Origin of the sequence: Cellulomonas biazotea (assembly GCF_004306155.1) — a bacterium.
GTDB lineage: Bacteria > Actinomycetota > Actinomycetes > Actinomycetales > Cellulomonadaceae > Cellulomonas > Cellulomonas biazotea.
Window position 1 is genome coordinate 1 of sequence record NZ_BIMR01000012.1, and the last position, 45,834, is coordinate 45,834.

General features: G+C 72.1%; 49 protein-coding genes, 1 tRNA gene, 2 pseudogenes and 1 riboswitch. Of the genes and pseudogenes, 28 read left to right on the top strand and 24 right to left on the bottom strand.

Features of this window, described 5'->3' with window-relative positions:
- The coding region (locus CBZ_RS00840) for an anti-sigma factor (protein WP_130779731.1) at positions 1 to 602 on the top strand (602 nt) is incomplete at its 5' end.
- A 23-nt stretch (positions 603 to 625) separates the two neighbouring features.
- On the opposite strand, the gene CBZ_RS00845 is transcribed toward CBZ_RS00840, so the two are convergent.
- From CBZ_RS00845 to ku, 4 genes are all read right to left on the bottom strand, one after another.
- Positions 626 to 1,024 carry a Fur family transcriptional regulator gene (locus CBZ_RS00845; RefSeq protein WP_130779732.1) on the bottom strand — a complete coding sequence of 133 codons (399 nt, stop codon included), beginning with the start codon at positions 1,022 to 1,024 and terminating at the stop codon, positions 626 to 628.
- A 105-nt stretch (positions 1,025 to 1,129) separates the two neighbouring features.
- Complete coding sequence (locus CBZ_RS00850) at positions 1,130 to 1,411, bottom strand: HU family DNA-binding protein (protein ID WP_013771076.1); 282 nt, start codon at positions 1,409 to 1,411, stop codon at positions 1,130 to 1,132.
- Between the two features lie 142 nt (positions 1,412 to 1,553).
- A complete protein-coding gene (locus tag CBZ_RS00855; RefSeq protein ID WP_130779733.1) occupies positions 1,554 to 2,594 on the bottom strand; it encodes a PHP domain-containing protein in 1,041 nt (346 codons plus the stop codon).
- Positions 2,591 to 3,619 (bottom strand): non-homologous end joining protein Ku, encoded by a 1,029-nt coding sequence (gene ku / locus CBZ_RS00860; RefSeq protein ID WP_130779734.1) that lies wholly within the window; start codon positions 3,617 to 3,619, stop codon positions 2,591 to 2,593. Before ku ends, CBZ_RS00855 begins: the two co-directional genes overlap by 4 nt.
- A 105-nt stretch (positions 3,620 to 3,724) precedes the next feature.
- On the opposite strand from ku, the gene ligD (CBZ_RS00865) reads away from it, so the two are divergent.
- The 4 genes from ligD (CBZ_RS00865) to CBZ_RS00880 all read left to right on the top strand — a co-directional run bounded on the left by ligD (CBZ_RS00865) (position 3,725) and on the right by CBZ_RS00880 (position 7,379).
- Positions 3,725 to 4,651 carry a non-homologous end-joining DNA ligase gene (gene ligD / locus CBZ_RS00865; protein ID WP_130779773.1) on the top strand — a complete coding sequence of 309 codons (927 nt, stop codon included), beginning with the start codon at positions 3,725 to 3,727 and terminating at the stop codon, positions 4,649 to 4,651.
- Entirely contained in the window at positions 4,648 to 5,529 is an 882-nt protein-coding gene (gene ligD / locus CBZ_RS00870) for a non-homologous end-joining DNA ligase (protein WP_130779735.1), read from the top strand. The genes ligD (CBZ_RS00865) and ligD (CBZ_RS00870) overlap by 4 nt, the downstream gene beginning before the upstream one ends.
- 111 nt (positions 5,530 to 5,640) lie before the next feature.
- On the top strand, positions 5,641 to 6,213 hold the full coding sequence (locus CBZ_RS00875) for a Dps family protein (RefSeq protein WP_130779736.1): 573 nt from the start codon (positions 5,641 to 5,643) through the stop codon (positions 6,211 to 6,213).
- Positions 6,210 to 7,379, top strand: coding sequence for an App1 family protein phosphatidate phosphatase (locus CBZ_RS00880; RefSeq protein WP_130779737.1), 1,170 nt, complete (start codon positions 6,210 to 6,212; stop codon positions 7,377 to 7,379). Before CBZ_RS00875 ends, CBZ_RS00880 begins: the two co-directional genes overlap by 4 nt.
- A gap of 117 nt (positions 7,380 to 7,496) precedes the next feature.
- Here CBZ_RS00880 and CBZ_RS00885 read toward each other — a convergent pair whose 3' ends face one another.
- A complete protein-coding gene (locus CBZ_RS00885) occupies positions 7,497 to 7,703 on the bottom strand; it encodes a hypothetical protein (protein ID WP_130779738.1) in 207 nt (68 codons plus the stop codon).
- Positions 7,704 to 7,974: 271 nt separating this feature from the next.
- On the opposite strand from CBZ_RS00885, the gene CBZ_RS00890 reads away from it, so the two are divergent.
- The 3 genes from CBZ_RS00890 (at position 7,975) to CBZ_RS00900 (ending at position 12,772) form a co-directional block, all read left to right on the top strand.
- Entirely contained in the window at positions 7,975 to 10,782 is a 2,808-nt protein-coding gene (locus CBZ_RS00890; protein ID WP_130779739.1) for a cellulose binding domain-containing protein, read from the top strand.
- A gap of 179 nt (positions 10,783 to 10,961) precedes the next feature.
- The gene (mqo, locus tag CBZ_RS00895) at positions 10,962 to 12,443 is read left to right on the top strand and encodes a malate dehydrogenase (quinone) (RefSeq protein WP_373862131.1); all 1,482 of its coding nucleotides are present in this window, start codon (positions 10,962 to 10,964) and stop codon (positions 12,441 to 12,443) included.
- A 23-nt stretch (positions 12,444 to 12,466) separates the two neighbouring features.
- The gene (locus tag CBZ_RS00900) at positions 12,467 to 12,772 is read left to right on the top strand and encodes a hypothetical protein (RefSeq protein WP_130779741.1); all 306 of its coding nucleotides are present in this window, start codon (positions 12,467 to 12,469) and stop codon (positions 12,770 to 12,772) included.
- A gap of 29 nt (positions 12,773 to 12,801) precedes the next feature.
- Here CBZ_RS00900 and CBZ_RS00905 read toward each other — a convergent pair whose 3' ends face one another.
- Genes CBZ_RS00905 through CBZ_RS00915 form a run of 3 tightly spaced genes read right to left on the bottom strand, consistent with a single transcriptional unit; the run spans position 12,802 to position 14,400 of the window.
- Positions 12,802 to 13,167, bottom strand: coding sequence for a DUF2277 domain-containing protein (locus CBZ_RS00905; RefSeq protein WP_130779742.1), 366 nt, complete (start codon positions 13,165 to 13,167; stop codon positions 12,802 to 12,804).
- Positions 13,168 to 13,177: 10 nt separating this feature from the next.
- On the bottom strand, positions 13,178 to 13,894 hold the full coding sequence (locus CBZ_RS00910; protein ID WP_130779743.1) for a methylated-DNA--[protein]-cysteine S-methyltransferase: 717 nt from the start codon (positions 13,892 to 13,894) through the stop codon (positions 13,178 to 13,180).
- 26 nt (positions 13,895 to 13,920) lie between these two features.
- Positions 13,921 to 14,400 (bottom strand): RNA polymerase sigma factor, encoded by a 480-nt coding sequence (locus CBZ_RS00915; RefSeq protein WP_130779744.1) that lies wholly within the window; start codon positions 14,398 to 14,400, stop codon positions 13,921 to 13,923.
- A gap of 122 nt (positions 14,401 to 14,522) precedes the next feature.
- Here CBZ_RS00915 and CBZ_RS00920 point away from each other — a divergent pair, with 122 nt between their 5' ends.
- Together CBZ_RS00920 and CBZ_RS00925 are read left to right on the top strand one after the other, a co-directional pair.
- Positions 14,523 to 15,497, top strand: a complete 975-nt coding sequence (locus tag CBZ_RS00920) for a pirin family protein (RefSeq protein WP_130779745.1) — start codon at positions 14,523 to 14,525, stop codon at positions 15,495 to 15,497.
- Positions 15,494 to 15,994: a YbaK/EbsC family protein gene (locus CBZ_RS00925; protein ID WP_130779746.1), complete on the top strand. Its 501-nt coding sequence runs from the start codon at positions 15,494 to 15,496 to the stop codon at positions 15,992 to 15,994. The genes CBZ_RS00920 and CBZ_RS00925 overlap by 4 nt, the downstream gene beginning before the upstream one ends.
- Before the next feature lie 40 nt (positions 15,995 to 16,034).
- On the opposite strand, the gene CBZ_RS00930 is transcribed toward CBZ_RS00925, so the two are convergent.
- Both CBZ_RS00930 and CBZ_RS00935 read right to left on the bottom strand, forming a co-directional pair.
- Positions 16,035 to 16,775, bottom strand: a complete 741-nt coding sequence (locus CBZ_RS00930; RefSeq protein WP_130779747.1) for an anti-sigma factor family protein — start codon at positions 16,773 to 16,775, stop codon at positions 16,035 to 16,037.
- A complete protein-coding gene (locus CBZ_RS00935) occupies positions 16,772 to 17,278 on the bottom strand; it encodes a sigma-70 family RNA polymerase sigma factor (protein WP_130779748.1) in 507 nt (168 codons plus the stop codon). The genes CBZ_RS00930 and CBZ_RS00935 overlap by 4 nt, the downstream gene beginning before the upstream one ends.
- Before the next feature lie 155 nt (positions 17,279 to 17,433).
- Between CBZ_RS00935 and CBZ_RS00940 the strand changes: the two genes are divergently transcribed.
- On the top strand, positions 17,434 to 17,937 hold the full coding sequence (locus CBZ_RS00940) for a COG4315 family predicted lipoprotein (RefSeq protein ID WP_130779749.1): 504 nt from the start codon (positions 17,434 to 17,436) through the stop codon (positions 17,935 to 17,937).
- Positions 17,938 to 17,940: 3 nt separating this feature from the next.
- Here the strand turns inward: CBZ_RS00940 and CBZ_RS00945 are convergent, their stop codons facing one another.
- Positions 17,941 to 18,327, bottom strand: a complete 387-nt coding sequence (locus tag CBZ_RS00945) for a VOC family protein (RefSeq protein ID WP_130779750.1) — start codon at positions 18,325 to 18,327, stop codon at positions 17,941 to 17,943.
- 209 nt (positions 18,328 to 18,536) lie between these two features.
- Between CBZ_RS00945 and CBZ_RS00950 the strand changes: the two genes are divergently transcribed.
- From CBZ_RS00950 to CBZ_RS00965, 4 genes are all read left to right on the top strand, one after another.
- Positions 18,537 to 18,869, top strand: a complete 333-nt coding sequence (locus tag CBZ_RS00950) for a YciI family protein (protein WP_130779751.1) — start codon at positions 18,537 to 18,539, stop codon at positions 18,867 to 18,869.
- A 77-nt stretch (positions 18,870 to 18,946) separates the two neighbouring features.
- Positions 18,947 to 19,020 (top strand) — tRNA-Pro (locus tag CBZ_RS00955).
- A gap of 183 nt (positions 19,021 to 19,203) precedes the next feature.
- Positions 19,204 to 19,464 (top strand): helix-turn-helix transcriptional regulator, encoded by a 261-nt coding sequence (locus tag CBZ_RS00960; protein ID WP_130779752.1) that lies wholly within the window; start codon positions 19,204 to 19,206, stop codon positions 19,462 to 19,464.
- 27 nt (positions 19,465 to 19,491) lie between these two features.
- The gene (locus CBZ_RS00965; RefSeq protein WP_246012940.1) at positions 19,492 to 20,688 is read left to right on the top strand and encodes a tyrosine-type recombinase/integrase; all 1,197 of its coding nucleotides are present in this window, start codon (positions 19,492 to 19,494) and stop codon (positions 20,686 to 20,688) included.
- A gap of 9 nt (positions 20,689 to 20,697) precedes the next feature.
- On the opposite strand, the gene CBZ_RS00970 is transcribed toward CBZ_RS00965, so the two are convergent.
- Both CBZ_RS00970 and CBZ_RS00975 read right to left on the bottom strand, forming a co-directional pair.
- Positions 20,698 to 21,857 (bottom strand): IS3 family transposase gene (locus tag CBZ_RS00970; protein ID WP_130779775.1). Its coding sequence is split into 2 segments (ribosomal slippage): positions 20,698 to 21,576 and positions 21,579 to 21,857, totalling 1,158 coding nucleotides; the frame shifts between segments, so codons are not numbered across the junction.
- 127 nt (positions 21,858 to 21,984) lie between these two features.
- Complete coding sequence (locus CBZ_RS00975; protein WP_013884816.1) at positions 21,985 to 22,383, bottom strand: heavy metal-responsive transcriptional regulator; 399 nt, start codon at positions 22,381 to 22,383, stop codon at positions 21,985 to 21,987.
- A gap of 81 nt (positions 22,384 to 22,464) precedes the next feature.
- Here CBZ_RS00975 and merA point away from each other — a divergent pair, with 81 nt between their 5' ends.
- From merA to CBZ_RS00995, 5 genes and pseudogenes are all read left to right on the top strand, one after another.
- Positions 22,465 to 23,835: a mercury(II) reductase gene (merA, locus tag CBZ_RS00980; RefSeq protein ID WP_034228832.1), complete on the top strand. Its 1,371-nt coding sequence runs from the start codon at positions 22,465 to 22,467 to the stop codon at positions 23,833 to 23,835.
- Between the two features lie 357 nt (positions 23,836 to 24,192).
- Complete coding sequence (locus CBZ_RS00985) at positions 24,193 to 24,498, top strand: transposase (protein WP_130779753.1); 306 nt, start codon at positions 24,193 to 24,195, stop codon at positions 24,496 to 24,498.
- Positions 24,498 to 24,752, top strand: a pseudogene (locus CBZ_RS21940) (IS3 family transposase); the annotation flags it as partial. The gene CBZ_RS00985 and the pseudogene CBZ_RS21940, both read left to right, overlap by 1 nt.
- 144 nt (positions 24,753 to 24,896) lie before the next feature.
- Positions 24,897 to 25,142 (top strand): annotated as a pseudogene (locus CBZ_RS21625) (IS30 family transposase); the annotation flags it as partial.
- Between the two features lie 64 nt (positions 25,143 to 25,206).
- On the top strand, positions 25,207 to 25,431 hold the full coding sequence (locus CBZ_RS00995) for an integrase core domain-containing protein (protein WP_130779755.1): 225 nt from the start codon (positions 25,207 to 25,209) through the stop codon (positions 25,429 to 25,431).
- A 201-nt stretch (positions 25,432 to 25,632) separates the two neighbouring features.
- On the opposite strand, the gene CBZ_RS01000 is transcribed toward CBZ_RS00995, so the two are convergent.
- The 3 genes from CBZ_RS01000 to CBZ_RS01010 all read right to left on the bottom strand — a co-directional run bounded on the left by CBZ_RS01000 (position 25,633) and on the right by CBZ_RS01010 (position 30,144).
- Complete coding sequence (locus tag CBZ_RS01000) at positions 25,633 to 26,019, bottom strand: hypothetical protein (protein ID WP_130779756.1); 387 nt, start codon at positions 26,017 to 26,019, stop codon at positions 25,633 to 25,635.
- Positions 26,020 to 26,024: 5 nt separating this feature from the next.
- A complete protein-coding gene (mobF, locus tag CBZ_RS01005) occupies positions 26,025 to 29,561 on the bottom strand; it encodes a MobF family relaxase (protein ID WP_165446597.1) in 3,537 nt (1,178 codons plus the stop codon).
- A 184-nt stretch (positions 29,562 to 29,745) separates the two neighbouring features.
- Positions 29,746 to 30,144: a hypothetical protein gene (locus tag CBZ_RS01010; RefSeq protein WP_130779758.1), complete on the bottom strand. Its 399-nt coding sequence runs from the start codon at positions 30,142 to 30,144 to the stop codon at positions 29,746 to 29,748.
- Positions 30,145 to 30,382: 238 nt separating this feature from the next.
- Between CBZ_RS01010 and CBZ_RS01015 the strand changes: the two genes are divergently transcribed.
- The 3 genes from CBZ_RS01015 (at position 30,383) to CBZ_RS01025 (ending at position 33,604) form a co-directional block, all read left to right on the top strand.
- Positions 30,383 to 31,105, top strand: a complete 723-nt coding sequence (locus CBZ_RS01015) for an electron transfer flavoprotein subunit beta/FixA family protein (RefSeq protein ID WP_307720737.1) — start codon at positions 30,383 to 30,385, stop codon at positions 31,103 to 31,105.
- Positions 31,106 to 31,178: 73 nt separating this feature from the next.
- On the top strand, positions 31,179 to 32,156 hold the full coding sequence (locus CBZ_RS01020; protein ID WP_130779759.1) for an electron transfer flavoprotein subunit alpha/FixB family protein: 978 nt from the start codon (positions 31,179 to 31,181) through the stop codon (positions 32,154 to 32,156).
- Between the two features lie 98 nt (positions 32,157 to 32,254).
- Complete coding sequence (locus CBZ_RS01025; RefSeq protein WP_130779760.1) at positions 32,255 to 33,604, top strand: phenylacetate--CoA ligase family protein; 1,350 nt, start codon at positions 32,255 to 32,257, stop codon at positions 33,602 to 33,604.
- A gap of 19 nt (positions 33,605 to 33,623) precedes the next feature.
- Here CBZ_RS01025 and CBZ_RS01030 read toward each other — a convergent pair whose 3' ends face one another.
- Positions 33,624 to 34,643, bottom strand: coding sequence for a YVTN family beta-propeller repeat protein (locus CBZ_RS01030; protein ID WP_246012941.1), 1,020 nt, complete (start codon positions 34,641 to 34,643; stop codon positions 33,624 to 33,626).
- Between the two features lie 247 nt (positions 34,644 to 34,890).
- Positions 34,891 to 35,619 carry a F510_1955 family glycosylhydrolase gene (locus CBZ_RS01035; protein WP_246012943.1) on the bottom strand — a complete coding sequence of 243 codons (729 nt, stop codon included), beginning with the start codon at positions 35,617 to 35,619 and terminating at the stop codon, positions 34,891 to 34,893.
- A gap of 455 nt (positions 35,620 to 36,074) precedes the next feature.
- Positions 36,075 to 36,239: riboswitch (cyclic di-AMP (ydaO/yuaA leader) on the top strand.
- A 1-nt stretch (position 36,240) separates the two neighbouring features.
- Between CBZ_RS01035 and CBZ_RS01040 the strand changes: the two genes are divergently transcribed.
- The gene (locus CBZ_RS01040) at positions 36,241 to 37,026 is read left to right on the top strand and encodes a C40 family peptidase (protein WP_130779763.1); all 786 of its coding nucleotides are present in this window, start codon (positions 36,241 to 36,243) and stop codon (positions 37,024 to 37,026) included.
- Positions 37,027 to 37,142: 116 nt separating this feature from the next.
- On the opposite strand, the gene CBZ_RS01045 is transcribed toward CBZ_RS01040, so the two are convergent.
- The 4 genes from CBZ_RS01045 to CBZ_RS01060 form a co-directional block, all read right to left on the bottom strand.
- Positions 37,143 to 37,763, bottom strand: a complete 621-nt coding sequence (locus CBZ_RS01045; protein WP_130779764.1) for a DUF305 domain-containing protein — start codon at positions 37,761 to 37,763, stop codon at positions 37,143 to 37,145.
- Positions 37,764 to 37,964: 201 nt separating this feature from the next.
- Entirely contained in the window at positions 37,965 to 38,591 is a 627-nt protein-coding gene (locus tag CBZ_RS01050) for a peroxiredoxin family protein (RefSeq protein WP_130779765.1), read from the bottom strand.
- Positions 38,588 to 39,577, bottom strand: coding sequence for a cytochrome c biogenesis CcdA family protein (locus tag CBZ_RS01055; protein WP_130779766.1), 990 nt, complete (start codon positions 39,575 to 39,577; stop codon positions 38,588 to 38,590). The genes CBZ_RS01050 and CBZ_RS01055 overlap by 4 nt, the downstream gene beginning before the upstream one ends.
- Positions 39,577 to 39,873, bottom strand: a complete 297-nt coding sequence (locus CBZ_RS01060) for a thioredoxin domain-containing protein (RefSeq protein ID WP_130779767.1) — start codon at positions 39,871 to 39,873, stop codon at positions 39,577 to 39,579. Before CBZ_RS01060 ends, CBZ_RS01055 begins: the two co-directional genes overlap by 1 nt.
- A 124-nt stretch (positions 39,874 to 39,997) precedes the next feature.
- Here CBZ_RS01060 and CBZ_RS01065 point away from each other — a divergent pair, with 124 nt between their 5' ends.
- Together CBZ_RS01065 and CBZ_RS01070 are read left to right on the top strand one after the other, a co-directional pair.
- Positions 39,998 to 40,726 carry a response regulator gene (locus tag CBZ_RS01065; protein WP_130779768.1) on the top strand — a complete coding sequence of 243 codons (729 nt, stop codon included), beginning with the start codon at positions 39,998 to 40,000 and terminating at the stop codon, positions 40,724 to 40,726.
- Positions 40,723 to 41,829, top strand: a complete 1,107-nt coding sequence (locus tag CBZ_RS01070; RefSeq protein ID WP_130779769.1) for a HAMP domain-containing sensor histidine kinase — start codon at positions 40,723 to 40,725, stop codon at positions 41,827 to 41,829. The genes CBZ_RS01065 and CBZ_RS01070 overlap by 4 nt, the downstream gene beginning before the upstream one ends.
- Before the next feature lie 6 nt (positions 41,830 to 41,835).
- On the opposite strand, the gene CBZ_RS20660 is transcribed toward CBZ_RS01070, so the two are convergent.
- Both CBZ_RS20660 and CBZ_RS01075 read right to left on the bottom strand, forming a co-directional pair.
- Positions 41,836 to 41,985, bottom strand: coding sequence for a hypothetical protein (locus tag CBZ_RS20660; RefSeq protein WP_165446598.1), 150 nt, complete (start codon positions 41,983 to 41,985; stop codon positions 41,836 to 41,838).
- Between the two features lie 113 nt (positions 41,986 to 42,098).
- A complete protein-coding gene (locus tag CBZ_RS01075; protein WP_130779770.1) occupies positions 42,099 to 42,677 on the bottom strand; it encodes a M15 family metallopeptidase in 579 nt (192 codons plus the stop codon).
- Between the two features lie 226 nt (positions 42,678 to 42,903).
- Here CBZ_RS01075 and CBZ_RS01080 point away from each other — a divergent pair, with 226 nt between their 5' ends.
- Together CBZ_RS01080 and CBZ_RS01085 are read left to right on the top strand one after the other, a co-directional pair.
- Positions 42,904 to 45,366, top strand: coding sequence for a heavy metal translocating P-type ATPase (locus CBZ_RS01080; protein WP_130779771.1), 2,463 nt, complete (start codon positions 42,904 to 42,906; stop codon positions 45,364 to 45,366).
- 124 nt (positions 45,367 to 45,490) lie between these two features.
- Positions 45,491 to 45,715, top strand: a complete 225-nt coding sequence (locus tag CBZ_RS01085) for a heavy-metal-associated domain-containing protein (protein WP_130779772.1) — start codon at positions 45,491 to 45,493, stop codon at positions 45,713 to 45,715.
- Positions 45,716 to 45,834: the final 119 nt, after the last annotated feature.

Consider the following 45,834-nt stretch of genomic DNA (forward strand, 5'->3'; position numbering starts at 1 on the left):
AGGCGAGCGTGGCCGCGGCCGGGACCGGGACGGCGGGTGCGGCCAGCGCCCCGGCCGTGACCCGGGACCGCGCAGCCCGCACCGGCGAGGCACGGGACGACACCGCCACGGCCGGCGACCGCGGAGCGGGTGGCGAGGTCGTCTCCCTGAGCTCCCCGCGCCGCGCGCGCGGGCCGTGGACGTGGGTCGCGGCGGCCGCCGCGGTCGGGCTCGTCGTGGGCGGGGCCGGCACGTGGTGGGTCAGCACGCGTGACGCCCGGACCGCGGACGTCGTCGCGTCGGCGACGCTCGACGCGCTGCCCGGCTGGGACGCGTCGGGCACGGCGACCCTGGAGGTCGACCGTGACGGCGCGCGGGTGCTGGTGGTCGACGTCGAGGGAGCCGTCGACGGCGACGCCGGGTTCCGTGAGGTGTGGCTGCTCACGCCCGACGTCTCCGGGCTCGTCAGCCTGGGGACGCTCGCCGGGACGTCGGGACGGTTCGACCTGCCCCCCGGCCTCGACCTCGACGAGTTCTCGGTCGTGGACGTCTCGGAGGAGCCGTTCGACGGCGACCCGGCACACTCGGGCGACTCGATCGTCCGCGGTCCGCTGTCCGCCTGACGCGGCGGCGCGGGGTCAGCCGGTCAGCCCTGCGCGGCGCGGCAGGTGGCGCACGTCCCGACCAGCTCGATCGTGTGGTCGACGTCGTCGAACCCGTGCGCCTTCGCGACCTGCGCGGCCCACGCCTCGGCCTGGCCGGCGTCGATCTCGACCGTCCGCCCGCAGGACCGGCACACGAGGTGGTGGTGGTGGCTGCGCTGCGCGCAGCGCCGGTAGACGGACTCGCCGTCGGGGGTGCGCAGCACGTCGACCTCGCCGGTCTCGGTGAGGCTCTGCACGGCGCGGTAGACCGTGGCGAGCCCGACGCTCGAGCCGCGGGCACGCAGGATCTCGTGCAGCTGCTGGGCGCTGCGGAACTCGTCGAGGCCCCCGAGCAGGTCGAGGATCTCGGCGCGCTGCCGCGTCTGCCGGACGACCACCATGCGCTACCGCTCCTTCATGAGATTCGTTCGCATCATAGTCGAGACAGGACGACACAGGGCCGGGCCCGACGCGACGGTCGGGGCCCGGCCCTGTGCGGCGGGGTGTCAGCCCTGGACGGCGCGCTTGAGGACGCTGCCCGCGGTGAGCTTGACGCGGTAGCCCGCGGGGATCTCGAGCTTCTCGCCCGTCTGCGGGTTGATGCCCGTGCGAGCGGAGCGCTCGGCCCGCGACACGGCCAGGAAGCCGGGGATCGTCACGGACTCGCCGGCGGCGAGCTGCTCCACGAGGACCTCCTGGAAGGCCTTGAGGACCTTGTCGGCCTCGGCGTTGGCGGTGCCCGCCTTCGCAGCCACGGCCTGGACGAGCTCGGTGCGGTTGACGCTCACGAGATGGTTGCTCCTTGTTCACTCGGTACGGCGGCCCCTCGGACGGGCCTGAGCCCGTCGGGCGCGCGGGGACACCGCGTGACCGGGGGCTGCGCAGACACTAACCCCTCCGCGCCCCTGCTCCGTGCACGCCGCGCCCGCCTCAGCCGTGCGTGCGCTCCCGCAGGCGCTCCACGGGCCACGTCGTGATCACCCGGTCGGCGTCGACGCCGTGCTGCACGACGCGCTCGCAGCCCGTCAGGAGCCAGTCGAGCTGGCCCGGTGCGTGCGCGTCGGTGTCGATCGACAGGTCGCACCCGACCTCCACGGCGAGGGCGAGCAGGTCGTGCGGCGGGTCCAGGCGGTCGGGCCGGCAGTTCACCTCCACGGCGACGCCGTGCTCGGCGCACGCCTCGAAGACGGCCCTCGCGTCGAACTCGCTCTGCGGCCGCGCGCGACCCGTGAGGCGACGCCCGGTGCAGTGCCCGAGGACGTCCGTGCGCGGGTTGCTCACCGCGGCGACCATGCGTGCGGTCATCGCCCGGCTGTCCATGCGCAGCTTGGAGTGCACGGACGCGACGACGACGTCGAGCGCGTCGAGCAGGTCCGGGTCCTGGTCGAGACCGCCGTCGTCGAGGACGTCGCACTCGATGCCCGTGAGGACGACGAACGGTCCGACCGCCCGGTTGAGCGCGGCCACCTGGTCCATCTGGGCGCGCAGCCGCGGGGCCGAGAGCCCGTTCGCGACCGTCAGGCGCGGCGAGTGGTCGGTGATCGCCAGGTACTCGTGCCCGAGCTCCATCGCGGCGAGCACCATCTCCTGCACCGGGGTCGCGCCGTCGCTCGCCTCGGTGTGCGCGTGCAGGTCGCCCCGCAGGCGCTCGCGCAGGGCCACCGCGGCCGGGTCGACCTCGCGTGCGGACCGCTCGGCGTGCTCGGCCTCGAGCGTCTCGAGGTACTCGACGGGCTCGCCCCGCACGACGAGCGCGACGACCTCCGCGGTCCGCGCCCCGACGGCCGGCAGGTCCGTGAGCGCGCCGGCCCGCACGAGGGCGCCGACGCGGTCGGGCGCCTCGCGCTCCACGGACCGGGCCGCGGCACGGAATGCCTCGCTCCGGTACGGGCTCGCTTGGGCGCGTTCGAGCAGGAACGCGATCCGGCGCAGCGCGGCGACCGCGTCCGCCTGCCGGTCCGCTGCGCTCACGACGCCTTGCGGCGCGTCTTGCGGGGCGTCGTCGGGGCGTCCTCACCGTTCTTCGCGGACCCGGACGTGGACTTCGACGCCCGCTTCGTGGCCGGCTTCTTCGCCGACGGTCCCGCCTTGCCGGCCCCCGACGCGGCACCGTCGGCACCGTCGGCACCGTCGGCGGCGTCGTCGGTGCCCGTGCGCTTGCGCGACGCCGCACGCTCCGGCGCCTTCGGCTCCGCCGCCTCGCCCTTCGTGCCCCGCGCCTTCTCGACGCTGCGCTGCAGCGCGGCCAGCAGGTCGACGACCTCGCCCCCGCCCTGCTCCCCCTCCTCGGCCGCAGGCGCGGGGACGGCCCGCGTGTCCCCCGTCGAGATCTTCGTCTCGATGAGCTGCTCGAGCGCCGCCGAGTACCGGTCCTCGTACTGCGACGGGTCGAAGTCGGCGGCGAGGGAGTCGACGAGCGACGACGCCATCGCGAGCTCCTGCGGCTTCACGGACACGTCCGCGTCGAGGATCGGGAAGTCCGCGGCACGGATCTCGTCCGGCCACAGCAGGATCTGCATGCAGATCACCTGGTCCCGGACGCGCAGCACCGCCATCGACTCGCGCTGCCGCAGCGCGACCTTCACGACCGCCATCCGGTCCGCCTGCTCGAGCGCCCCGCGCAGCAGCGCGTACGGCTTCGCGGCCGTCTTCTCCGGCTCCAGGTAGTACGTCTTGCCCAGCAGGATCGGGTCCACCTGCTCGGCGGGCACGAACTCCATGACCTCGATCTCGCGCTCGGTCGACAGCGGCAGGCGCGAGAAGTCCTCGTCGGTCAGCACGACGAGCTCGCCCTCGTCCGTCTCGAACCCCTTGGCGATCTCCCGGTACTCGACCTCCTCGCCGTCGATGCTGCACACCTTGCGGTACCGGATCCGACCGCCGTCGGCCTTGTGCACCTGGTGGAGCGTCACCTCATGCTCGCCCGTCGCCGCGTACAGCCGCACCGGGACGTTGACGAGCCCGAAGGCCACCGCGCCCTTCCAGATCGCTCGCATCGTCCGCCACCTCCGTCGGCGTGGGGTGCACCGCTGCGACCGGGCACGCCCCGACCAGCCCGCGCCGGACGCGGCCCACCTGGGCAGGATGGACCCGTGGAGCCCATGCTCGCCACCCCAGCAGCCCGGACGGGCGCCCTCCCCCACGGGCCGCAGTGGGCCTTCGAGGTGAAGTGGGACGGCGTGCGGGCGCTCGCGGACACGACGTCCGGACGTCTGCGGCTGTGGAGCCGCGGCGGGCGCGAGACGACGCCCGCGTACCCCGAGCTCGCGGGCCTGGCGGACCTCCCGGACACGGTCCTCGACGGCGAGATCGTGCTCCTGGCCGACGGTCGCCCGTCGTTCGCCGCCCTCGCCGAGCGCATGCACGTGCGCGACGCGCGTCGCGCTGCGGCTCTCGCCCGTGCCCGGCCGGTGACGTACCTCGTCTTCGACGTGCTGCGGACGGACGGCGTCGACGTCGTCGGCCGTCCCTACGACGAGCGCCGTGCCCTGCTGGCGGGGCTCGCCCTGCCCGACCGGGTGGAGCTCTCGCCGGTGTACGACGACGGCGACGAGCTGTGGGCGGTGACCGCGGCGCACGGCCTCGAGGGGGTCGTCGCGAAGCGCCGCTCGTCGCCCTACCGCGCCGGCCACCGCTCGTCCGACTGGGTGAAGGCGGCGCACCAGCACCACCGGACCGCACTCGTCGTCGGGTGGCGCGAGGAGACGTCGGGCAACGGGAGGCTGGGGGCCGTGCTGCTGGGCGCCCGCGACGGCGACGGGCGGCTGCGCTACCTCGGCCGGGCGGGCAGCGGGCTGACCGGCGCGGTCGCGACGACCCTGCGCACCGCGCTCGACCGCGCACCCGCCGACGCCGCCCCGTTCGACGACGACGTCCCGCCCGTCGACGCCCGCGGCACCCGGTGGTGCGCGCCGGTCGTCGTGGTCGACACCCGCTACCTCAACCGCACCCCGACCGGACGCCTGCGCCAGCCGGTGATCCGCGGCGTGCGGACCGACGCCGACCCCGACCCGTGGGAGCAGCCGTGACACCCGAGCGTCAGATGGTCGACGTGGACGGCCGGCAGGTCCGCGTCAGCCACCTCGAGAAGGTCATGTTCCCGCAGACCGGGACGACGAAGGCCGAGGTCATGAACTACCTCGTCCGGGTCGCGCCCGCACTCCTGCCGCAGCTGCACGAGCGGCCCGTGACACGCATCCGCTGGCCCGACGGGGTGACGGGCGAGAAGTTCTTCGAGAAGAACGTGCCGCGCGGCGCCCCGGACTGGCTGCGCCGGCAGACGCTGCCCGCAGCCCCCGGCAACGACGACGGCGAGGGGACCGAGCTCGTCCTGCCGTTCGTCGACGACCTCGCGGGCCTCGTGTGGTGCGCGAACCAGGGTGCGCTCGAGCTGCACACGCCGCAGTGGTCCGTCGGGCCGCGCGGCGGGGTCCGGAACCCGGACCGGCTCGTCGTCGACCTCGACCCCGGCGCGCCCGCGGGGCTCGCGGAGTGCGCGCAGGTCGCCCACCTGGTGGCGGACCGCCTGCGCGAGGACGGGCTCGCCGAGACGGTGCCGGTGACATCGGGCAGCAAGGGCATGCAGCTCTACGCGCCGCTGCCCGGCCGCCGCACCGCCGTCGAGGTCCGCCAGTACGCGCGCGACCTGGCGTTCGCCATCGCCAAGCAGCACCCCGACCTCGTCGTCGCGGTCATGCGCAAGGACCTCCGGCCGGGGAAGGTCCTCATCGACTGGTCGCAGAACCACCCCGCGAAGACGACGATCACGCCGTACTCGCTGCGGGGCCGCGACCTGCCCCGCGTGGCGGCGCCGCGATGGTGGGACGAGGTCGGCCCCGACCTCCAGCAGCTCGGCCCGGACGAGGTCGCGGACCGCCTCGAGCGGGACGGCGACCCCTTCGCCTGACGACCGCGTCCGACCGGCACCGCTCCGCTGGCGAGGTGCTGACCGGTGAGGCAGCGTGGAGGGCGGCCGGGCAGGGATCGTCCGGCGCACGAGCTGAAGGAGGAGCGCCACATGGCACGCACGCTGCCCAAGTACACCGTCCCGTCGCTCACCCCCCAGGAGGGGGCGAAGATCGCCGAGATCCTGCAGCGGCGACTCGACGCGCTCAACGACCTGGCGCTGACCCTCAAGCACGTCCACTGGAACGTCGTGGGGCCGCACTTCATCGCGGTGCACGAGATGCTCGACCCGCAGGTCGACGCCGTGCGCCTCATGGTCGACGCGATCGCCGAGCGCATCGCGACCCTGGGCGTCGCCCCCGTCGGCACGCCCGGCGCGCTCGTCGCCGCGCGCACGTGGGACGACTACTCGATCGGCCGGGACACCGCGATCGCGCACCTGGGCGCGCTCGACGAGGTCTACGTCGGCGTGATCACCTCGCACCGCGAGGCGGCCGCGGAGACCGAGGAGCTCGACACCGTCACGAACGACCTGCTCGTCGGGCACCTGCACGAGCTCGAGCTGTTCCACTGGTTCGTCCGCGCGCACCTCGAGTCGGCCGGCGGTGCGCTCAGCACGGCGTCGGCGGACGGCGAGAAGGCCGCCGCGGACAAGGCCCGCGCGAAGGGCAAGGCATCGGCGTGACCCCCCGCACGGAGCACCGGGCGGACGACCGCGCGGTGCTCCGTGCGGCACGTCCGGGCACCCGCCCCACCGGCTCGTCCCAGCCGCCCAGCCCGTCCCGCCGCCTGCACGTCGCGGGGCGCCTGGAGGACGCGTTCGACCGGGCGCTCGTGTCGGTGCTGCGTCGGCAGGGGTGGACGGTGCGCATCGAGCCCTTCGCGGGCTACGGCGCGCCCGGCTGGGTGCGTGTGATGGCGCGGACCCTGCTCGCCGGGCCGTCGGTCCGGGGAGCGGACCTGCCCGCCGCGGGTGGCGACGCGCAGGTCGACGCCGGCAGCACCGACGCGGTCCGGGGCTGGCGCAGCTTCGCGACCGCCCAGGTCGCCGGTGCCGAGCTGCGCGTGCAGGTCGGAGACGTCGAGCACCGCGTCGTGACGGACCGCGGCGGGTACCTCGACGTCCTGCTCGAGTCCGACCTGCCTCCCGGGTGGCACCGACTGCGCGTCACGACCGCCGACGGGGCGCAGGCGCACGCGCCGGTGCTCGTCGTCGACCCGGCCGTCCGCGTGGGACTGGTGAGCGACATCGACGACACCGTCATGGTCACGCGCCTGCCGCGTCCCCTGGTCGCGGCGTGGAACGTGCTGGTGCGGCACGAGAACGCCCGCGAGCCCGTGCCCGGGATGTCGGACCTCTACGCCGAGCTCGGCCGCCGTAACCCCGGCATGCCGGTCGTCTACCTCTCCACCGGCGCCTGGAACGCCGCCCCCGCGATCGCCCGGTTCCTCCGCCGGAACCGGTATCCCGCGGGCCCGCTGCTGCTCACCGACTGGGGGCCGACCAACTCGGGCTGGTTCCGCAGCGGCCGCGCGCACAAGGTCGCGCAGCTGCGCCGGCTGGTGCGCGAGCTGCCCGACGTGCAGTGGATCCTCGTGGGCGACGACGGGCAGCGCGACCCGGAGATCTACGCAGGCGCCGTGCAGCACCATCCCGAGCACGTGCGGGCGGTCCTGATCCGCCAGCTCACGTTCAGCGAGCACGTCCTGGCGCACGGCCTGCCCGCGCCGACGCCCGAGTCGCGGTCCGCCGAGCGCGCGACCGTGCGCGAGGGCATCCCGGTGCTGCAGGGGGCCGACGGGCACGCCCTGCTGGAGTCGCTGGGGCCGGACGACCTGCGCTCCACCTGACCGCTCCCCTGCGGTCGCCCCGTCCGGCGTCGGCGCTCACGGGCGTCGACGCCGGACGCGTGCCGGGCCGACGGTCCGCGCGCACGCCACGACGGGACGTCGCTGCGCCGGCGGGCGTCAGAGGCGGGCGGGGTCGTCCCAGTCGTCGCTGCTCGCGATGGCCTCGTCGTCCGCCTCGAGCTCGACCGCGTGCAGCGATCGCGGTGCGCGGCTCGGGTCGCCCCCGGAGCGGGCGTCGGCGGCGGCGAGCTCGGCCTCGGGCAGCTCACGGTCGGCGAGGTGCTCGGCGGCGGGGTCGGACGTCAGGTCGCGGTCGCGGCTCATGGGAGGTTTCTACCTCCGCGACGCGTGCCCCGCACCCGCGGGCCAGGACGTGGGCGTCCCGGCTCGCGTGCTGGACCCCGGCGCTGCGACCTGCGCGGTCCGGGCTCTGACTAAACGATTCGCCCTCTCACTCGCACTCGAAGCGCTTCGATACCGTGACCGCCACCTGGCGGCCGGACCTGCACCGGAGCACCCCGGCGACCGGGCACCGACCGTCCGGGCGACCCTCGCCCGGAGGGCACCCCACCGCCTTCACGAAGGAGTGCAGCGGATGCGCGTCCCTGCTTCGACCTCTCCCTCCCGGCCAGGCCGCCGGTCACGACGGCTCGCCGGCGCCGTCCTCGCGGCCGCCCTCGCCACGGGCGCGGGCACCGCCGTCGCCCTCAGCTCCCCCGCCACCGCGGCGACGCCCACCTACACGTGGGGCAACGTCGAGATCGTCGGCGGCGGCTTCGTCCCCGGCATCGTCTACAACCAGTCGGAGAAGGGGCTCGTCTACACCCGGACCGACATCGGCGGCGCCTACCGGCTCGACAAGGCCACCCAGCGCTGGGTGCCCCTGCTCGACCACATCGGCTGGGACGACTGGAGCCACACGGGCGTCCTGAGCCTCGCGACCGACGCTGTCAACCCGAACAAGGTGTACGCCGCCGTCGGCACGTACACCAACAGCTGGGACCCGCAGAACGGCGCGATCCTGCGCTCGAGCGACCGTGGCGAGACGTGGCAGAAGACCACGCTGCCCTTCAAGGTCGGTGGCAACATGCCCGGGCGCGGCATGGGCGAGCGCCTGCAGGTCGACCCCAACGACAACCGGGTCCTGTACTTCGGCACCGAGGGCGGCAACGGCCTGTGGCGCAGCACCGACTCGGGCGTCACCTGGGCGAAGGTCAGCGCCTTCCCGAACCCCGGCAACTACGTGCAGGACCCCGACGACACCAACGGGTACCTCACGTCCAACCAGGGCGTCGTCTGGGTGACCTTCGACCCCACGAGCGGCACCAAGGGCTCCCCGACCAAGACGATCTACGTCGGCGTCGCCGACAAGGAGAACACCGTCTACCGGTCGACCGACGCGGGCGTCACGTGGTCGCGCGTCGCGGGGCAGCCGACCGGGTTCATCGCGCACAAGGGCGTCTACGACGCCGCGGGAAAGCATCTCTACATCGCGACGAGCGACACGGGCGGCCCGTACGACGGCGGTCACGGCGACGTGTGGCGCCTCGACACCGCGACCGGGACCTGGACGAACATCTCCCCCGTGCCGTCGTCGAGCACCGACAACTACTTCGGCTACTCCGGCCTGACGATCGACCGGCAGGACCCCGACACGATCATGGCCGTCACGCAGATCTCCTGGTGGCCGGACATCATCGTGTTCCGCTCGACCGACCGCGGCGCCACGTGGAGCCGGATCTGGGACTGGGCCGGGTACCCGAGCCGCACCCTCAAGTACAAGCTCGACATCTCCGGGGCGCCGTGGCTCGACTTCGGCAAGCAGGGCGTCGACCCCGAGCCCAGCCCCAAGCTCGGGTGGATGACCGAGTCGTTCGAGATCGACCCGTTCGACTCGAACAGCTTCCTCTACGGCACGGGCGCCACGATCTACGGCGGCAGCAACCTCACCGCGTGGGACACCGGCGGCACCGTGAACATCGGCGTCAAGGCCCAGGGCATCGAGGAGACGGCCGTCCAGGACCTCGCCGCTCCCCCGGGCACGACCGAGCTCATCTCCGGGATGTACGACATCGGCGGCTTCGTGCACAAGGACATCACCAAGGTGCCGTCGAAGTACGCGATGACCGCGCCCTACCACGGCGGCGTCGTGAGCCTCGACTTCGCCGAGAAGTCGCCCTCGACCGTCGTGCGCGTCGGCAACGGTGACGCGGGCGTCGCGCACATCGGCGTCTCGACGTCGGGCGGCGACTCGTGGTGGGCCGGGCAGGACGTCGCCGGTGTGACGGGCGGCGGCACGGTCGCCGTGAGCGCCGACGGCGGGCGCATCGTGTGGAGCCCGGCGGGTGCCGGCGTGCACGTCTCGACGACGTACGGGTCGAGCTGGACGGCGTCGTCCGGCGTCCCGGCGGGTGCGCGCGTCGAGTCCGACCGCGTCAACGGGCAGAGGTTCTACGCGTACGGCGGGGGGAAGTTCCACTACTCCACCGACGGCGGCGCGACGTTCACCGCGTCGTCCGCGACGGGCCTGCCCACCGAGGGCAACGTGCGCTTCGGTGCGGTGCCCGGCCGTGAGGGCGACGTGTGGCTCGCGGGCGGCGCGACGACGTCGGCCTACGGCCTGTGGCACTCGACGGACGGCGGCAAGACGTTCACGAAGCTCTCGAACGTCGAGCAGGGCGACGCGGTCGGGTTCGGCAAGGCCGCCCCCGGGGCGACCTATCCCGCGATCTACCTGTCGGCCAAGGTCGGCGGCGTGCGCGGGCTGTTCCGCTCGGTCGACGCCGGTGCGTCGTGGGTGCGGATCAACGACGACGAGCACCAGTTCGGCTGGACGGGCTCGGTCGTCACGGGCGACCCGGACGTGTTCGGCCGGGTCTACGTCGGGACGAACGGGCGCGGCATCGTGGTGGGGCACTCGTCGGGCACGGAGCCGACGGTCACGCCGACGGTGACCCCGACCGTGACCCCGACGGTGACCCCCACGGCGACCCCCACGGTCACGCCGACGCCGACCGTCACCCCGACGCCGACGGTGACCCCCACGGTCACCCCGACGCCGACCGTCACCCCGACCGTGCAGCCCACCGGGTGCACGGTGCGCTACACGACGAGCGACTGGAACACGGGCTTCACGGCGTCGGTCAAGATCACGAACAACGGCTCGACGGCGATGAACGCCTGGAAGCTGGCGTTCACGTTCCCCTCGTCGCAGCAGGTGACCAACGGCTGGTCGGGCGTCTTCAGCCAGACCGGGGCGTCGGTGACGGTGTCGAACGCGCCGTGGAACGGCACGATCGCCGCGGGCGGCAGCGTCGAGGTCGGCTTCAACGGGTCGCACCCCGGCAGCAACCCGAAGCCGACGGTGTTCACGCTCAACGGGACGGCCTGCACGACGGCCTGAGGTCCTGACCTGGGCCGGGACTCCCCGGCCGCACCACGAGGGGTGGTGGACCGCCGCGGGGCGGGACCACCACCCCTCGTGCGTCCGCGGACCTAGCACGTGAAGTCATGGGACGAACGAGACGAAGGTCACACCTTCCTCGTCGTGGAGATTCTCGACGTCAACATACGATCGAGATCGTGGCGCAGCGCGAAGAGTCAGTGGACGTCGTCCTCGTCGGTGGCGGGATCATGAGCGCGACCCTGGCCGCCCTCATCACGACCCTCGAACCGTCGTGGACCGTCGAGATCCACGAGCGCCGGGGCGAGGTCGCCCAGGAGAGCTCGAACCCGTGGAACAACGCGGGCACCGGCCACGCGGCTCTCTGCGAGCTCAACTACACGCCGCAGCGCCCCGACGGCACGATCGACATCGCCAAGGCCGTCACCATCAACGAGCAGTTCGAGCTGTCGCGCGAGCTCTGGAACCACCTCGCGACGAACGGCCGCCTGCCGGGCGGCACGGGCTTCCTGTCGACGACCCCGCACATGACGTTCGTGCGCGGCGAGGCCAACGTCGACTACCTGCGCCGCCGGTGGGAGACGCTGCGGACGCACCCCTTGTTCTCCGACCTCGAGTTCTCGGCAGACCCCGCGCAGGTCGCCGCCTGGGCGCCGCTGCTCATGGACGACCGCGACCCGGCCGAGCCCGTCGCCGCGACGCGCGCCGCGTCCGGCACCGACGTCGACTTCGGCGCCCTGACCCGGTCGATGATCGAGGACGCCGAGCACCGCGGCGCCCGTCTGCACGTCGAGAGCGAGGTCACGCGCCTGCGGCAGGCCCGCGACGGCTCGTGGACGCTGCGCATCAAGGACCGCCGCTGGAACGGCCGCCGCAAGGCCCGCGCCGTCCGCGCCCGGTTCGTGTTCATCGGCGCCGGTGGTGGCGCCCTGCACCTGCTGCAGCGCTCCGGCATCCCCGAGGCGAAGGGCTTCGGCGGCTTCCCGATCAGCGGGCAGTTCCTCAAGACCACGAACCCGCGGATCGTCGCGCAGCACCAGGCGAAGGTCTACGGCAAGGCCGACATCGGCGCCCCGCCCATGTCCGTCCCCCACCTCGACACGCGCGTCGTCGACGGCGGCACCGCGCTGCTCTTCGGCCCCTACGCGGGCTGGAGCATGAAGTTCCTCAAGCACGGCTCGTGGCTCGACCTGATCCGCTCGATCCGACCCGGCAACGTCGTGCCGATGCTCGCGGTCGGCGTGCGCAACCTCGACCTGCTGAAGTACCTCATCTCCGAGGTCACCGCGACGGATCTCGACCGGCTCCGCACGCTGCGCGCCTTCATGCCGACGGCCCACCCCCGCGACTGGGAGCTCGTCACCGCGGGCCAGCGCGTCCAGGTCATCAAGAAGGACCGGAAGAAGGGCGGCGTCCTCGAGTTCGGCACCGAGCTCGTGACGTCCGCCGACGGCTCGATCGCCGGCCTGCTGGGTGCCTCGCCCGGCGCGTCGACGGCCGTCGCGACGATGCTCGACCTGCTCGAGCGCTGCTTCCCGGAGCGTGTCGAGGGCTGGCGTCCGCAGCTGCGTGCGATGATGCCGAGCCTGGGTGGCGCGCAGTGGGACGAGTCGTTCGAGCTCGACCAGCTCGTCGACGAGCGCGTCGCCACCGACCGCTGAGGATCGCACCGCTGGGGAACACCATGACCGTCGACGGCCCGGCACCGCCGGTCGTGCCGGTGAGCGCCGAGATGCGCTACGCCAAGGTGCGCGCCGCGACCGACCACACGACCGTCGGCGTCGTCTGCGAGACCCCCGACGGCCGCGTGACCATCGCGTGCGCGTGCGGCATGGAGCTCACCAACGGCCCGACGTGGACGCTCGACGAGCACATCCGTCTGCACCGTGCCGAGGCGCGCTACCTCGCGCTGTCGGCCGTGGCGCCACCGGGCATCCCGCGCCTCGTGCCGCTCGCCCCCGCGACGGCATCCCGCGCGACGACCGACTGACACCGACCGCGCCCGCCGGAGCGGACGTGTCAGTGCGCCGCCGCGTGGACGCCGTCGACGAGGTCGTCGTCCTCGTGCGTGTGGGGCAGCCCGAGCTCGTGCGCCCGCTCGTGCTCCTCCCGCGCCGCCATGCGGGCGGCGATGGCGGCCTGCACCTCCGGACGGCGCAGCGGCGGGACCGTCGTGGGCGGCTGACGCCGCGCCGGCAGGTCCTCCAGCAGGCGGGCGGTGATCGCGGCGATCTCCGCGACGGCCGCCTCGAAAGGGTCGCGCGTCGCGTCGCTCAGCTGCTGCACGCCCGTCACCTTGCGCACGTACTGGCGCGCGGCGGCCTCGATCTCCGCGGAGGTCGCGGGCGGCTCGAGCCCCCGCAGCGTCGTGATGTTCCGGCACATGCGCTCGACGTTACGCCGCCGCACCGACGCCCGTCTCGAGGGCCAGCAGCGCGAGCTTCGCGTCGTCGCCGCCCGCGTACCGTCCCGGGCTGCCGTCGGACCGCACGACACGGTGGCACGGCACGACCAGCGGCACGGGGTTGAGCGCGCACGCCGTCCCCACCGCCCGCACCGCGCGCGGGCTGCCCGCCAGCGCCGCGACCTGCGCGTAGCTCGCCGTCCGCCCGTACGCCACGTCGCCCAGGTGCTCGACGACCGCCCGGCGGAAGCCGCTGGTCAGCCGCAGGTCGACCGGCACGTCGAACGTCCGCCGCGTCCCCGCGAAGTACTCGTCGAGCTCGCGCGCCACGTCGTCGAGCGCCCCGGGTGCCTCCAGCACGCGCGGGCTGACCCGGTCGGCCAGGTCCTGCAGCACCGCGTCGTGGTCCTGCACCGCGAACGCGACCCGGACCACCCCCGCCGGGGTGCGGGCGAGCAGCAGCCGGCCGACCGGGCTGTCGACCGTCCGGTAGGCCACGTCGAGCAGCGCGTCATCCGCTGCCCGGGCGACCAGGCGGGCGTGCAGGCGCGCCACCTCGTCGGCCGTGACGGCCACGCCGTCGAGCAGCGCCTCGTCGAGCAGCGCCTCGTTGAGCTGCGCCTCGTCGAGCACGGCCTCGTCGGGGGCGGTGCCGTCGAGCACCGCGTCGTCGGGAGTCGTGCCGTCGGGAATCGTGCCGTCGCGCATCGTCGTCTCCCTCGTCCCGGCGCCCATCACGCCCTCCCCTCGTCCGCGAACCGCGGGTACGTGCGGCGCAGCGCCGCGACACCGTCGGCCGACGCCCGGCGGGCGGCCGCGGCCGTGCCGCCGAGCAGCGCGGCGACCTCCTCGTACGGCAGCCCGCCCAGGTGGTGGTAGGCCACCGAGCGCCGCTGCTTGTCCGGCAGAGCCGCGAGGGCCGCCCACAGGTCCAGGTCGCGCGACACCCCCACGACCGCGCGGTCCGGCAGGTCCGCGACGGGGACGGCGTGCCGGGCGGCCCGTCGCACGACGTCCACGGACTTGCGGTGCGCGATCGTCACGAGCCACGCCTCGACGTTCGCGTCCGCGGGAAGGTCCGGGTACGCGCGCAGCGCCGCGAGGAACGTCTCCGACCACGCGTCGTCGGCGTCGACCGGTCCGAGCACGGCCCGGCACACGCGCAGGACCGTCGCCCCGTGGTCGGTGACGACGCGCTCGAAGGGGTGCTTCACGTCCACAGTGTGCAGACGCGCGGGGCCCGACGGGTGTGAGGTCCGTCCGCGAGGTCACCGTCGGCGTGTCCCGGCTCGGCGAGGACGCGGCGCCGGAGGCTGCCGTCGGGCACAGTGGGGCCATGACGAACCTCGACGTCCGACCGGAGCCCGAGGTGTGCGCCCTGGCACCCGCGCACGGTCCCGTGGCGGTGCTGCACCCGGCCCGCGAGGTCCCGCTCGGCGGCGTGCGGGGGATGCAGGTCCGCCGGACGCTGCCGCAGCGCGAGCTGCCGTTCGTCGGTGCGTGGTGCTTCCTCGACGAGATGGGCCCGCAGGACGTCGACATGCGTGTCCTGCCGCACCCGCACACCGCGCTGCAGACGGTCACGTGGCCGCTCGTCGGCGACATCCTGCACCGCGACTCGGTGGGCTCGGAGGTCGTCGTCCGGCCGGGGCAGCTCAACCTCATGACGGCCGGGCACGGGGTGTCGCACTCGGAGTTCACGCTCGGTGACGCCGCTCCCCTGCACGGCGTGCAGCTGTGGGTCGCCCTGCCCGACGCGGTGGCCGACGCCCCGCCGTCGTTCGAACAGGTCGCGGCCCCGCCGGTCTGGGAGGCCCCGGGGGTCCGCGCGACGGTGTTCGTGGGTGCCCTCGACGGTGCCCACTCCCCTGCGCGTGTCCACTCGCCCCTGCTCGGCGCCGACCTCGTGGTCGACGCCGGACGAGACGTCGTCGTCCCCCTGCAGCGGGGCTTCGAGCACGCCGTGCTGGTGCTCGACGGCGCGGCCCACGTCGCCGGGGTGCCGGTCGAGCCCGGTCCGCTGCTGTTCCTCGGCGACGGGCGCGACGAGGTGCACGTCCGCGCCTCGACCCCCACGCGGCTCCTGCTGCTCGGCGGTGCCCCGTTCGAGCACGACCTCGTCATGTGGTGGAACTTCGTCGGCCGCACCCACGCCGACATCGCCGCCGCACGTGACGCGTGGGAGTCGCCCGACGCCGCCGAGCGCTTCGGGGTGGTCGCCGGGCACGGATCCGACCGCATCCCCGCCCCCGCCCTGCCCAACGTGCGGCTGCAGCCGCGCCGCCGCCGACCCCGACCGGAGACCGCATGACCGACGCGCCCCTGCCCCCGTCCGCCCGCCGCGTCGCGGACGCCCTGCACGCCGCCGGGGTCGCCGGCCAGGTCGTCGTGCTGCCCGACTCGGCGCGCACCGCCGCGGAGGCCGCCGCCGCGCTCGGCTGCGAGGTCGGCGCCATCGCGAACAGCCTCGTGTTCCTCGCCGACGGTGCGCCGCTGCTGGTCCTGACCAGTGGCCGGCACCGCGTCGACACCACCGGCCTGGCGCAGCGGCTCGGACGCGACCGGGTGAGCCGCGCGAGCGCCGAGCAGGTGCGCGCGGCGACCGGTCAGGCGATCGGCGGCGTCGCCCCGCTCGGCCACCCGGCGCCGCTCGAGACCGTGGTCGACGTCGCGCTCGCCGAGCACGCGCAGGTCTGGGCCGCGGCGGGCACCCCGCACAGCGTCTTCCCGACGACGTTCGACGAGCTCGTCCGGGTCACCGGCGGCACGCCGCACGTCGTCGCCGACGACGAGGTGCCCGCGGGCTGACCCGCCCGCCAGGTGGGCCGCGAGGGCGTCCTCAGGCGGGTCAGACCATTGCGGCCGCGAGGGCGTCGCGCGCGCCCTGCACCCGGATCTCCACCCGGGCGATGTCCGCGGCCGGGACGCTCGACGACGCGCCGAGCCCACGTGCGTGCCCCGTGGTCGCCGACCACGTCGCCACGACCGTCGCCGTCCCGTCGTCCTCGACGAGGACGAGCTCGTACACCGGGCTCGGCCCGTAGACGGTCTCCTCGGGCGCCGCACCCTCCGGGTAGGTGCACGACCAGTCCAGCCGCGTGCCCCAGCCCTTCTCCTGCAGCGTCAGGTCGGCCGTCACCGCGATCTCGCCGGTGGGCCGCAGCTCGAGGCGGGCCGCCTCCGCGACGACCGGCGCCGGTGCGACGGTCCGCGCCGCCCAGGCACCCCCGAACGCCGCGCCGACCACGAGGACCGCGGCGGCGCCGGCGAGCACCAGACGGCGCCGCAACCGGGCCGATCGGGTCGACCGGGCCACCGTCGCGAGGTCGACCACCTCGGCACCCTCCACGTCGACCCGCGGCGTGCCGTCGACCAGCGCCGTCCCCTCCTGCGCCGTGAGCGCCCGCAGCACCCCCGGCATCCCCGCGAGCTCCGTCACCCGCTCGCGGCACGCCGCGCACGAGGCCAGGTGCTCCTCGAACAGCCGCCGGTCCGACGGGCTCAGCGCACCGAGCACGTAGGCGGCGTCCCACTCACGGAAGACGTCCTCGCCGGGCGTCCCGGGACGGTCGGGGTCGTGGACGGTCACGAGGTCACTCCCCTCTCCTGCAGCGCGAGGCGCAGCGCCCGCAGACCGTAGTGCATGCGCGACTTCACCGTGCCCTCCGGGATCTGCTGCTCGCGCGCGAGCTCGGCGACCGACCGGCCGCCGTAGTAGGCGCCGACGACGACCGCCCGGTGCTCGGCGGTCAGCTGCGCCAGGGCGTCGGACACGAGCCACGCGTCGAGCACCGCCTGCGTGCCGTCCGGGCCCGCCCGCTCCGGGGTGCGGTCCGTGACGCGCTCGCGGGCGTACCGCGCGCTGCGCCGGTCGTCGATCACGAGGTTGCGCGCCACCGTGTACAGCCACGCACGGGTCGCGTCGTCGTCGCGAGCGAGGACCTCCGGGTGCCGCCACGCGCGGACCATCGCCTCCTGGACGACGTCCTGCGCGAGCTCGTGGTCACCGGTCAGACGCACCACGAAGTGGTGCAGAGGGCGCGCGTAGGACGCGTGCAGGGCGCGCAGCAGCGCGTCGGCATCCTCGTCCACGCCGTCCCCACCTCCCGTCTCGTCACCCACCCAACGGTGCAGGGGGCCGTGAGGTTCACGGTGAACCCGGACGGCCCCTGCCCCGTGGTCCCGGATGGAGGCGGTGACGACGCACCACCGGTGCGGGCCCGCTCCCCCGTCGGAAGGTGACCACCGTGCGACGCTCCATCCTGCTCACGACGCTCGGCCTCGTCACGGCCGCCACGCTGGTCGGCTGCTCCGGCTCGGGCGACGACGACACCGCCGGGTCGGACACCACCGAGTCGACGGCCGAGGAGTCCGAGTCCGCCGAGGCGCCCGCCGGGGACGCCGACCTCATGACCGCCGAGACGTCGCTCGGCACGGTCGTCGTCGACGGCCAGGGCATGACGGCCTACTACTTCCTCAAGGACACGCCCGGCTCGGGCACGAGCGCGTGCACCGGCGACTGCCTCACCGCGTGGCCGCCGATCATGGCAGCGACGGAGGAGCCCGTCGTCGAGGGCGTCACGGGCGACGTCGGCACGATCGAGAACGCCGACGGCGAGTACCAGGTGACGATCGACGGCCGGCCGCTGTACCTGTTCGCGCAGGACATGGCCCCGGGCGACGTCAACGGGCAGGGCGTCAACGAGGTCTGGTACGCGGTCGCGCCCGACGGCGCGCAGGTCGGTCCGTGACGGTCAGGCCTGGGTGCCCGTCTCGACGTTGAGGACGTTGCCGTCCGGGTCGCTGAACCACGCGGCCTTCATGTCGCCCTGGACGAGCACGCCGTCCTGCCACGTGCCCTCCGGGGCGTCGAACGTCTGCAGCTCGACGCCCCGGTCGCGCAGGTCCGCGACCTCCGCGTCGAAGCGGTCGCCCGAGAGCTGGAACGACACGGCCGTCGCCTGGTTCGTGCCCGCGTACCCCGACGGGTACACGAGGAACTGCCCGGACCCCGCGCGGTACATGACACCCTCCGCGGCCTCCCCGGCGCTCGTGAACCCGAGCGTCCCCTCGTAGTAGGCGCGCGCCCGCTCGAGGTCCGTGACCGCGAGGACGGGGATGGCGACGAAGTCGGAGAGCATGGTGGCCTCCTGGGCGGGCCAGACGACCCTCGGCTGGCCGGCGGCTCGACGCTAGGACCGCCCCGTGACAGGGTCAATCACGCTGCACGGACGTGCAGGCATGCCCCTTCGCACGGAACCGCGCGCGCGAGTTGTCGATCCACGGCGACCTCGCGCGTCATGGCCCCGACGACCGGGAACCACCCGGCCCGGACCCACGGAGACCACCCATGCGCTACCTGATGCTCGTCTGCACCGACCCGACCGGCGACACCGACACCGTCGAGGGCGACGGCGACATCGTCACGTGGCTCGACGAGACCGGCACCGCCCGGCTGCACGGCGACCGCCTGCGCCCCGCCGAGGAGGCCCGGACCGTCCGCGTCCGCGGTGACCGGACCCTCGTGACCGACGGCCCGTTCGCCGAGACGCAGGAGCAGATCGCCGGCTACGACGTGCTCGAGTGCGACTCCCTGGAGCACGCCGTCGCGATCGCGGCGAAGCACCCCATGGCGCGGTTCGGCCGCATCGAGGTGCGTGAGTTCTGGCCCATCCCCGACTGACGCGGATCCCGGGCAGCGCGCTGCACGAGCACCCCGGTCAGGTGAGGTAGAGTTTCCGAGGCCCCTGCGGGGGCCATCGGGCTGTGGCGCAGCTTGGTAGCGCACTTGACTGGGGGTCAAGGGGTCGCAGGTTCAAATCCTGTCAGCCCGACGCATCAGGCCTGGTGAGACGGTGTCTCACCAGGCCTGAGGAGTCTCTGGACATTGGTCCATCCCGCGTTTATCCCGCGTTTTCGACTCACGAGCAGCGTCGCGGGAGCGTCAACGTCGAGCTGGGCGCGCAGCGTCTCGCACTGCGTCGCGACATCTGAACGCCCTGCGCACACCTGGCTGCATGACCACGCAGACCCATCTCCCGAACGACGTCGCCGGCCCGAGCTCGACGCTCCCGGGCCTCGAACCGCTGCTGAGCATCGACGCACTGGCCGAGTACGTCGGCGTGCCGGTGGTCACGATCTACCGCTGGCGTACGGAGGGCAAGGGGCCGTGCGCCCTGCGTATCGGCCGGCACCTGAAGTTTCCGTTGTCGTCTGTGCAGACCTGGCTCGACAGCGTGCGGGAAACCACGCCGGGGACGTATCGCGCCGAGCGGTGAGCGGACGTGCCTAGGTCACGGCTGGGGGTGGGCACCTTCGGCGAGATCTCGACGCAGCAAACACCCAGCGGCCGGTTCCGAGCGCGGGTGCGCTATCGGGACGGTCATGGCCGTTACCGCCAGCTCGAGTCGACCGGTGGCAGCCGGGCCGACGCGCGGCGGCGGTTGCAGCTCAAGATGAGGACGGTGTCTGACGAGCTCGAGCCGACGAGCGAGATCACGGGCGGGACTTCGTTCGCGGACCTCGTGGCGTACTGGCTCGCGGCTCTGGAGGCCGAAGGCGAGCTGGCGATCAGCACGCGTGAACGCTACGCGTGGGAGGCCGAGCACCTCCTGCTGCCGGCGTTCCGGGACTTCACCGTCCGCGAGATCACCGTGGCCCGCGTGGAACGCTGGCTCACGCAGCAACGCGCGTTCAGCTACGCCCGCGCCGTGCACTCGAAGAAGGTCCTCAGCCTGGTGATGGGCCTCGCGGTGCGGCTCGAGGCGGCCGACCGCAACCCTGTCCAGGGCACGCGACGTCTCAAGCGGCCGGCCCGGCCTCCCATGGCCCTCGAAGCGGTCGAGCTCGACGTCATCCGCGATGCCGTCGCGTCATGGCGTCGGAACGGAACGTCGATGGGCCCCAGACCGGATGGTCAGCTCGAGGCGATCATCGAGGTCATGGTCGGTACGTCCGCGCGCATCGGAGAGGCGCTTGCTCTTCGGGTGTGCGACCTGGACCTCGACGCCGAGCCGCCGACCATCCGGATCGCCGGCACGGTTGTCTCGCCCAAGAGCCGGCCGACGTACCGGCAGGACCACCCCAAGTCCGCGAAGTCCGTGCGCCGGGTCGCCGTACCGTCCTTCACCGCCGAGGCCGTTCGCTCGCGCCTCGCCGTGACTGGGGCCCTGCCACAGGACCACCTCATCTTCTTCAGCCGCAACGGCACGCCCCTCACGACCGCGAACGTTCGACGACGACTCCGTGAGGCGCTCCGGTCCGCGGGGGTTGCGACGGTGACTCCGCATGCATTCCGTCGCACCGCCGCCACGGTCGTCGACAAGCATGGCGGGCTCGACCTCGCCGCTGAGCTCCTCGGACACACCTCGACCGCAATCACGCGGCTCCACTACATCCAGCCGGACGAGCAGGTGGACGCACGAACCGCCGAGATCCTCGAACACCTGTCGCCGCGAAGCGGTCGCTCTCACGAAGCAGGGGTCTGCTGCACGAGTAGGTGACAGCGGGTCTCAGGCGGCGAGTGCGACCTGAGGGGTGTTGATGGTCTCGTACTCGATGGGGGTCAGGCGACCGAGTCGCGCTTGGCGTCGGCGGCGGTGGTAGGTCCGTTCGATCCAGACGATGATCGCCAGGCGCAGCTCGTCGCGGGTGGTCCAGCGGCGCCGGTTCAGGACGTTGTTCTGCAGGAGTGAGAAGAACGACTCCATCGCGGCGTTGTCGCCCGCGGAGGCGACCTGGCCCATCGACCCGACCAGGTCGTGGCGGGCCAGCTCGCGCAGGACCTTGCGGCTTCGGAACTGGCTCCCACGGTCCCCGTGAACGATGCACCCGGCCACGTCACCGCGACGTTGCACGGCGCTGGCCAGGGCGTTCACCGCGATGTGGGACGTCATGCGGTCACTGATCGAGTACCCGACGATCCGGTTGGAGAACACGTCCTTGATCGCGCAGAGGTAGACCTTGCCCTCGCTCGTGGGGTGCTCGGTGATGTCCCACAGCCACAACCGGTTCGGTCCGTCGGCGGTGAACACGCGCAGCACAAGGTCGTCGTGCGCCGGCGGCCCGGCCTTCTTGCCACCTCGGGGGCGCTTCTTGCCGAACACCGACCACCAGCCGTTGGACGAGCAGATCCGCCACACCGTGCGGTCGCAAGCCACCAGACCGGCCCGAGCCGCCTCGTCGGCGAGCAGCCGGTGGCCGAACTCGGGGTCGTCGCAGTGGGCGTCAAACAGCGCGTTCGCGAGGTGCGCCTGCTTGAGCTCACGCGCACCGACAGGCGCTGCGAGCCAGCGGTAGTAGGGCTGTCTGGCGAGCTTGAGAACCCGACACGTCACCGCCACAGGCACCCCGTCGGCGGCGAGCTCACTCACGAGCGGGTAGAGCCCTTTCCCGGCAGCTGCGCCTGCGAGAGATACGCCGCTGCGCGACGCAGCACCTCGTTCTCCTGCTCCAGCAGCCGGATCCGCCGACGCGCCTCACGCAGCTCGACCGACTCCGAGGCGGTCACGCCCGGACGGTTGCCGTCCTCGACGTCCGCGTCACGCAGCCAGTTGCGCAGACACGACTCGGCGATCCCGAAGTCGTGCGCGATCTGCTTGATCGGGGCCTCGCCACGGCGGGCGACCGCCACGACGTCCCGGCGGAACTCCATGGGATAGGGCCTGGGCACGGTGCACATCCTTCCAGCGGGGACCGCGTCCCCACAGGTCAGGTGTCACCCATCCGTGCAGCAGACCCATGTGTGCACCTTGCGGCTGACTGCGCTGCGGCGTTCGCGCGCAGGTACGGCGGATGCTTCAGGCGGTGGGGATGAGGTGACAGACCTGGGCGGGGGTGCACTGGTCAGGGTGCAGAGTCTTTGCCCGCGCGCTGAGCTGGCGCACCTGGGTTAACAGAGTCGTGAGCTCGGCGATCCGCCGCTCAAGATCGTGGGCGTGCTGTTCGAGCACTGCCGCGACGTGTGCGCACGGTGCGCCGGCGCTTTCGCGGGCAGAGACGACGTCGACGATCTCCGCCAGGGTCAGCCCGGCCGCCTGCGCGGCCTTCACGAACGCCAGCCGGTCGACCGCCCGGTGGTCGTACTCCCGGTAGCCCGACGCTTGGCGAGCCGGCGCTGGCAGCACGCCGGCGCTCTCGTAGTAGCGGATCGTCTTGGTCGTCACGCCGGCCGTGGCGGCCAGCTCTCCGATGCGCATGGTCAACCGTAGACCTTGACCTTCCCCCGCACTGGAACGTCTACCGTCCGATGACCTGTCCGCGCGCGCGAGGAGAATGCCATGGACGAGTACGACCTGATCGTCATCGGGACCGGCGGCGCTGCGATGGCCGCGGGCATCGAGGCACGGTCCCGCGGCAACAGCGTCTTGCTCGTCGAGCACGGGCCGCTAGGCGGGACCTGCCTGAACATCGGTTGCGTGCCCAGCAAGAACCTCCTCGCCGCCGCCGGGCAGCGCCACCGTGCGGCCACGCACCCCTTTGAAGGCATCTCCACCAGCGCGGGCCCGGTCGCCTTGGGCGCCCTGATGGAGCAGAAGCAGGCCTTGATCGACCGCCTGCGCCAAGCGAAGTACGCCGACGTCGCCGACGCCCACGGCTTCCCGATCCTGCAGGGCCACGCACGCTTCATCGACCAAGAGACACTGCAGGTCGACGGCCAGGCCCTGCGAGCACGGCACGGGTACGTCGTGGCCACCGGCGTGGCACCACACATCCCGGACCTCCCGGGGTTGGGTGACGTGGCGTACCTGACCTCCACCACCGCGATGGAGCAGCAGGACCTACCCGCATCCATGGTGGTGCTCGGCGCCGGGTATGTCGGGCTCGAGCAGGCCCAGCTGTGGGCGCACCTCGGTGTCGCCGTCACCATCGTCGGACGCTTCGCGCCCCACGCGGAGCCGGAGGTTGCAGACGTGTTGCTCGGCGTGTTTCAGGACGAGGGCATCACCGTGGTGCAGGAGCGCGCGACGGAGGTGCGGGCGACTCACGACGGCGTTGAGGTCCGGACCGGGAGCGAGAGGCGGCTGACGGGCCAGCGGTTGCTCGTGGCGACCGGGCGCTTCGCCGACACGTCCGACCTGGCTCTCAATGCAGCAGGTGTTGCTACTGACAGGCGCGGCTTCGTCGTCGTCGACGAGAACCAGCGGACCACCAACCCACGGGTCTTCGCGGCCGGGGACGTGTCCGGCGTCCCGCAGTACGTCTACGTCGCAGCCCAGACAGGACACGTCGCCGCAGCCGGCGCGCTCGGCCAGCCCTCAGCAGTGGACTATCGAGGGCTGCCCGGCGTCACCTTCACCACGCCCCAGATCGCCAGCGCGGGACTGACGGAGGACCAAGCTCTCGCCGCTGGGCACGCCTGCGAATGCCGCGTCCTAGGAGCGCAAGACATCCCGCGCGCCCTGGTCAACCAGGACACCCGCGGTGTCCTCAAGCTCGTCATCGACGCCGAGAGCCGCAAGATCCTCGGGGTGCACGCTGCCCTGGACGGCGCAGGCGAACTGATGCTCGCAGCGACCTACGCGATCAAGTTCGGCCTCACCGTGGACGACCTCGCCGACACTTGGGCCCCCTACCTAACGATGAGCGAAGCCCTGCGCATCGCCGCCGGCTTGTTCCGCTCAGCGCTGCCCACGAGCTGCTGCGCATAGGCACCCGAGCCGGCGCGTCACGGCTCGTGCGAGCCCGCGCCGACAGTGTCGCCCTTCAGCCTCAGGGCCACCCATAGGCCGCAAGGCCGACAGATGTACGACGCCCCGCCGTCCAACGCATGAAGAGCGCGGCGCGGCTTGCTGCGCCCGCAGCACGAGCACTCCCTCGAGTCCTGGCTCATCACGCGATGCTCCCACTCCCGCACCAGAAGACACAGGGCCAGGCTGGGTCAACGCGTCAGACAGAGTTGAGCCTGTCCCACTTCCTTGGAAGTGGGACGAGCGGTGGTGTGTCCCGCGTTCGGTGGAGTCGGATTCCTGGACTCTGGTGCCACTTGACCCTTGGAGGAGGGCCTCGTGGGACGTCGTGGGTATCCGCCGGAGTTACGGCGCAGGGTGCTGGATCTGGTCGCCAGTGGACGCTCGGTCGCGGACGTCGCTCGCGACCTCGGAATCAGCGAGGAGTCGATCTACACCTGGCGCCGCCAGGACCGCGTTGACGCTGGCCTGGCGCCGGGGCTGACGTCGGCGGAGAAGGCCGAGCTGACCGCGGCCAAGCGCAGGATCGCCGAGCTGGAGGCCGAGCTCGCGGTGCACCGACGCGCGAGTGAGCTGCTGGGGAAGGTGGTGCCCCCAAAAGGCGGTTCGAGGCCATCGCGGTGATGGCCGAAGAAGGACTACGTGTCCAGGTCGCCACCCGCGTTCTCGGGACCTCGGAGTCGGGGTTCTACGCCTGGCGCACCCGCGCACCGTCGGCCCGAGCGATTCGGCACGTCATCCTCACCGACGCGATCCGCGAGATCCACGCCGTCTCGCGCGGGGTCTACGGTGTCCGGCGGGTTCACGCCGAGCTGAGACTCGGTCGAGAGATCTCAGTGGCGCAGGGCACGGTGGCAATCCTGATGCAGCGAGCCGGCCTCAAGGGCATCGGCGGGCGGCCCAAGTGGCGCCGCCCGCACCCGGACCTGATCTCCACCGACATGGTCGACCGCCGGTTCCGTCGCGAGGGCCTGGACCAGCTGTGGGTCACCGACATCACCGAACACCACACCCGCGAGGGCAAGGTCTACTGCGCCGACCCGCACTCACCCTGGCAGCGCGGCACGAACGAGAACACCAACGGGCTGCTGCGCCAGTACTTCCCCAAGGGCACCGACCTGTCTCGCTGGCCCGCCGAAGACCTCCTCGCCGTCCAGGCGGCGATCAACAGCAGACCCCGCAAGGTCCTCGGCTGGAGAACACCAGCCGAAGTCCTCGACGAGCAGCTACGGTCGCTCCAACAAGCAAGCGTTGCAACGACCGGTTGAACCCAGTCAGTTCGGTTCATGGGCATTCACCCGCCGCGCGAAGGACTCCGGACTCGTCCCGTCGATGGGCTCCATCGGAGACTGCTACGACAACGCCGTCATCGAGTCGTTCTGGTCCCGCATGCAGGTCGAGCTCCTGGACCGTCAGCGCTGGCGCACCCGGCTGGAACTGGCGAACGCGATCTTCGAATACCTCGAGATCTTCCACAACCGCCAGCGCCGGCACTCCGCACTGGGCTGGCTCACGCCCATAGAGTTCGAGACGAGACAACCGATCACCGTGGCCTAGCGTCCAGCAACGCGGCTCCACGGAACCCGAGACACACCAGAGCCTCCATGGAACCCGGGGCGGTTCAGCCGGCGCGCGAACAGCCAAGGTCACTCGAGTGCTCATCGTCGCCGTCGACGGGCGGGGCAGCCAGGTCCTCGACCCCCCGCAGTACGTCCCCACGCCGTGCGCTCCTGAAAGAACGCCCGCGGCGGCGGAACATCAGCCCCGAGTCCGGTGCTCAGCCGGGCGGCAACCGCTGCGTGCCACGCAGTCGGACAGCCTCGTGCGCGCCGCGGCGAACTGCTCGAGCCACCTGAGCGGGGCGTCGGCGTTGGCGGTGGTGGCGTAAGCCCCTTGCCACGCGAGGTGGAGTGCTGACAGCTCTTCGATGAGCTCGGTGTGGTCGTGCCAGCATGCCGGGACGACGCGGCGGTCGAGCTGGAAGCGTTCGACGAGCCAGCCGATCCAGAGATCGAGCTCCTCGAGCAGGAGTTCCTGGTCCTCCGGTGCGTGGGCAGACCACACGATCGGCACGGGTAGTGCTGTCGGTTGCGTCATCTGTCGCGGCGGGTAGAAGAGATCGCCTCGGCTGTCATCGCGGTTCACGAGAGTCACCTCCCCATGGCGTTCGACCGCGCAACGGCGGGACGGCGCACAGCCTTGGCTGGCGACGCGGCGTTGATGTGGAGCTCGAGGGTCGTACTCCAACCTTCGTCGGGCGTGCCCGATTCGGCTGCTTCGGCGCACAGGCCTCGCCAAGACTCGTCGTTCACCCCGTCTGCGGTTCTCCGGGTCGCGTCGTGCTCCGCCATGAGGCCCTCGACCCGTTCGAGAATCTCGATGCCGTCTGCATCGAGACCGACGCGGAAACGGGGAGCCGGCGTCGCGTCCTGCTCTTCAACGACTCGCTCGATCCATGCCCGGGCTCTTGCAAGCAGGCGCATGGACGCGTCAGGTCCGTGGATCCCGTTCACCAGTCCTCGGACGACGCCCGTCGGGCGCGATGTCAGAGCCGTGATGCGGTCGAGAGCGATGAAGATCCCGCCGCTCTCGGGCGACGCCGCGATGTCCCGAACGGATGTCGCATTGAGGCCGCAGGCGTGCAGCCGTTCCGTCCACCTGGCGCGCGCGGCGTCGGCGTAGATGGTGCGGATGATCGGTTCGAGTCGTCGCACCGACGTCGACTCTGCCTCGCGAAGGGCGATCGTGGCCGTCGCCGACCGTTCCGCGCCACTGGTCGCGAGGATGCACTCGAGAATCTCGTGCGCGTCGCCAGCGGCATGGGGATCCGGCAGCTCGTCGCACTCGGGGTTCACGGGATCGACCGAGATGTAGAGGCGATTGCTGCGCCTTCCCCGCGTCATTGCGACGTACAGGTTCTCTCGCGTCATGCCGGGGTGGACCAGGACGTGGGCGAGGTCGACGGTGATCCCCTGCGCGCGATGTGTCGTCGTCGCGTAGGCGAGGTCGACGTTGTCCGTCGCGTATTCGGCCGGCAGCGTCACTGACCGTGCCTCGTCAGAGCCCGCAGTCCCGACGACGCCTCGCCTCGCCAGCGCAGTCCTCGCCGCCACGACGACGAGGTGGCCGTCGGCCCCCACGGCCTTCACGTCCCACAGGTCGCCGTTCCTGACGTGGCCGTGCGCGGCGCGCAACCCGCGGTCGTTGAGGCGGGTCACCACGCGGTCTCCGACGCAGATCATCGTGCCGCTCTTGGTGGTCACACCGTCCCGCGCGACGAGGCCCTCCTGCACCCGGTCGTTGTGGGCGCGTGTGTTCAGCGCCGCGACCGTCGCCGCGTCGGGCGCCAGCAGGATCGTCGTCGCACCCGACGCCACGTCCGCCGACCACGCGGCATACGCCTCTTCGAGCATCGACTCGGCCGGTCCGGCGCGCAGCCGCCCTGCGTCCTCGTACTCGTCCAGCACGCGCGCGTCGCCGGCTCGCAGCCGGATGGTCGCCCGCGCCTCCCACTCCTCCGCGAACCGCCACAGCGTGCGCAGCTGCGCTCCCCCGGTCGTGTCGACGATCAGTCCGAAGGCACCACCGGCGTCGACAGCGGAGAGCTGCTGGTGATCGCCGACAAGCAGCACCTTGCCGCGGGCCCGGGCGACCTGGTCGACGAGCTCCCGCAGCATGAGCGTCCCGGCGAGCGACGCCTCGTCGACGATGACCAGCTGACCATCGCTGATCTGCCACCGTCGCGCCTCGCGAGTCAGGCTCATCAGCGCTGTGTCGACCAGCCGCAGCCGTCGTATGTCGCCGCCAATCGCCGACCTCCCGTCGATCAGTCGCTGGATGACGGCGCGGCGCTGCTCGCCGCCCAAACCCGTCGTCTCATGACGCCATTTGGCGGTGTTCTCGCACGCGATGCCCAGCGCTCCCGCGAGGTTTGCTGCCGCAGAGGCGGAGGGCGCCAGGCCGATCACCGATCCGTGCCCGTGCTGCCGTTCCCACACGTGGCGAAGGGCGGCGAGGGCGGTCGTCTTGCCCGACCCCGCCGGTCCCACCAGGACGTCCACCAACCTCCCCGAGGAGGAGATCGAGGCGACTGCGGCGAGCTGGTCTGACGCCAGCTCGAGCGCGTCGTCAACGCGCATCATGCGTGACGTCGGCGCCGACGTGTCGGCGGCTGCGGCGAGGAGCGCGTGCTCAGCATCGAGGATGACCATGTCGGTGTAGGTGTGCTCACCAGGGCGCTCGAACACGCTCGAGCCGTCCTGGCGCGCGTAGCGTCCGGATGACGGGAACGCTGGCGCGGCCTCGAGGCTGACGCACCGCCGCAGGGCGGCGTCGCACACGTCGTCGACGATCCGCAACCGGTCTTCCACACTCGCGGAGATGAGCGGCTTGGTGACGCGGAGCGCCTCGGCCATCACGTTCCACCGGGTCCACGTCGCGCGCCGCTCGCGCACGCCGTTCAGCACGTGCGTCGCAAGGACGTCCACCACAGGCGGAGCGAGGTCGGACCGGCGGACGGGTCGCGCCGATGACGCGCCGATGACGCGGGAGGTCAGCTGCTCAGGCGTCTCCCCCGTCACCTCGCTCGCCCGGCGCCTCCATCGCTCGACGAGCCGTCCCAGCGCGCGCACCTTTTTCGCTGGCCGGGTCGCCCGAGCGACCTGCTGACGCAGCCGGAGGATCTCGATCCGGTTCGGCGCGCGTCCGTGCGTCGCCGCGAAGTCCGCGACCTCGGTCGTCATCGCCGCGTCGATCTGAGTCGACCGCTGCGAGAACGCCGCCATGAGCTCGTCTGTGACGCCGTCGAGCTCGAACGCGGGCGTCCGCCTCGGCCCGCGGGAGCGCCAGTTCCACCGCACGGGCAGGCTTCTCGCCAGCTCGTCGACCAGAAGGGCCTCGTACAGCTCGCTGATCGTGACGACCGCGTGGTGCAGTGCCCGCGAGTCGAGCGAGCGCCACGCACCGTCGAGCCCTTGGACTTTGTTGGCCACCACCAGGTGGGTGTGGAGGTTCGGGTCGCCGGCCCGTGAGTCCCAGTGGTCGAACGCCGCGGCGACGGCACCTCCGATCGGCTCCTGCCGGCATCCTGCGGCACCGGTCCTCGTGAAGAGCGCACGGTCCTCGAGGAATTGCAGCGACACGCCCACGGCTCGCCGGTGGGCCGCGTAGACCGCGGCCTGAGTCGTCCCGTCGGCGACTGCCCAGAGGGTGGAGACCGACTTCATGACCGTGAACGTGAGGTCGAAGCCGGCGATGCAGGGCGACGTCTCCTTCGCGAGCTCCACCTTCGTGATCGCGTCCACCGCCCGCTGCCTCGCCTCCGCGGTGAGATCGCCGGGAAGCGCGCGCACCTGGGCGGCGACGCGGTCGGCCGGCGAGGTCGCTGGGGTGTAGCGGCGGCCGAGCGGTGCGCCCGTCGACGGGTCAAGACCACGGCTGTAGAGCCGCGCCATGGCCACCTCTGTCACCACTGTCCCAGGTCGTACTGCGGCATCCTGCGGGGTGCTGGGTGCGGGGCCGCCACCCAGCGCGGCGAGCCCACGCCCCAGCCAGCGGCCGGGTGGGTTTCCGGAGGCGGCGTAGTAGGCAGCCATCGGCGACGGTCCGTGCCGCTCGCAGTCCCCGGTGGCGATGTGCCGGAGCAGGTAGCGGTAGCCCGCGCCTGCGGTGAGCCGGTGCAGCGTCATGACCACGACAGCGCCGCCGTGCTCACGGTCCGGTTCCGATCGCCCACACTTCCGGGAGTGCGGGTTGGCGGCCAAACACCCGACGTGACTCACGCGGCCAGCCCTAGTGCCAGACGAGTCAGGGCCTAGTAGACCCGTTGGCCGGCTGGCGGGCTGGCATCCGGCGACGCCGCGGGCGGGCGGATCACTCGGCCGGCGGAATCTCCGGCTGCGATCGGTCGATCTGAAGCGGCCGCAGCGCCGCAGGCTGCTCGGCGACGCCCGGGCCACCCTTCTCGAGCCACCGCTCGAGCTCATGGGTGAGTTCGTCTCCTGCGAGACGTTCGAACCACACCGGTCGGCCCGAAGCGCGTCGGCCCACGGCGCTCGGTCGCGCGACGACGACGTCGCCGCGCTCACACTCGTCGAGGCACTCCGACAACGTGAGGTCGGCAAGCCCGCGACTGCGCAGCGCCTCGAGCCGCGCGAGCTGCCCGCCTTCCAGCGGGTCGTGGACACCCAGGGTCTCGCCGGCGCACAGGCTGCAGGCGGTCAGCCCTGGACGCGATGCAGGGCGCGGAGGGGTGGTCGAGCGATCGGGCACTTGATCAACGGTACCGACGTTCTGCAGGGCCTCGATCGATGAGCGGTCCGATCCGCATGAAGGTTCGATCAAGGTCCACGGGCGATCCCCTTGAGCCGGGCCGATCCGGGACCTTCGGTGCGGTTCGTGGCAGGACCGGTCCTCGTACGGTCGTCGCGCCCTGGACCGACCTCGATCCGGAGGGCAGGCGGGTCGAGCAGGTCGCGACCGCGCGAGTGGTGACCGAGAGGAGCAGCAGGTGCAGATCGTGGTGTGCGTCAAGCACGTCCCCGACGTCCAGTCGGACAGGAGGTTCACGGAGGACGGCCGCGTCGACCGGGACCAGGACGCCGGCACGCTGAACGAGTTGGACGAGTACGCGCTCGAGGCAGCGCTCGTCCTCGTCGAGGCGCACGGCGGAGAGGTCACCGTCCTGACGATGGGACCAGCTCGGGCCGAGGACGCGGTTCGTCGGGGGCTGCAGGTCGGTGCCGACCACGGCGTCCATGTTCGCGACGAGACACTCGAGGGATCCGACGTCTTCGCGACCGCACGCGTGCTCGCGTCGGCTGTCCGCCGCGTCGGTGAACGAGCGCCTGTCGACCTCGTACTCACGGGAACGTCGTCGTTGGACGGTCAGATGGCCGTGCTGCCGGCGCTGCTCGGCGCCGAGCTCGGCTGGCCGACGGCGCCCCTCGCGGCGCGGATCGACGTCGCAGGCGCGAGCCTCGAGGTTCATCGTCACCTCGAGGACGCCGAGGAGACGCTGGTGGCACCGCTTCCCGCCGTCGTCAGCATCACGGACCGGGCGAACGAGCCGAGGTACCCGAACTTCAAGGGAATCCAGGCCGCGCGGAAGAAGTCCGTCGAGCTCTGGACGCTCGCCGACCTCGCGATCGCTCCGAACGAGGTCGGGCGGTCCGGCGCCCGGACGCGCGTTGCGACCAGCACGCTCCGCCGCGGGACGGCCGCGTGCTGCTGACCGACACGGGCGATGCCGGGGTGCGCATTGCCGACTTCCTCGCCGCCCACCAACTCATCTGATGGGGACAACCATGACCACGCAGCCTGACCCGGTGCTCGTTCTCGTCGACCACGACCACGGAGGGGTCGCGCCGTCGGCCTGGGAGATCCTGGCCGTGGCTCGTCACCTCGGGCCGGTCCACGCTGTTCTTGTCGGTGCCGGCCCTGAAGGGGCGCTCGAGGAGCTCGCCGCCTACGGCGTCGCGGCCGCGCACCTCGTCGAGGCGCCAGCTGACGTGGCGCTTCTCGCACCGACCGTCGCGCGCTCGCTGACCAGGGTTGCCGCGTCCGCGGACGCGACGACCGTCGTACTGGCGGCGAGTCCGCGGAACGCCGAGATCGCCGCGCTCGCCGCCCGCGAGCTCGGTGCCGGACTCCTCCTCGACGCGCGGTCCCTTGGCCGTGGCGCCGACGGTCGCCTGGTGACCGAACAGCTCGCGTTCGCGTCCATGTGGTCCGTCGTCGCGGAGTCGCTCGCTGAGCGCTGTGTCGTCACGCTGCGCCCGGAGCCGTCACATGTGCTTGCGCACGACGCTCGTACAGAGCCCTCGATTCGTCGGCATCGGTTGCCCGAGGGCGATGAACTGCGTGGGCTGCGCCTGAGCTCTCGGACCTCGAGCATAGCGGCGGAGGGTCCGAAGCTCTCCAGCGCCCGGGTCGTCGTCGCGGGCGGCCGTGGTACCGGCGGCGACTTCGGGCCGCTGCGGGAGCTCGCCGCCGCACTCGGAGGCGCGGTGGGCTCGACGCGTGTCGCCACGGATGAAGGGTGGATAGCCGCCGACACCCAGATCGGGCAGACCGGTGCAACCGTGAGCCCGGCGCTCTACGTCGGAGCTGGCGTCTCGGGAGCCGTCCACCACCGCGGTGGCATGCAGTCGGCGGGCGTCGTGGTCGCCATCAACAACGATCCCGACGCACCGATCTTCGAGATCGCCGACTTCGGGGTCGTGGGCGACCTGTTCGAGGTCGTCCCGCAGCTGACGGCGGAGGTGCTGCGCCGTCGATCGTGAGAGGCAGGCAGCCTTGACCCGACCTCAGGAGCACCGTGATCCCTCCTCAACCCGACAAGAGCAGGATCGAGCCGGGACGGATCGACGGAGGAGGCCACATGGACGTCGAAGTCCTCGTGCGCGCGCTCGCCGAACGACGCCGGCTCGCGCACCGGGATCGGTGGTCGCGTGAACAGGTCCGCGTCTACCGCCAAGCGCGGTTGGCGGAGCTGCGCCGGTGGGCAGTGACCCGGTCGACGTTCTACGAGCGCCACCATGCAGGGCTCGTCGACGCACCGCTGTCGGAGTTGCCTCCCGTCACGAAGCCCATGCTGATGGACGCGTTCGATGACGTCCTCACCACGCGAGACATGACGCTCGCAGCCATCGAGGAACGTCTCCGGCGCCTGAGCGACTCGAGCGGCGACCCCGGCGCGCGCTGGCGCCGCCGCTGGCGCACAGCCGCTACCGCGGGGACGACAGGTGTGCGCGCCGTCTTGGTCTGGAACGAGCGGGAGTGGGCGACCGTGCTGGCGTCCTACGCACGGGCGACCGTCTGGGCGGGTACCCCCACGGGCCTGCGCCCGGTTCGAATGGCGGTGGTGAGCTCGCGCAACCCCACCCACCAGAGCGCGGTGGTCGCAGCGTCGGCCCATTCGCCTTTGATCCGCTCGCTGCGGCTGGACGCGACGGCACCGTTGAGCGAGACCGTCAGCGCTCTCAACGCCTTCGCCCCCGAGGTGCTGGTCGGCTATTCCTCAGCGCTGCGGCCGCTCGCACTCGCGCAGATCGAAGGGTCCTTGCACATCCGGCCTCGGGCGGTCATGTCTGCCTCCGAGGTCTTGAGCGAGAGCGCGGCACGGGTCATGACGACCGCGTGGACCAGGGCGCCGTTCGATGTCTACGCCGCCACGGAGACGGCTGGCATCGCCTCGACGTGCGAGCACGGCCGGCGCCACCTGTACGACGACCTCGTCATCGTCGAGCCGGTCGATGCCGCAGGGGCGCCGGTTCCCATGGGAACTACCGGAGCGCGACTTCTGGTGACGGTGCTCTTCTCACGCACCGTGCCGCTGATCAGGTACGAGCTGTCCGACCGTGTGGCGATCGGCTCCGGTGACTGCCCGTGCGGGCGGCCGTACCGGCTGCTCGAGACCCTCGAAGGCCGCGCCGAGGACGCATTGAGCGCGGCCGGACGGACTCACGCCGGCGACCTCACGGGGCTGCTGAGGAACGTGGTGGAGCAGTTCCCCGTCGACATGTGGCAGCTCGCTGAGACGGCACCGGACGAGATCCGAGTCCTCGTCGTGCCCCACGGCGGCGACGCGCTCGTCGTGGACGAGATACGACGACGCCTCGAGGCACGCCCGGAGCTGCACGGCCATCGGGTTCGGGTCGACGAGGTGGCGACACTGCCGCGAACACCGCTCGGGAAGGCGCCGCTGCGCCGCTCACCTCCCGGGCGGTGATCGCCTGGCACGCGGCCGCTCAGCCGTGGTGATCGCCTTCGCCGTGTCCGTGCCCGGCGTCGTCACCCTCGTCGCCCGCCGCGTCGGCCGAGTAGTCCGGCACGTCTACCGCGGTCTCGGCAGAGGCCCCCGTGACCGTCACCGGGGAGAACGAGATCCCGTTCGGCATGTCCCCGACCGTGATCGTCGCCGTCACCGCGAGGTTCGTGAGGTCTAGCACCGAGACCGTGTCGGCGTAGAGATTGGTCACCCAGGCCCGACTCCCGCTCGGGTCGACGACGACACCGTGCGGCCCCGCTCCCGTTGTCACCGTCCCGCTCACGGTCATGGTCGCCACGTCGATGATCGACACCGTGTCGCCGGGTGCGTCGGCGGTGCCCTGGTCGGCGGAGAGCAGCCGGGCACCGTCCGGCGTGAGGTAGAGCTGCACGGGGGGCGTGGGGACGGTGACCTTCTGGACGACCTCGTGGCGGACGAGGTCGACCTTCGCCACGGCGCTCTCCCCGGCGAGGCTGACGTACGCGAACGCGCCGTCGTCGGAGACGGCGACCTGCACGGGCGAGCTGCCCACCGCGATGGTCGTCGTGCGTGTCAGGTTCCGCGGGTCGACGACGTCGATCGTGCCCGCCGTCGTTCCGGCGACGACGAGCGCTGCCCCGTCACGGCTCGGCCGCAGACCGTGTGGGCCCGCGCTGAGGGCGACCGTGCCGGTCGAGCTCGCGGTGGTGGCGTCGTACCGAGCGAGAGTGTCTTCGCCCGAGTTGGTCACGTAGACCGACGATCCGTCCGGACCTACGACCACGTGAGCAGGGCTCGCGCCTGTAGCGGCGGTCATGAGGAGCCGCGAGGTCACGCCGTCAAGTGCGACGAGCGCGTTGTTGTGACCGCTGACCGCCCACACGGTCGCCCCGTCGGGGCTGGCCTGGACGTTGTGCGGGCTCGGGATTCCGGTGACCGTGGTCAGGACCTCCCCGGTCGCAGCGTCGATCGCCGAGAGGCTGCCGGCACCCTCGTTCGCAACCCAGACCGTGCCCGACACCCCGGGATCCGCTGTCCGCGAGAGGGTAGGCACGGGTGAGTCCAGGCCGGCAGGGATCGCGGTCGCCGCGCCGCACGCCGCTAGGAGGAGAGGGCTCACGGCGAGCAGCGCGGTCTTGCGTCGACGGGTCCAGGTCCACATGAGTGCTCTCCACGGTCGGGTGTCGGGTTCCGCACCACTGTTGGCGACCGACCCCGCACGCACCCCGGTTATCCCATGAAGAATCCGTGGATATCCGCTCGACGGCTCATCCGTCGCCGAGCGGCGCGAACCCCGCGGCGAGGTCGCGCGACTCGAGGGCGCCACCCTGGGTGATGGCGACGACGCGGAGCGAGCCGTCCGACTCTCGCACCGCAGCGAGAGCAGAAGGCGGAGCTTCGAGCTCCGCCTTCTGCTCCCACCTGGCCCCGCGGTCCTCGCTCACCGCGACGACCCCGTCCGGGGTCACCCCGACCACCGTGTCGTCATCGGCCCACGCGACCACCTGCAGTAGCGGCGCGTCGGCGAGCTTCTCCCACTGCGCCCCGCCGTCCGTGGACCGCACTGGGCCGGACTCGCTGGTGACCACGAGAGTTGCGCCGTCGGGCGAGACGTCCATCGCGAAGGGCGGGACCGGAACGGAGAGCGGACGCCACGTCGTGCCGTCGCTCGTGCTCTCCAGGCGTGAGCCGTCGAACGCGACGACGCCCTCTTGCGATGCGGTCATCGCGTGGAAGTCGGACACCCCCTGTCGGGAGAGCGGCTGCCACGTCTCCCCGGCGTCGGTCGACTCGATGAGCCCCACCGGGTTCGGGAGGTCAACTCCCGCGCCCGGGTGGCCGGAGGCGTAGAAGTGCCCAGGGCCGGCCGCGGTGAAGCCCATGAGGTCGATGACCGGGCCGACGCGCGTCCACGTCGAGCCGTCGCGCAGGAACAGTCCTTCGTGTGTCGCGAGGTAGACGCGACCGTCGGCCGCGTCGATCGCGACACCGTGCACATGCTCACCGGGCAGTGCCGAGCCCGAGCTTCCGTCGTCGTCGTGTGAGTGGGCGTGCCCGTCGCTCGCAGTGGCCACCGGCGCCGCCGATGTCGGTTGACCGTCGGCGTCGGAGCAGGCGGTCAGGAGGGTCGCAGCGACGAGCGCGGTCAGAGCCGCCACGGCGCGGCGGGGCATGCGGTTCATGGGGTCGTCCTGATCGATGGCGGAACGAGATGCGCAGGTCACGTCGCGGCCCGCGCATGACCAGCCTCACCCGAGCCGCTGGCGAGCGGCGCCGCGATTTGCTCAAGGTTTGATGAAGTCGCCTCCCCCAGCGTGCGCAGTGAACGCCGTCTAGGCCCTTGGTCTCGTTCTATGAAGATCCGGTTGAGTTTCGGGTCGGCGGGGTCGGCGAAGACGGACGCTCGTCTAGCCTCGACTTGCCGGTGCACCGCCGGCACGTCCTCGGTGGGCGCCGAACCCTGCCGACCCCGAGGCCGCACATCGAGCACGAGAGGCAGGGACGGGGGACCCAGGAGTGCGGGCACCACGGTGCCCTCGGGGTGAAGCCACGATGTGGCCGGGAGACTTCCGCCCGAACCCGACAGCTAACCTCGCAGGCGTTCGGGAGGTTCTTCTATGCCCGCTCGCTCCGCGAGTTCCCGCCACCGCGCGGCCCGTCGTCCACGCACGGCCCTCGACGACCTGGTGATCCGTTCCACCGACAGCATGAACGAAGCCGGTCGACGCTCCGTCGCCGTCGCTGCCGCCTCCGGCCTCGCCCTCGGGCTCGCTGCCGCACCGACGTACGCCAACCACCCGCGCGAGTCTGCCCAGTCGATCGGCGGAGTTGACACGGACGCCGCCACGGCGGCCGCCCGCGCCCTCATCGGTGCGCGGGTCGTCACGGCGCCGGCTGAGGCGACGTGGACGTTCGACGCTCCCGTCGTCACCGCGGTCGCCCCACCTCCGGCCCCGGCTCCGGCCGAGACCCGGGCGACGGCGTCCAGCCGTTCCCAGGAGCGCCGCGCCACCACCCCCGCCGCTGCACCGGCGGCCGTGGCCCCTGCCGTGGAGGTGCCGGCGAGCGCGTCCGGGAGTGCGGTGGTCGAGATCGCGATGCGGTACATCGGCGTGCCGTACGTGTCGGGCGGCACGACTCCCGCTGGCTTCGACTGCTCGGGTTTCACGTCGTACGTCTACGCGCAGGTCGGCATCAACCTCCCGCGGACGTCGAGCCAGCAGCGCTACGCAGGGACGGTCGTGTCCCGTGCCGACGCGCAGCCGGGCGACCTGATCTGGTCCCCGGGGCACGTCGCGATCTACGCGGGCGGCGACATGCAGGTGGACTCCCCGCGTCCTGGCAAGACAATCCAGCTGCGCGAGATCTGGCAGTCCAGCCCCACCTTCATCCGCCTGGGCTGACGGCCGCCCGGCGGGCGACCAGCGGCACCGACCGGCGCGACCGTCTGCCAGGACGGCTGAGACGACGAGAGGGCCGGCCATCGCACCCGCGGTGGCCGGCCCTCGTCGTGCGCTGACTAGATGTCGCTCAGCAGGTTCGTCATCTCCGTGATCTCGGCCGTCTGCGCGTCGATGATCGTGCGGGCGAGCGCGAGCGCGTCGGCGTTCTCGCCGTCCTCGAGCTGCTGCTCGGACATCTCGATGGCGCCCTTGTGGTGCTCGATCATGAGCTCGAGGAAGCGCCGGTCGAAGTCCGCTCCGGACAGGGCTTCGAGGTCCGCCATCGCGCCCTCCTGGTCCATGCCGTCCATGTCCATGCCGCCATGGTCCATGCCGCCGTGCCCCATCTCGTCCGGACCCGGCTCGCCCCACGTCTCGAGCCACCCGGTCATCTGCTCGATCTCGGGTCCCTGGGCGGCAGAGATCCGCTCCCCGAGGGCGACGACCTCAGGTCGTTCGCCGCGTTCGACGGCGAGCTCCGCCATCTCGATCGCGCCCTCGTGGTGGACGATCATCATCTGCGCGAACTGGGCGTCGGCGTCGTTGTGCCCCTCGGTCTGGGAGGTCTCGGCGGTGGTCGGCGACTCGCCGGCGCCGGTGCCTTCGGAGGCGTCGCCGCCGGAGCATGCGGCGAGCGTGAGGGCAAGGGTCGTGGCGGCCGCTGCGGCTACCAGGCGGCGGCGTGCGGTCGTGGTCATGGGGATCTCCTGAACCTCGGGACGGTGCGGTCGGTGCGGACCTAGGCGGCAGGCGTCTGCGAACAGCATCCGCTCGCGGCGGGTTCGGTCGAGCTGCAGCACTGCTGAGGCTCGGTGGTGGTGCTCTCCGGTTCGGTGACGTCGTTCTGCTGGCAGCAGGACATGCGCTTCTCCTTTATGGTGGTGGTGGATCGGAACGGGTCAGAGGTGGCGTCGGACCTCGGTGAGCAGGTCGTCGGGCGCGAGCCACATCGACGGGTAGTCGCCCTGCCACACCTGCTGGCCCTCGGCGTCGACGAGGACGAAGCCGTGCCCCGGAAGGCCCTCGTGCATGCCGGTGCCGAGCGTGCCGTACGCCTCGGAGACGGTGCCGTCGTCGAGGAGGAACGGTGACTCCACTCCTAGACGCTCGCGGTCGGCGTTGATCTGGTCGGCCGTGTTCATGACGATCGGCAGGACGGTGATCCCGGCCTCGGCGAAGTCGGCGTCCTTCTCGATCTCGGCCATCTGCTGCAGGCACGAGTCGCAGCCGGCCCCTTCGTTGAAGTAGAGGACCACGGGCTCGCCACGGTAGTCGGCCAGCGACACCTCGGAGCCGTCGGACGTGGGCAGCGTGAAGGGCGGTGCCGCACGGACCTCGCTCGAGGCCGTCGGTCGGGATGACAGCAGCCCGGCGGTGACCAGGACACCGACCACGACGGCACCCACGCCCCACAGCACCCAGGTCCGCAGCCTCGCGCGTCGTTCGGCCCGCTGCTCTGCCGCACGGGCTCGCGCAGCTGCGAGCTCGCGCTCCTCACGCCGTCGTGCGGCGGTTCCGGACGTCATCGTGTGGTCCCTTCCGTCGTAGGTGCCGCCGACTCATGGCAGGTCGGCTCGTGCGGGACGGTGTCCGCGTCGTGAGCCGTGAACCGCTCCGCCTCGAGGGTCGCGCCACCCGCGCTCGAGGTCCGGGCACGGCGGCCCACCAACGCGCCCCAGACGAACGCCCCGGCGAGCGCGAGGAGCCCGATGCCCAGCACGACCTCGGGGACGGGAGCCAGCCAGCTCTGCACGGCGCCGAACGTCCGCGTCAGGACACGGCTGGCGGCGTCCTGTGCCGACGTCCCACCGGTCATGTCCTCGCTCGCGGCGAGCGCGATGACGAGCAGCCCCATGATCGCGAAGGCGATCGCCACGGCGACGTTGATCGTGTTCGTCACGAGCGTGAACCGGCCAGCGTGCAGCCGGACGACCCGCGCACGCAGCAGCCGCCGCTCCCCCAGCCGCGCGCGGTCCCACAGGAGCGCCATGACGAAGAGCGGGAACACCATCCCGAAGACGTACGCGAGGCCGAGAGCGAACCCACCGGCCAACGACCCGGAGAGGGCGGACAGCGTCATGACGCCCGCGAGGACCGGCGCGCAGCACGAGGAGGCGATGCCCGAGAAGACGCCCAGGGCGAAGAAGCTGGCCGTGTCCCCCCGTGCGGTGTCGGGTGCCCGGACGAACGACGGCAACGACCACATGCGCCCGGACAAGGCGAGCGCCGCCAGCGCCAGCATGAGCACTCCCCCGGCCCAGTACAACGGCGCGTGGTAGCGCGCGATCGCTCCGGCGAGCGCGCTCACGCCCAGCGTGATCGGCACGAGCACCGCAGCGAGCCCGGCGGCGAAGACGAACGTCAGCGGCAGCAGGCGCCAGCGAGCGTTCTTGACCGCCCCCGCGAGGTAGGACGGTGCGAGGAAAACGATGCAGCACGGCGCGAAGAGCGCGACGCCGCCGGCGAAGAACGCGGCCAGGATGCTGCCGGTCGCGAGGAGCTCCGTACCCATCAGGCCTGTGCCCTTTTCAGCGCGTGGGGGCGTGCGGTGAGCGTGCGCTCCAGCTTTCGGCGGGGCAGCCGCCCGGCGGAGAAGTACACGCCGTCGACCAGGACGAGAGGCGCGAGCGGCGGCCGGTGCCGTGCCACGAGCTCGCGGCCCGCGTCGGACTCGGCCTGGACAGTGTCGACGACGATCGGATGGTCCTTCGCCAGCTCGGCGAGCACAGCCTTCGCGTCGTCGCACAGGTGGCACGCCTGCGCCTGGACGACGGTGATCCGTACGGGTGGACGGACGTGGACCGGCACGGGGGCTCCTCGGCTCGTTCTGGAGGGTCCAGCGTCACCCCGCCGCCTCGAAGGGCCGCTCGCCGTTCGATCAAGGTTTCGTGAAGTCCCGGGACACCGCGCGTCAGTCCCGGAAGATGGAGCCATGACACCCGCACCCGCACCCGCACCGGTCGCCGCGCGACGAGCCGTCGTCGTCGACGACGAGGTTGCGCTGGCTAGGCTCGTCGGTGGGTACCTCGAGCGCGAGGGGTTCGAGGTGACGCTCTGCCACGACGGCGCCCAGGCTGTGGAGGTCGCCCGCGAGGTCGACCCCGACATCGTGATCCTCGACCTCGGTCTTCCTGGCGTCGACGGCGTCGAGGTGTGCCGGAAGATGCGTACCTTCTCCGACTGCTACGTGCTCATGCTCACCGCGCGAGCTGAGGAGGTGGACACGCTCATCGGGTTGTCCGTCGGTGCCGACGACTACGTCACGAAGCCTTTCAGCCCGCGCGAGCTCATGGCGCGCGTGAACGTGCTGCTGCGTCGTCCGCGGCAGTCCAGCGCCCCCCCTCCGCCTGCACCGCCTGCGCTGCAGGTCGGTCCCCTCAGGGTCGACGTCGACGCCCGCGAGACGCACCTGGACGGTCGCCGGATCGACCTGACACGGACCGAGTTCGACATCCTGACCGCGCTCGCGTCGCGTCCAAGCATCGTGTTGTCGCGACGAGCGCTGATCGACGCCGTGTGGGGTCCGGGGTGGGTCGGCGACGACCACCTCGTCGACGTGCACGTCCTCCACGTGCGGCAGAAGCTTGGCGACACCGCCAAGGAGCAGCGCTTCGTCCGCACGGTCCGCGGCGTCGGGTACCGGATAGGCACCGGCGAGTGACGTCATCCACGCGCCGGTTCGGCCTGGCGTCACGGCTCCTGGTCGCGATCGCGATCGTGCTGGCGACCGCGGCCGCCACGGCATGGGTCGTCGTCGCGGCGGTAGGACCAGCGGTGTTCCACGAGCACCTCACGCGGGCAGGTATCTCCGACCACGCGATGGCGGACATGCACGTCGAGGAGGCTTTCAGGTCGGCCACCACGGTGGCCTCCGCCATCGCCCTCGTCGCCGCGGGCGTGGCGGCGGCGGCGGTGAGCCTGGTCCTGACCCGACGGATCGGCGGGTCCCTGTCAGCGGTGTCGACCGCCGCTACCTCACTCGGTGCCGGGCACTACGACGTGCGCGTCCCGTCGCCCGGCCTCGGCGCCGAGTTCGACGACCTCTCCGAGTCCTTCAACCGGCTCGCCGACCGGCTCGAGGAGGCGCAGCGGCTCCGAGGACGGCTTCTCGCGGACCTCGCGCACGAAGTCCGGACGCCGGTCGCCACCATCAAGGGCTACCTCGAAGCGGTCGAGGATGGCGTCCAGCCGCTCGACCAGACCACCATTGCCGTCCTGCAGGAACAGGCCGACCGCCTGACCCGGCTGGCCGCCGACCTCGCCGCGGTCACACACGCCGAGGCGGGCGACGTCATCCTCGACGCCACGCCGACACAGCCCGGTGAGCTCGTCGACGCCGCCGTGAACGCTGCGCAGGAACGCGCGCTCGCCCGGGGCGTCGCCCTCAGAGGAATCGCCGAGCCCGGCCTCGCAGCCGTACTCGCTGACCGTCACCGCATGTCGCAGGTGATGGACAACCTCGTCACCAATGCGCTGCGCCACACGCCGAGCGGTGGCGAGATCGTCGTCCGAGCCGAACGCGAGGGTGACGGCATCCGCCTCGTCGTGACCGACACAGGCGCGGGTATCCCACCTGAGCATCTCGCGCACGTCTTCGACCGCTTCTACCGCGTCGGGACCGCACGAGACCGTGCGAGTGGTGGTTCAGGCATCGGCCTGGCCATCAGCAAGGCGCTCGTCGAGGCCCATGGCGGCTCCATCCGCGCGGCGAGCGCGGGAACCGATCGCGGTGCCACGTTCACCGTGACCCTGCCGGCGGCCTGACAGACGTCAGCGCCGGTGGTATGACCAGGGGCGCTCGGCGACCCTGCGTGGCCGCGTCGGGAAGAGGCGGGCGATCGCCCAGACGGCGACGGTGACCGCGACGAAGACGACAGGCACGACCACCCACACGCCGGGTGACGAGGCGACGTCGAGCATGGTGGGCACCCCCAGAGCCGCGACCGGACGGCCGCACGTCCTCGATGCTGCCGGGCTGGGATCAAGTCAGGGGTGATGGCACATGAAGACTCGCTCAAGCCCGGCGGATCGCCTCAGCGGGCGTACACCCAGTGCCACGGCTCTCGGGGTGTGTCTTCGACGAAGCCGTACGCGCCTGCGTTTGCGCGCAGCCATCCCACCGCACGGTCGGTAGGAGCGAGGTCGAGGGCCAGCCCCCAGCCGTGCGGGCTCGTCCCGGGCTCTGCAGCGAGGCCGCCCTGCGAGTACAGACCCTTGCGCGCGGCAACGTCGACCTGACCGTCGTAGGAGCGGTAGGAGTCGGTGATGTCGAGCCGCACACCGTCACGGGCTGCCGCAGCCAGCATTGTGTCGAAGGCCTGCGCGGCCGGTGCCCACAGGCGGTGCGACGTACCGCCGACGGTGGCGAGCGCGTCGGCGGGGATCCGGCCGTTGCCGTAGCGCGCCAGGTCGGGGGGGACTCCGTCGGCGTTGCGCGCGGTCGACGTGGCCGACGACGCCGTCACAGCGGACTCCAGCGCCGCCACGAAGGCCGTCGCGCTGCTGGAGCCGCTCCGTGCCGCCCGACTCGCCACCATGGTCGTCGGAGCGACGGCCTGCAGGCTGCTGCGGATCTCCGCCATGCGGTGAGCGATACCCACGATTGCGTCCACGAAGCACCTCTCCTCGTCTCGTCGATCGACCGAGAACGCCGAGACTTGAGGAACGTCAAGGGCGCAGCGGACCGCCGGACGCCGCTCTCAATCGAATCTTCATGGAAGCGCGGGAGTAGAAGAGCGGAGCCTCGCGTTACCGTGACATACCCCCTGGGGGTATTCGGCGGCGTCGGGCATGGCGCGGTCGCAGCAATGACTGGACGACGACTGAAGGGACACGGCGATGGATCACCAGACGGCCGTCCTCGAGGTCGGAGGGCTCCACTGGGCGACGTCGGCAGGATCGGTCGAGCGGGCGCTGTCGCGCCGGCCCGGCGTGATCGCGGTCGACGCTAACGCTGCGGCACAGACCGCCAGCGTGACCTTCGACCCGAGGCGTACCTCCGTGCCGCAGCTCACCGACTGGGTGCGCGAGTGCGGCTACCACTGCCGAGGTGAGTCCGTGCCGGAGCACGTGTGCGAGCCGATGTCGAGCGCCAGGGCGCCCCTCGAGGGCGTGACCGGAACGACGTCCGACCAGCAGCACCCTGCGGAGCACGGATCGACTGTGACGGAGCTCGGCCACGGGCACGGCCACGGTGCGCAGGTGATGCCGTCGCCGCATGACGCCATGGGGCACGGCGGTCACCACGGGGGCGGCTCCATCGCCGACATGGCGCGGGACATGCGCAACCGTTTTCTCGTCGCACTCGTGCTGTCGGTCCCGATCACGCTGTGGTCACCGATCGGCCGGGAGCTGATCGGGTTCACGGCACCCGCCCCGTTCGGGCTTCGCGACGACGTCTTCGCGCTGCTCCTGTCCCTGCCGGTCATCTTCTACTCCGCGTGGATCTTCTTCGACGGCGCCTACCGGGCCCTGCGTGCACGCGCGCTGGACATGATGGTGCTGGTTGCCGTCGGCGTCGGGACCGGCTGGCTCTACAGCCTCGGCGTGACGCTGACCGGTGGCGGGGAGGTCTTCTACGAGGCTGCGAGCGTGCTGGCCACCTTCGTCCTGCTGGGTCACTGGGTGGAGATGCGTGCGCGAGGCGGGGCGAACGACGCGGTCCGCACGCTGCTCGAGCTGGCGCCTGCTACCGCCGTCGTCGTCCGGGACGGCGTCGAGGTCGACGTGCCGACGAGCGACGTCCAGGTCGGGGACCTGCTGCTGATCCGGCCGGGGTCCAAGATCCCGGTCGACGGCGTGGTCGAGTCCGGCGAGTCCGAGGTGGACGAGTCGATGGTGACCGGGGAGAGCCTGCCGGTGGCGAAGGAAGTCGGCGAAGAGCTGATCGGTGCCTCGATCAACACGACCGGCGTCATGCGCGCCCGTGCGACGAAGGTCGGGGCAGACACCGCGCTGGCTCAGGTCGTGGCCCTCGTGCAGCAGGCGCAGAACTCTAGGGCGCCCGGGCAGCGGCTGGCCGACCGGGCCGCGTCCTGGCTCGTGCTCGTAGCGCTCGCCGGCGGAGCGGCGACGTTCCTCGTGTGGATCCTGGCGGGGGCGAGCGCGCCCACGGCGATGCTCTTCGCCATCACGGTCGTCGTCATCACCTGCCCCGACGCGCTCGGCCTCGCGACACCGACCGCGATCATGGTCGGCACCGGGCTGGGCGCCAAGCGCGGCATCCTGTTCAAGAACGCGTCCGCGCTGGAGGCCGCCGCGAGCATCGACACGGTGGTGCTCGACAAGACGGGGACTCTCACCGTCGGCCAGCCCGAGGTCACCGACGTCGTCATCGACGGCATCGACACAGAGGAGCTGCTCGCGCTCGTGCGCTCGGTCGAGCGGGAGTCGGAGCACCCCCTCGCCCGGGCCGTCGTCCGCTACGCGGAGGCCGAGGGTGCGCCCGAGGTGGCCGCGACAGGATTCGTCAACGTGCCCGGCCACGGTGCGACCGCGCAGGTCGGCGGCCGGCGCGTCGCCGTCGGGAACTACCGCCTCATGGTCGCCGAGAGCGTCACGCTCGGGTCACTCGACACGGAGCGGGACCGCCTCGCGGCGGCCGGTCGCACGGCGATCGTCGTGGCTGTCGATGGCCGGGCCGTCGCCGTCTTCGCCCTCGCCGACGCACCGCGGCCCACCGCTCCCGCAGCCGTCGCCGCGCTGCACGACGCGGGGACGCGCGTCGTGATGCTCACGGGCGACAACGAGTCGACCGCACGGCGTATCGCAGACGAGCTCGGGATCGACACGGTCATCGCGGAGGTCCTCCCCGGCGACAAGGCGGCGAAGGTCGCCGAGCTCCAGCACGCCGGCCGCCGTGTGGCCATGGTGGGCGACGGGGTCAACGACGCGCCTGCCCTCGCGACCGCCGACCTCGGCATCGCGATCGGTGCGGGGACCGACGTGGCCATCGAGACGGCCGACGTCGTCCTCATGCGGTCCGACCCGTTGGACGTCCCGGTGGCGTTGCGCCTCGGCCGGGGCACGGTGCGCAAGATGCGGCAGAACCTCGGTTGGGCGATCGGCTACAACGCCGTCGCGCTGCCGATCGCGGCAGGGGTGTTCTACCCCTCGCTCGGCCTGTCTCTGAGCCCGGAGATCGCCGCTCTCTCCATGTCCGGCTCATCCGTCATCGTCGCGGTGAACGCCTTGCTCCTGCGGCGGCTGCGCCTTCCGGGCGCGACCGCCGAGCCGAAGGCCTCGAAGCCCGACGCCCGGGTATCGGTGGAGCCGGCATCCGCGGGGCGGGCAGAGACGTGAACGCTCCAGCCCTCTTGACGGAGGCCGGTCGACGGTCCTCCACGGGCTCCCCCATCGTGCGGCGCACCCCGCCGCCCCGCGTCGTCCGACCGGTCGACGCACCGTTCCACCACAAGGAGTCGAGATGAGCACCACCACCTACGGGGTCACCGGGATGACGTGCGGGCACTGCGTGTCCTCGGTCACCGACGAGGTGAGCAAGCTCGCCGGAGTCAAGGACGTGACGATCGAGCTCGTCACCGGTGGCGAGTCCAAGCTGACGGTCGCCAGCGACGAGCCGCTCGATGTCGACGCCGTCCGCGCGGCCGTCGACGAGGCCGGCTACGCCCTGACCGGCGCGACGGCGTGAGTACCGCCGGTCGGCTCGCTGGGTTCGGCGCCCTGCTGGCCGCGTCACTCGGCCTCGGCCTCGGGCTCGGCGCGGTCCTCGGACCGCTCGAGCCCGGCGCCTCGGCGCCCACCGTCGAG

Bases quoted from the DNA above. Each gene is read 5' to 3' on its own strand.
- CBZ_RS00845 (WP_130779732.1), bottom strand. From the start codon at position 1,024: ATGGTGGTCGTCCGGCAGACGCGGCAGCGCGCCGAGATCCTCGACCTG.
- ku (WP_130779734.1), bottom strand. From the start codon at position 3,619: ATGCGAGCGATCTGGAAGGGCGCGGTGGCCTTCGGGCTCGTCAACGTC.
- ligD (WP_130779773.1), top strand. From the start codon at position 3,725: ATGCTCGCCACCCCAGCAGCCCGGACGGGCGCCCTCCCCCACGGGCCG.
- CBZ_RS00875 (WP_130779736.1), top strand. From the start codon at position 5,641: ATGGCACGCACGCTGCCCAAGTACACCGTCCCGTCGCTCACCCCCCAG.
- CBZ_RS00885 (WP_130779738.1), bottom strand. From the start codon at position 7,703: ATGAGCCGCGACCGCGACCTGACGTCCGACCCCGCCGCCGAGCACCTC.
- CBZ_RS00890 (WP_130779739.1), top strand. From the start codon at position 7,975: ATGCGCGTCCCTGCTTCGACCTCTCCCTCCCGGCCAGGCCGCCGGTCA.
- CBZ_RS00900 (WP_130779741.1), top strand. From the start codon at position 12,467: ATGACCGTCGACGGCCCGGCACCGCCGGTCGTGCCGGTGAGCGCCGAG.
- CBZ_RS00905 (WP_130779742.1), bottom strand. From the start codon at position 13,167: ATGTGCCGGAACATCACGACGCTGCGGGGGCTCGAGCCGCCCGCGACC.
- CBZ_RS00910 (WP_130779743.1), bottom strand. From the start codon at position 13,894: ATGCGCGACGGCACGATTCCCGACGGCACGACTCCCGACGACGCGGTG.
- CBZ_RS00920 (WP_130779745.1), top strand. From the start codon at position 14,523: ATGACGAACCTCGACGTCCGACCGGAGCCCGAGGTGTGCGCCCTGGCA.
- CBZ_RS00925 (WP_130779746.1), top strand. From the start codon at position 15,494: ATGACCGACGCGCCCCTGCCCCCGTCCGCCCGCCGCGTCGCGGACGCC.
- CBZ_RS00945 (WP_130779750.1), bottom strand. From the start codon at position 18,327: ATGCTCTCCGACTTCGTCGCCATCCCCGTCCTCGCGGTCACGGACCTC.
- CBZ_RS00950 (WP_130779751.1), top strand. From the start codon at position 18,537: ATGCGCTACCTGATGCTCGTCTGCACCGACCCGACCGGCGACACCGAC.
- CBZ_RS00960 (WP_130779752.1), top strand. From the start codon at position 19,204: ATGACCACGCAGACCCATCTCCCGAACGACGTCGCCGGCCCGAGCTCG.
- CBZ_RS00975 (WP_013884816.1), bottom strand. From the start codon at position 22,383: ATGCGCATCGGAGAGCTGGCCGCCACGGCCGGCGTGACGACCAAGACG.
- merA (WP_034228832.1), top strand. From the start codon at position 22,465: ATGGACGAGTACGACCTGATCGTCATCGGGACCGGCGGCGCTGCGATG.
- CBZ_RS00995 (WP_130779755.1), top strand. From the start codon at position 25,207: ATGGGCTCCATCGGAGACTGCTACGACAACGCCGTCATCGAGTCGTTC.
- mobF (WP_165446597.1), bottom strand. From the start codon at position 29,561: ATGACGCTGCACCGGCTCACCGCAGGCGCGGGCTACCGCTACCTGCTC.
- CBZ_RS01020 (WP_130779759.1), top strand. From the start codon at position 31,179: ATGACCACGCAGCCTGACCCGGTGCTCGTTCTCGTCGACCACGACCAC.
- CBZ_RS01025 (WP_130779760.1), top strand. From the start codon at position 32,255: ATGGACGTCGAAGTCCTCGTGCGCGCGCTCGCCGAACGACGCCGGCTC.
- CBZ_RS01040 (WP_130779763.1), top strand. From the start codon at position 36,241: ATGCCCGCTCGCTCCGCGAGTTCCCGCCACCGCGCGGCCCGTCGTCCA.
- CBZ_RS01045 (WP_130779764.1), bottom strand. From the start codon at position 37,763: ATGACCACGACCGCACGCCGCCGCCTGGTAGCCGCAGCGGCCGCCACG.
- CBZ_RS01050 (WP_130779765.1), bottom strand. From the start codon at position 38,591: ATGACGTCCGGAACCGCCGCACGACGGCGTGAGGAGCGCGAGCTCGCA.
- CBZ_RS01055 (WP_130779766.1), bottom strand. From the start codon at position 39,577: ATGGGTACGGAGCTCCTCGCGACCGGCAGCATCCTGGCCGCGTTCTTC.
- CBZ_RS01065 (WP_130779768.1), top strand. From the start codon at position 39,998: ATGACACCCGCACCCGCACCCGCACCGGTCGCCGCGCGACGAGCCGTC.
- CBZ_RS20660 (WP_165446598.1), bottom strand. From the start codon at position 41,985: ATGCTCGACGTCGCCTCGTCACCCGGCGTGTGGGTGGTCGTGCCTGTC.
- CBZ_RS01080 (WP_130779771.1), top strand. From the start codon at position 42,904: ATGGATCACCAGACGGCCGTCCTCGAGGTCGGAGGGCTCCACTGGGCG.
- CBZ_RS01085 (WP_130779772.1), top strand. From the start codon at position 45,491: ATGAGCACCACCACCTACGGGGTCACCGGGATGACGTGCGGGCACTGC.